The 57,671-nt window shown below is 39.2% G+C and carries 53 protein-coding genes (1 of these 53 running past the window's edge); 51 read left to right on the forward strand and 2 right to left on the reverse strand.

The window, feature by feature from the left end; translation table 11 throughout:
* Window positions 1-907 precede the first annotated feature (907 nt).
* The 43 genes from ACYSNO_RS07430 to recN all read left to right on the forward strand — a co-directional run bounded on the left by ACYSNO_RS07430 (window position 908) and on the right by recN (window position 49,331).
* On the forward strand, window positions 908-2,200 hold the full coding sequence (locus ACYSNO_RS07430) for a sensor histidine kinase (RefSeq protein ID WP_461730441.1): 1,293 nt from the start codon (window positions 908-910) through the stop codon (window positions 2,198-2,200).
* A gap of 3 nt (window positions 2,201-2,203) precedes the next feature.
* Entirely contained in the window at window positions 2,204-2,953 is a 750-nt protein-coding gene (locus ACYSNO_RS07435; RefSeq protein WP_461730442.1) for a LytR/AlgR family response regulator transcription factor, read from the forward strand.
* A 387-nt stretch (window positions 2,954-3,340) separates the two neighbouring features.
* Entirely contained in the window at window positions 3,341-3,946 is a 606-nt protein-coding gene (locus tag ACYSNO_RS07440; RefSeq protein WP_461730443.1) for an accessory gene regulator B family protein, read from the forward strand.
* 73 nt (window positions 3,947-4,019) lie between these two features.
* Window positions 4,020-4,148 (forward strand): hypothetical protein, encoded by a 129-nt coding sequence (locus ACYSNO_RS07445; RefSeq protein WP_461730444.1) that lies wholly within the window; start codon window positions 4,020-4,022, stop codon window positions 4,146-4,148.
* A gap of 17 nt (window positions 4,149-4,165) precedes the next feature.
* On the forward strand, window positions 4,166-4,291 hold the full coding sequence (locus ACYSNO_RS07450) for a hypothetical protein (protein ID WP_461730445.1): 126 nt from the start codon (window positions 4,166-4,168) through the stop codon (window positions 4,289-4,291).
* Window positions 4,292-4,321: 30 nt separating this feature from the next.
* Window positions 4,322-4,741, forward strand: a complete 420-nt coding sequence (locus ACYSNO_RS07455) for a hypothetical protein (RefSeq protein WP_461730446.1) — start codon at window positions 4,322-4,324, stop codon at window positions 4,739-4,741.
* A 43-nt stretch (window positions 4,742-4,784) separates the two neighbouring features.
* Window positions 4,785-5,702 (forward strand): ABC transporter ATP-binding protein, encoded by a 918-nt coding sequence (locus ACYSNO_RS07460; RefSeq protein ID WP_461730447.1) that lies wholly within the window; start codon window positions 4,785-4,787, stop codon window positions 5,700-5,702.
* Between the two features lie 57 nt (window positions 5,703-5,759).
* A complete protein-coding gene (locus tag ACYSNO_RS07465; protein WP_461730562.1) occupies window positions 5,760-6,854 on the forward strand; it encodes an ABC transporter permease in 1,095 nt (364 codons plus the stop codon).
* On the forward strand, window positions 6,851-7,948 hold the full coding sequence (locus tag ACYSNO_RS07470; protein ID WP_461730448.1) for an ABC transporter permease: 1,098 nt from the start codon (window positions 6,851-6,853) through the stop codon (window positions 7,946-7,948). The genes ACYSNO_RS07465 and ACYSNO_RS07470 overlap by 4 nt, the downstream gene beginning before the upstream one ends.
* Window positions 7,941-10,511, forward strand: a complete 2,571-nt coding sequence (locus ACYSNO_RS07475) for a condensation domain-containing protein (RefSeq protein ID WP_461730449.1) — start codon at window positions 7,941-7,943, stop codon at window positions 10,509-10,511. The genes ACYSNO_RS07470 and ACYSNO_RS07475 overlap by 8 nt, the downstream gene beginning before the upstream one ends.
* Window positions 10,512-10,518: 7 nt before the next feature.
* Window positions 10,519-11,685, forward strand: a complete 1,167-nt coding sequence (locus ACYSNO_RS07480; protein ID WP_461730450.1) for a condensation domain-containing protein — start codon at window positions 10,519-10,521, stop codon at window positions 11,683-11,685.
* Window positions 11,651-13,024: an AMP-binding protein gene (locus tag ACYSNO_RS07485; RefSeq protein WP_461730451.1), complete on the forward strand. Its 1,374-nt coding sequence runs from the start codon at window positions 11,651-11,653 to the stop codon at window positions 13,022-13,024. The genes ACYSNO_RS07480 and ACYSNO_RS07485 overlap by 35 nt, the downstream gene beginning before the upstream one ends.
* Window positions 13,024-13,233, forward strand: coding sequence for an acyl carrier protein (locus tag ACYSNO_RS07490; protein WP_461730452.1), 210 nt, complete (start codon window positions 13,024-13,026; stop codon window positions 13,231-13,233). Before ACYSNO_RS07485 ends, ACYSNO_RS07490 begins: the two co-directional genes overlap by 1 nt.
* Window positions 13,217-14,692, forward strand: a complete 1,476-nt coding sequence (locus ACYSNO_RS07495) for a condensation domain-containing protein (RefSeq protein WP_461730453.1) — start codon at window positions 13,217-13,219, stop codon at window positions 14,690-14,692. Before ACYSNO_RS07490 ends, ACYSNO_RS07495 begins: the two co-directional genes overlap by 17 nt.
* Complete coding sequence (locus tag ACYSNO_RS07500; RefSeq protein ID WP_461730454.1) at window positions 14,689-15,855, forward strand: ACP S-malonyltransferase; 1,167 nt, start codon at window positions 14,689-14,691, stop codon at window positions 15,853-15,855. Before ACYSNO_RS07495 ends, ACYSNO_RS07500 begins: the two co-directional genes overlap by 4 nt.
* 31 nt (window positions 15,856-15,886) lie before the next feature.
* Complete coding sequence (locus ACYSNO_RS07505) at window positions 15,887-19,603, forward strand: SDR family NAD(P)-dependent oxidoreductase (RefSeq protein WP_461730455.1); 3,717 nt, start codon at window positions 15,887-15,889, stop codon at window positions 19,601-19,603.
* A 17-nt stretch (window positions 19,604-19,620) separates the two neighbouring features.
* Entirely contained in the window at window positions 19,621-24,084 is a 4,464-nt protein-coding gene (locus tag ACYSNO_RS07510; RefSeq protein WP_461730456.1) for a beta-ketoacyl synthase N-terminal-like domain-containing protein, read from the forward strand.
* Window positions 24,074-25,306 carry a beta-ketoacyl synthase N-terminal-like domain-containing protein gene (locus ACYSNO_RS07515; protein ID WP_461730457.1) on the forward strand — a complete coding sequence of 411 codons (1,233 nt, stop codon included), beginning with the start codon at window positions 24,074-24,076 and terminating at the stop codon, window positions 25,304-25,306. Before ACYSNO_RS07510 ends, ACYSNO_RS07515 begins: the two co-directional genes overlap by 11 nt.
* The gene (locus ACYSNO_RS07520) at window positions 25,303-26,103 is read left to right on the forward strand and encodes a thioesterase II family protein (protein WP_461730458.1); all 801 of its coding nucleotides are present in this window, start codon (window positions 25,303-25,305) and stop codon (window positions 26,101-26,103) included. Before ACYSNO_RS07515 ends, ACYSNO_RS07520 begins: the two co-directional genes overlap by 4 nt.
* On the forward strand, window positions 26,054-27,658 hold the full coding sequence (locus ACYSNO_RS07525; protein WP_461730459.1) for a non-ribosomal peptide synthetase: 1,605 nt from the start codon (window positions 26,054-26,056) through the stop codon (window positions 27,656-27,658). The genes ACYSNO_RS07520 and ACYSNO_RS07525 overlap by 50 nt, the downstream gene beginning before the upstream one ends.
* A complete protein-coding gene (locus ACYSNO_RS07530) occupies window positions 27,639-28,298 on the forward strand; it encodes a hypothetical protein (RefSeq protein WP_461730460.1) in 660 nt (219 codons plus the stop codon). The genes ACYSNO_RS07525 and ACYSNO_RS07530 overlap by 20 nt, the downstream gene beginning before the upstream one ends.
* Window positions 28,299-28,311: 13 nt before the next feature.
* Entirely contained in the window at window positions 28,312-28,977 is a 666-nt protein-coding gene (locus ACYSNO_RS07535; protein ID WP_461730461.1) for a 4'-phosphopantetheinyl transferase family protein, read from the forward strand.
* Window positions 28,978-29,147: 170 nt separating this feature from the next.
* A complete protein-coding gene (locus ACYSNO_RS07540) occupies window positions 29,148-29,594 on the forward strand; it encodes an acetyl-CoA carboxylase biotin carboxyl carrier protein (protein ID WP_461730462.1) in 447 nt (148 codons plus the stop codon).
* A 125-nt stretch (window positions 29,595-29,719) separates the two neighbouring features.
* Complete coding sequence (gene accC, locus ACYSNO_RS07545; protein WP_461730463.1) at window positions 29,720-31,084, forward strand: acetyl-CoA carboxylase biotin carboxylase subunit; 1,365 nt, start codon at window positions 29,720-29,722, stop codon at window positions 31,082-31,084.
* Window positions 31,085-31,284: 200 nt separating this feature from the next.
* Window positions 31,285-32,127 (forward strand): acetyl-CoA carboxylase, carboxyltransferase subunit beta, encoded by an 843-nt coding sequence (accD, locus tag ACYSNO_RS07550; RefSeq protein ID WP_461730464.1) that lies wholly within the window; start codon window positions 31,285-31,287, stop codon window positions 32,125-32,127.
* Window positions 32,128-32,133: 6 nt separating this feature from the next.
* Window positions 32,134-32,919 carry an acetyl-CoA carboxylase carboxyl transferase subunit alpha gene (gene accA, locus ACYSNO_RS07555; protein ID WP_461730465.1) on the forward strand — a complete coding sequence of 262 codons (786 nt, stop codon included), beginning with the start codon at window positions 32,134-32,136 and terminating at the stop codon, window positions 32,917-32,919.
* Between the two features lie 749 nt (window positions 32,920-33,668).
* Window positions 33,669-36,479 (forward strand): sigma-54-dependent transcriptional regulator, encoded by a 2,811-nt coding sequence (locus tag ACYSNO_RS07560; protein WP_461730466.1) that lies wholly within the window; start codon window positions 33,669-33,671, stop codon window positions 36,477-36,479.
* A 144-nt stretch (window positions 36,480-36,623) separates the two neighbouring features.
* Window positions 36,624-37,112, forward strand: coding sequence for a mannose/fructose/sorbose PTS transporter subunit IIB (locus ACYSNO_RS07565; RefSeq protein WP_461730467.1), 489 nt, complete (start codon window positions 36,624-36,626; stop codon window positions 37,110-37,112).
* Between the two features lie 24 nt (window positions 37,113-37,136).
* The gene (locus ACYSNO_RS07570; RefSeq protein ID WP_461730468.1) at window positions 37,137-38,117 is read left to right on the forward strand and encodes a mannose/fructose/sorbose PTS transporter subunit IIA; all 981 of its coding nucleotides are present in this window, start codon (window positions 37,137-37,139) and stop codon (window positions 38,115-38,117) included.
* Window positions 38,118-38,142: 25 nt separating this feature from the next.
* The gene (locus ACYSNO_RS07575) at window positions 38,143-38,952 is read left to right on the forward strand and encodes a PTS mannose/fructose/sorbose transporter subunit IIC (protein WP_461730469.1); all 810 of its coding nucleotides are present in this window, start codon (window positions 38,143-38,145) and stop codon (window positions 38,950-38,952) included.
* Window positions 38,953-38,977: 25 nt separating this feature from the next.
* Window positions 38,978-39,892 (forward strand): PTS system mannose/fructose/sorbose family transporter subunit IID, encoded by a 915-nt coding sequence (locus ACYSNO_RS07580; protein WP_461730470.1) that lies wholly within the window; start codon window positions 38,978-38,980, stop codon window positions 39,890-39,892.
* Between the two features lie 33 nt (window positions 39,893-39,925).
* A complete protein-coding gene (locus tag ACYSNO_RS07585) occupies window positions 39,926-40,312 on the forward strand; it encodes a DUF956 family protein (protein ID WP_461730471.1) in 387 nt (128 codons plus the stop codon).
* A 169-nt stretch (window positions 40,313-40,481) separates the two neighbouring features.
* Complete coding sequence (locus tag ACYSNO_RS07590) at window positions 40,482-40,724, forward strand: GlsB/YeaQ/YmgE family stress response membrane protein (protein ID WP_461730472.1); 243 nt, start codon at window positions 40,482-40,484, stop codon at window positions 40,722-40,724.
* Between the two features lie 59 nt (window positions 40,725-40,783).
* On the forward strand, window positions 40,784-41,848 hold the full coding sequence (locus ACYSNO_RS07595; RefSeq protein WP_461730473.1) for a M24 family metallopeptidase: 1,065 nt from the start codon (window positions 40,784-40,786) through the stop codon (window positions 41,846-41,848).
* 120 nt (window positions 41,849-41,968) lie between these two features.
* Window positions 41,969-42,397, forward strand: coding sequence for an Asp23/Gls24 family envelope stress response protein (locus ACYSNO_RS07600; RefSeq protein WP_461730474.1), 429 nt, complete (start codon window positions 41,969-41,971; stop codon window positions 42,395-42,397).
* A complete protein-coding gene (gene nusB / locus ACYSNO_RS07605; protein WP_461730475.1) occupies window positions 42,390-42,839 on the forward strand; it encodes a transcription antitermination factor NusB in 450 nt (149 codons plus the stop codon). Before ACYSNO_RS07600 ends, nusB begins: the two co-directional genes overlap by 8 nt.
* Before the next feature lie 78 nt (window positions 42,840-42,917).
* Window positions 42,918-43,763 carry a bifunctional methylenetetrahydrofolate dehydrogenase/methenyltetrahydrofolate cyclohydrolase gene (locus ACYSNO_RS07610; RefSeq protein ID WP_461730476.1) on the forward strand — a complete coding sequence of 282 codons (846 nt, stop codon included), beginning with the start codon at window positions 42,918-42,920 and terminating at the stop codon, window positions 43,761-43,763.
* 18 nt (window positions 43,764-43,781) lie between these two features.
* Window positions 43,782-45,137, forward strand: a complete 1,356-nt coding sequence (gene xseA / locus ACYSNO_RS07615; protein ID WP_461730477.1) for an exodeoxyribonuclease VII large subunit — start codon at window positions 43,782-43,784, stop codon at window positions 45,135-45,137.
* Window positions 45,118-45,339 carry an exodeoxyribonuclease VII small subunit gene (locus ACYSNO_RS07620; protein WP_461730478.1) on the forward strand — a complete coding sequence of 74 codons (222 nt, stop codon included), beginning with the start codon at window positions 45,118-45,120 and terminating at the stop codon, window positions 45,337-45,339. The genes xseA and ACYSNO_RS07620 overlap by 20 nt, the downstream gene beginning before the upstream one ends.
* Window positions 45,339-46,238 (forward strand): polyprenyl synthetase family protein, encoded by a 900-nt coding sequence (locus ACYSNO_RS07625; RefSeq protein WP_461730563.1) that lies wholly within the window; start codon window positions 45,339-45,341, stop codon window positions 46,236-46,238. The genes ACYSNO_RS07620 and ACYSNO_RS07625 overlap by 1 nt, the downstream gene beginning before the upstream one ends.
* Window positions 46,235-47,050, forward strand: coding sequence for a TlyA family RNA methyltransferase (locus tag ACYSNO_RS07630; RefSeq protein WP_461730479.1), 816 nt, complete (start codon window positions 46,235-46,237; stop codon window positions 47,048-47,050). Before ACYSNO_RS07625 ends, ACYSNO_RS07630 begins: the two co-directional genes overlap by 4 nt.
* Before the next feature lie 128 nt (window positions 47,051-47,178).
* Window positions 47,179-47,631, forward strand: coding sequence for an arginine repressor (locus tag ACYSNO_RS07635; protein ID WP_461730480.1), 453 nt, complete (start codon window positions 47,179-47,181; stop codon window positions 47,629-47,631).
* 11 nt (window positions 47,632-47,642) lie between these two features.
* Window positions 47,643-49,331: a DNA repair protein RecN gene (gene recN / locus ACYSNO_RS07640; RefSeq protein ID WP_461730481.1), complete on the forward strand. Its 1,689-nt coding sequence runs from the start codon at window positions 47,643-47,645 to the stop codon at window positions 49,329-49,331.
* A 59-nt stretch (window positions 49,332-49,390) separates the two neighbouring features.
* On the opposite strand, the gene ACYSNO_RS07645 is transcribed toward recN, so the two are convergent.
* Entirely contained in the window at window positions 49,391-49,504 is a 114-nt protein-coding gene (locus ACYSNO_RS07645; RefSeq protein WP_461730482.1) for a DUF4044 domain-containing protein, read from the reverse strand.
* Between the two features lie 76 nt (window positions 49,505-49,580).
* A complete protein-coding gene (locus tag ACYSNO_RS07650; protein WP_461730483.1) occupies window positions 49,581-50,537 on the reverse strand; it encodes a magnesium transporter CorA family protein in 957 nt (318 codons plus the stop codon).
* 135 nt (window positions 50,538-50,672) lie between these two features.
* On the opposite strand from ACYSNO_RS07650, the gene ACYSNO_RS07655 reads away from it, so the two are divergent.
* The 8 genes from ACYSNO_RS07655 to murG form a co-directional block, all read left to right on the forward strand.
* On the forward strand, window positions 50,673-51,041 hold the full coding sequence (locus ACYSNO_RS07655; RefSeq protein ID WP_461730484.1) for a DUF3397 domain-containing protein: 369 nt from the start codon (window positions 50,673-50,675) through the stop codon (window positions 51,039-51,041).
* Window positions 51,042-51,200: 159 nt separating this feature from the next.
* A complete protein-coding gene (mraZ, locus tag ACYSNO_RS07660) occupies window positions 51,201-51,632 on the forward strand; it encodes a division/cell wall cluster transcriptional repressor MraZ (protein WP_461730485.1) in 432 nt (143 codons plus the stop codon).
* Between the two features lie 13 nt (window positions 51,633-51,645).
* Window positions 51,646-52,593, forward strand: a complete 948-nt coding sequence (gene rsmH, locus ACYSNO_RS07665; RefSeq protein WP_461730486.1) for a 16S rRNA (cytosine(1402)-N(4))-methyltransferase RsmH — start codon at window positions 51,646-51,648, stop codon at window positions 52,591-52,593.
* Between the two features lie 27 nt (window positions 52,594-52,620).
* Window positions 52,621-53,031, forward strand: coding sequence for a cell division protein FtsL (gene ftsL, locus ACYSNO_RS07670; RefSeq protein ID WP_461730487.1), 411 nt, complete (start codon window positions 52,621-52,623; stop codon window positions 53,029-53,031).
* Window positions 53,032-55,245, forward strand: a complete 2,214-nt coding sequence (locus ACYSNO_RS07675; RefSeq protein WP_461730488.1) for a penicillin-binding transpeptidase domain-containing protein — start codon at window positions 53,032-53,034, stop codon at window positions 55,243-55,245.
* Window positions 55,246-55,263: 18 nt separating this feature from the next.
* Window positions 55,264-56,229, forward strand: coding sequence for a phospho-N-acetylmuramoyl-pentapeptide-transferase (gene mraY / locus ACYSNO_RS07680; protein ID WP_461730489.1), 966 nt, complete (start codon window positions 55,264-55,266; stop codon window positions 56,227-56,229).
* 39 nt (window positions 56,230-56,268) lie between these two features.
* Window positions 56,269-57,645 carry a UDP-N-acetylmuramoyl-L-alanine--D-glutamate ligase gene (murD, locus tag ACYSNO_RS07685; protein WP_461730490.1) on the forward strand — a complete coding sequence of 459 codons (1,377 nt, stop codon included), beginning with the start codon at window positions 56,269-56,271 and terminating at the stop codon, window positions 57,643-57,645.
* Between the two features lie 6 nt (window positions 57,646-57,651).
* A protein-coding gene (gene murG, locus ACYSNO_RS07690; RefSeq protein ID WP_461730491.1) for an undecaprenyldiphospho-muramoylpentapeptide beta-N-acetylglucosaminyltransferase crosses the window boundary here: on the forward strand, window positions 57,652-57,671 show its 5' end (the start). It continues 1,078 nt past the right edge of the window; only the first 20 of its 1,098 coding nucleotides appear in the window; the start codon lies at window positions 57,652-57,654; its stop codon lies off the right edge, out of view.

The following is a 57,671-nucleotide window of genomic DNA, read 5'->3' on the forward strand; positions in this document are numbered from 1 at the left end:
TAATATTAAAGTCTAGAATATCTAGGATTTCTCTGATAAAATGAGTACTGGACATCTTGAACACTCCTTTAGTATGGTTTTCGACGACTTTATTCTAATGGATTTCAAGGTGTCTGTTTAGTTATATGCACAAAAAAAGTGCTGGTAAGTTTTTATCAACACTAGAAAGTATAGAGCCTTTTTTTCTGGGGCAACTAAGGTGGCTCTCTTTTTTTATTTAGGTATTATCCTCAGTTAAAAGGAGTTCTTCTTGTTGGAGAGCTTGGCAGTTCTTCTTCCTCATGGCTTTTTTATGCTTACGTTTGGTCATTCGATGTGTTTTAGGTGAGAGAGAATACCAACTTGCTTCAAAAGCTTAGAAACAAAACTTTACTCTAGCTGAATTTCTTCATGTTCGGTAAGCAGCTCTGTGTAGTGCCTGAAATTTGCATTGAAATATTTTTCATTATAGATGGAGACTACTTGTTGTCTAATCTATTGAGAAATAGAGTATCCAGGCTTTCGTTCTCGAGAGCCATGAACAAAAACAGCTTTACTTTATGTTTTATAGCTCCGGACCAAGCGGTTAATTTGTCTGTGAGTGAATCCTAAGGGTACCTTCTTCATCTTATCTTCAGCTACTGATTTAATGATGGTATAACAGTAATTTTCTTTCATAGTCAAACATACCTTTCCCATATTGTCCTCCTCAAGTCATATCTATTGTCTTAAAACTCAAGGAACAGTTTTATGGGTTCAGGATATTTTATTGTGTGTTCTCTTAAGTCATTATCATGAATCAACTACATTTTGGATAAATTAAAAAATTATTTCTTGTTCCTTTACTTGATAGTATGATAAACTCTTGCTATGGAGTTTATCACACTATGATAAAAAAATAATCGTGGAAGGAATAAGGGCGTTGACAATGTTAGACTATATTTTAACTCATCAGCTTCATTATGTATTTCTGCAATATAGCTTGGTTTTTTTAGCAATTTATATTTTAGCTAATATTAAACTAAGTAAGACCTATTTTTTGACTTCTGCGACAATTGTACTCCTATGTACAGGAATGTATTTAGTGATCAACTTGTTTGCTACAGGACTCGTGTGGTTATTTGCTATATTTTCAACATTTAAATTTACAAGGCGGCTAAATATCTCGATTCTTTTTTCATCTCTATCTATTCTTTTATACATATTGATGAGTTATCTTTCAGAGATGCTCATGCTTACTTTTTTTTCTCCAGAATCCATTAATGCCAATATGCTTATTGTTGTTGGTTCTTTATTATATATTCTATCTTCACTGGCAATCAAAACAGTTTATCTTTCTATTTCAAGAAGAGTAAATATCACAGAACGGCTTATTTGGGCGGGAACGATTCTGGCTGCCGTAACATTTGTGAGTTATTTCATTATTATTACAATTGAACGATTTACTGGTGAAGAATCTTCGATGGGGCGAGTGAATGCTGTCTTTATTGTTGGTTATGGTGTCACCTCGGCGATAGTATTCCTAGTATTGATGTACTCCTTTCAAAAAGAATATATCACAAAAGAAAAGCAAAAAGAGCTTCATTATCTAAAGGAATACACAGATCAGCTTGAAAAAAACTACACAGAAATGCGTCGATTCAGGCATGATTATCAAAATATTTTGATTTCTATAGAAGATTTTATTAAAGAAGAGAACCTTGCAGGACTTGAAGCATATTTCTACACGAAGATAAAAAAGGCTTCTCAAGTAATGGAGCACAATAATTTTAAGTTGTCTCAGTTGAGTAATATAAGGGCTAGTGAGGTAAAAAGCCTTGTCGCTAGTAAACTGACAGTTTCACAGGAATTGGGGATTAATACAGAGATCGAGGTAAACGAACCAATCGAAGAAATACAGGCGGATTCGATTATGCTGATTCGATCATTAGGAATTATTTTGGACAATGCAATCGAAGCGGCAGCCTCAATTGAAAACGGTTTTGTTCGAGTTGCTTTTTTCAAAAATGGTAGAAAAACAGTGATTGTAACTGCCAATTCCTGTGCAGCCGATATTCTTAAACTGTTTGAATTAAAGAGAGAAGGCTTTTCTACCAAGGGTAACAATCGTGGAACGGGATTGAGTAATTTGGATTTAATGGTTTCAAAGGAAAATAATGTATTGCTGGAAACAAAGATCGAAAATGGTATGTTTTCACAAATTTTATCAATCGGGGGATAGAACATGCTTAAAGTATTTGTATGTGAAGATGATGAGCAGCAACGAGAAAATATCGTGGCTGTGATTAAAAACTATTTATATATGCAGGACTACGACGTGATATTTGGTTTTGATACAAATGATCCATTGGAGTTGTTGGCTCATCTTTCAAAAGAAGAGGATGGCGTTACCGGACTTTATTTTTTGGATGTGGATCTGAATACAGATATGAACGGAATTTCCTTAGGAGCAGAAATACGAAAAGTTGATCCTAGTGCTAAAATCGTATTTGTAACAACCCACGCTGAACTCGTCTATCTTACATTTTTATATAAGGTAGAGGCGATGGAGTACATTCCGAAGGACAATAGGGTGCAATTACAAGAGAAAGTAACAGAATGTATTGATGTGGCAGTTGAAAGATATCTGAACGTAAAACCAGGATCTAAAGAACATATTTTAATAAAAAGTGGTGATTCTCAGATTAAACTGGATGTTGCCGATGTGCAATTCATAGAATCTTCCAGTACGCCTCATCGGCTAATCGTACACTTGGATAATCGACAAATTGAATTTTACGGTAAAATCAAAGAAATGGAAGAATTAAATCCTCATTTTTACAGATGCCATCAGTCTTATGTGGTAAATACAATGAATATTGATATGGTCCATCCTAAGCAGAGGGAGATTCAAATGAAAGATGGAGAGCTGTGTTATGCGTCTGTCAGATATCTGAAAGGTCTGTTGTCCAAACTGGAAATGTTAAAGAAATAACTCAATAACTCCTATTTAAGATGATAGGAACAGATGTTGTCCCCTTTGCAAGAAATCTAAGCAAAGAGGACAACATTTGTTTACAGGGAACATTATATAGATTGAGCTGTTGACATAGCTGAGAACCGATACGGCCCTGAGCATGTTTTTTATTTATCCAAACTGTTATAAAGTAAACTAGATTTTTGTTATTGTGTGGATAATTTATTAAGTGGTAAGAAGAGGAAAAGATAGAAAAAAGCTAATGATCGACACTTTTGATATCAAAAGTGTCGATCATTAGCTTTTTTTTTACACTTTTGCCGAAAGTGCAGCTACTTAAGAAGTTTTGTATTAAGTGCTGAAACCCCTTATATAATAATGTTTGTAGAGGGGGAATACAATCAAATGGAAAATAAATTATCAATAGAAGAAAAGTTCTCAATGAAACTGTTACATGGTTTGAAGAAAAACATCGTTTTAACAGAAATCCAAGAAGCGAAAATATCTTATGGATTATCGATGCTGATGATCACTTTAGGAAAAGTATCACTCATTTATCTTATTGCTTTTTCATTAGGGACTGTTTCAGAAACACTATTGAGTCATTTGCCCTTTTGCATTGTACGCAGCTACAGTCGAGGTTTTCATGCTAAATCAAGTTTAAACTGCGGTATGAGCGGAATCATCTGTTTCAGCATTTTACCTTGGTTAATAAAAACCAACAACTGGGGTATCAGTTTCTTGCCTTCAATTTTAATTGGTTTTATCTGTACAGTCATTTTATTCTTCAGAGCACCGGCAAACACAGAGAAAAACCAAGTAACAAATGAAAGACAACGAAAAAATTTGAGAAAGAAAGCAATTATTGCAAACAGTATTTTATTTATTCTAATACTTGTTGAATGTCAAAGCTCAGAACGTTTGATAGGAATGAGCGGATTACTTATTACCTCTTTTCTAGCCCTTCCGTTAGAGAAGATACTATGGAAAAAAACTCAGGAGGAACGATGAACGAAGCAATCAACAAAGTCTGACACATTTAAAACAGATACAACTAAAAAAGAAAATTTGGGGGAATAGAGAAATGAAAGAAAAATTATTGTTATTAGCAGTTACAGTAGGAGTTGCATTAGGAAATCTAGCATTGAATCTTGGCTGTTTAGGCGGGATGTACGAACCAGTTAAACCGGATATTTTAAATATAGAAGACTAATTAGGAGGAATAAAAAAATGAAAGAAAAATTATTACTTTTGGCTGTTGCTTTTGGAGTAGCATTAGGGAATTTAGCATTGAACTTAGGGTGTTTAGGCGGGATGTATGAGCCGGAAAAACCTGATATCTTGAAATCCGAGTAATAGGGAATGTGAACTATAGGAGGTGGAAAGGTGGATAGATATATTGAGGAATGCAAACTTTTAGGAACAATCGATATTGATTTTTTGGAAAAAGTAAGTAAGACCGAAGAGTGGGACAGTCTGTTTTATGAGATGTTCGAGCTGTTGATATCAGAGGAAGAAAACACGGAAGAATTCTTTATTTACAACAAGGATCGATTGTTTTTCATGAAAAGAGAAAAGAGCATGGAGATTGAAATCAGAGAAGCAGTCGATTTCTTGAATAATGAAGGCAAAGAGGAATTTGTAATAGTCGTGGATCAGAAAAAAAGAAATGAATCGGTATTGATTCCAAAAATCATTCAGTATTTAAAGCGAAAAAAAGTAACTTATCAGCTACTGAGTAAAACAAAAGATCGACCGCTTAAAAAAAATATATCAGAAATTATTACAATCAACAGATCGGCTTGACACGATCAACTATCTATAACTAAATCAATCAGGAGGGAACAGCATGAACAACATTTTTAAAGGTAAGGATATAAAATTTGGATACAACAAGGATCATTTAGTACTAAAAGGATTATCGCTTTCTATTGGAGAAGGTCAGATTTATGGGCTGTTAGGTCCAAATGGTGCAGGTAAGTCTACTTTGACCCGAGTGATGCTAGGCTTGGATTATGCAAAATCTGGAAAAATAGAGTGGTTCGGTAAACAACCGAATAAGGGGACTAATAAACGTATTGGATATGTTCCGCAGGATTTAGCTCTTATCTACGATTTGTCAGCCTATGAAAATGTTCTATTTTTCGGCAAGCTGTATGGACTGAAAGGCGTTGAGCTGAAGGAACAGACGAAATACGCATTGGAATTTGTCGGTTTATGGGATGAACGAAGCAAGACGCCGAAAAAATTCTCAGGTGGTATGCAGAGAAGGCTGAACATTGCTTGTGGTATTGTACATGATCCGGATGTGATCATTTTGGACGAGCCTACCGTAGGAGTCGATCCTCAATCGCGAAATCATATTCTGGACTCGATTACGGAGCTAAATAAGCGTGGGAGAACGATTGTCTACATTTCACATTATATGGAAGAAGTAGAAAAAATCTGCTCTCATGTAGGGATTGTCGATAACGGACAGCTGCTTTGTGAAGGAGAACTGTATGAAGTGATTCAATATTATTCTAAACAGGAACTGATTGAGTTGGAGATGGAAGATGAAGGCTCGGTCTATGGGGAAAAATTGAAACAGTTTGATGTACTTTCTGTAGAAGGACATAGAGTAAATATTGCAATTGATCAAAAGGATTTCACGATCTTCAAAACCATTCAGAATGTATTTCCAAAGGATATCAAGAGTTTCAAATATATCACACCAAATTTGGAGCAAGTATTTTTTGAATTGACTAGAAAGAAATTGAGGGATTAAAAAATGAAAACAATTTTTTTGACCAGTTTAAAAAGAAAAATTAAATCACCATTGGTAGTGATAAACTATATTTTACTGCCGTTATTGTTGATCTTCATTTTAGGGAATGCGTTGTCAGCGGCTTTTCAACCATCTGAAAAGCAAGAGACAGAGACGACCATTGAGAAGGCTGAAACGATTGTTGTAAATAAAGATACAGGCCAGCTTGGAAAGAGCATTGTTGGATTTTTAACAAATGAAGAAAATAATCAGACGCTCGATGTCAAAGAATTTTCAAATCTAGATCAAGCAAAAAAAGAACTGGAAACAGGGAAATATGATCAGTTGATTTATTTGCCGGCTGATTTATCAAAGAATTTTCAAGAGCAAAAAGCCAGTGAAGTATCGATTTACGGGATAGACAGCAATGTCGATAAAATGAACGTCACTGCCTTGACTTTATCTGCTTTTGGAGATGGCTATCAGGTCATGAATGTCTTAAGTGAGAGTAGTACCGAACAGTTGCAGACTCATGTATATAACAGCTTATTGGTTAATGGCAGTAAGTCAGCCACGACGGCAAGAGAAAGCACTATGTCGGCAATCAGCTACTATGGTGTGACGATGCTGGTCTTGATTTTATTCTACGGATTAGCGAATACCATGAATTTTATTCAGGAAGAGTATGACGGTGCTTTGGGAGATCGTTACTTGAGTTCTTCAGTGAAGAACAGCAGCTTAGTGCTAGGACAGTTATTAACAGGAATTACTATCTCTGTTTTTCAAGGGGGGCTGATTATTTTCAGTGCAAAAGTATTGTTCAATGTTGATTATGGTGAGAAGCTATGGGTCGTTTTAGTCACGATTCTCGTCGCCTCGATTTTCTTCAATGCATTAGGCTTGATTTTAGGTGTTTTGGGTAGAAGAGTCAAGGCGTTGGACAGCATCATTACCTTGATGATTCCAGCTATGACATTTCTGGGAGGCGGTTTTGTGAAGATCGATATGGGGGCTTTGTCAGGAATCAGTATTAATGAGATTTTTCAAAAGCCGCTGTTCAATTACATTCAGCAAGGTGTTGTTGACATGGCACCGGTATACACGACTCTGGCCTATTCCGCTGTATTTATTGTGTTGTCTATCATGCTGTTAACGAAAAGGAGAGCCAAATGAAACTATTCGAGTTATATATCAAAAGAATTTTTAAAAGAAAGTTGACCTTTTTAATGATGGTTTTGCTACCGATCATGGCGACCTTCATGGTTGTTAGTCAATACAATGAATCATCGAAAGTATCACTGACGATCTACGCAAATGATCCTAAAATGGAAAGTTATATAGAGCAGATGCTTGAAAATCAGAATGTAGAAGTGGTCACTGCAAAGAATGAACAGGAAGCGATGGATCATCAAACCAACCTGGGGATCGTTTTGACTCAAGATTTGCAGGATATTTATCAAAATCCTCAAGCCCTTGAAGCGAAGATGTATGAGAAGGACGTTAGCTTCAATTCTAAATCGCTTGAAGTAAAAATGAACAGTATTTTTTCAACCATACAGACACTGGCAAAAAACTCGGCGACTCAGACATTATTTGAAGAAAATATGGAGAAAGCTGAAAAAGACAGCTCCACGATTGATTTCAAGACGGAAACATTGGGAAATCCGAATGCCGTGATTTTAACGAGTGCGTTTAATATGGTCGTATTTATCATGATTGTTTTGACAATGACGAATACCTTGCTGTTTTTAAATGACAAGATCCATTCGACAACACAGCGGTTTTTATTAACAACAAAGAGTAAGTTTAGCTACTATGTTCAAACAGTTGGCGTATTTGCCCTAATAGGTGTCATGCAATTCCTGTTGATGCTTATCCTGCTGGTCGCAGTTTTCAAAATAGATCTTGGTATTTCAGCTCAGCAGCTGCTGTTACTGATTTCTGCTTACGGGTTGTTGAATATTATTGCAGCAGGGATCGGGTTATTACTGGTAAGTGCGACGACCAAAGTATCTACTGGTCGGTTACTGGTAACGGTGGTTTCCTTACCACTGGCAATGCTAGGAGGTACCTTGTGGCCGGCGTCTATCATGCCGGAAGGAATGCAGAAAATTGCCAACTTCTTACCTACCTACTGGTTGACAGAAATTAATAATCAGTTGTTTGCAGGATTACAAGGAGCAGTTATCGGCTATTTCATCAACTTAATGATTTGCACAATCGTTATTTTTGGATTACTGAGCAGAGTGAGAAGTGAAAATGTTTAAGGAAGGCAAGTTGTACACAGGCAATGAAATCCAGCAGCTTCTGTGCTTAAGGCCATTACAGGAAAAAATTCTTTTTGCTGAAAAACACGGAAAAAATTACGATATCTATTTTTCAGTCAACTATGATCCTGCTATCAAAAAGGAGAAGCTGCTGGCTTCTCTCCAGTACGTGATGAACAAGATCGACATGTTCAGATGTAGAATCGTTAAACAGGAGAATACGTATTATTTCAATAAAAAATCAGGAGAAAACGAGTTTTTTTCTGAGCAAAGCTTGAAGGATCAGAAAATTGACGTGTTGAACGGGGATCGCCTGGCAAGATACTTCATTGATGAACGAGAAGGAAAAATTGAATTTTTGTTCCATCATCTGGTATTTGACAATGATGCGCTGCCGCTCTTTTTAGCACAGCTTGAAACCCATTTACTAACGGGTGAATGGAAAGGAGACAATGAAAACGAGCTGGAACATATGACTCATCCAGGGGTAGCAGCTGATTACTATAGGGGCTTAAAAGAAAAGCTCAAGACAAAAAAAGTGTGGAAACAAACGGTTGACTCCGGCTATGTACAGCATGAATTGCCGAAAGAAGTTTATCAGGCAGTCTGCTCTTTGAGCAACAAATTGAAGCTGACAAAGTTTGGTGTATTGTTTTATGTATTGACGCTTGTCAACAATGATGACCAGCATTTTATCGGTGTCGTTACCTCAAGAAAAGATAAATTAAAGCAGCAGCAGGTAATCAATAATTATACCGATGTTGTACCGATAGTTGTCGAATATGACAGAGAAGTTGGCTGCGGGGCTCAGGCGATGAACTGCTTCAAAGAACTGTTTTCAGCGATTTATCAGTCAGAAAATGGAACCTTTCAACAGTATATGGAGGTTTTAGGACAAAAAAGTTATGACTATATTGTTTCTTATACAAAAATGGAAGAAGAAATGCTACAGCTGTTTGATGAAATCGAATTAGGGACCTATCTTTATAAATTTGAGGATCACTTCCAATTCAATGAGTACAAGGATCGGCTTATTATGGAATGCCGATATTCAAATCAAATGACCAAAAGAATAAGTGAACACTTGGAAGAGGTTCTCCTGTCGTTGGATCGTATGGATCTGACAAAACCTTTCATTTCAGGACAGGAACCAGTTCAGCCAGAGCTGTTGCCAGACGTGGAAAAAGCAGAAACTTTGGATACATTTAAAGGTCGAAAGGACCAAGATTTACTCTTTGATTCAGGAATCTCATCACTGGAAATTGCCCAAATCATTACTGAATCCTATGAACAGTGGGGCATTCATCTAGCTTATCAGGACGTATATGGATTGACGACATTTGGTGAGCTGAAAGAGCTGATAAAAAAAGAAAAAGCTGATGTACGTTCAACGAGCATATTGGAAACTCATAGACCAATGTCCTATACAGTCCCAGAATATATCAAGCCAATGTTTATTGACAGCTTTCGCTTTTTAGAATCAGAAATGTACAACATAAAATACGCCATGAAGCTTTCAGAAGAGGTCTGTCAGGACCTGCCAGCATTCGGCAAAGCAGTAGAAGAAGCGATTTGTAGCAACGATGTATTTTTTACCGAGTTTGTCTTTTTGAATCGAGAAGTGATTGGCAATGTTAGCTCGGAGCGAACCTGGAAAATCGAAACAATTGAGATAAGCGATGTTGAAGAGCTTTCAACGATTGAAAGCAGAGTAAGCGTTCAAAGAGAGCAGAAGCTATGGGACTTGAAAATTGTGACGGTGAAGAATCAAGTAATGGAAGCTTATCTTTTCTTTAATGTGCACCATATGTTGATCGATGATATTGGTATCACGATCCTTCTTGATCAAATCGAATCCGTATTTCATAAAGAAACAGTTGAATATATTCAATATCAACAGATAGAGCAAAGCTATAAAGCTGCGACACAGGAGGCCATAGGGAATTGGAAAAAAATGATCCCGACCGAGGAGTACAAAAATATTGGTAAAGATATTTTGACCAAAGGAGGCTTTCACAAATACGAGTTCAAACTTCCGATGAGCAAAAAAGCGTATGAACAGGTAGAAGAATCCCTTTTGAACGGACTGCTTCATGTATTATCTGATTTTTTTGAAGAAGACAGGGTATATATCGGTGCCATGTATCATGGTAGGGTATGCCCCTATACAGATCGGATTGTTCATTCTTTTGCTAGAACATTGCCATTGTATTTTGACCGTAAAGACAGCCAGCGGTTAAAGCGCAGTCTACAGTGGGCCAAAGAGAATCAAGCGGCCTCCATGTATGACCTAATCAATATATTTCCAAATGTTGCGTTTCCTAAAATCATCTATCAGACCTTGATAGCAGATAAAAAGGAATCTGACATCGTAACGGGCATAAAGGAGCTCGTAGCATTGACGAAATTCCAGCTTTTCTTCAACGCACAGGTAGAAAAAGAGTGTATTACAATCGACACGTTTATTGATCCGGAAATCTATTCTGTGGCTGAAGAGGAAAATTTGATTGGCTCGTTAGCAGCATTTTTCGAAAAGAGGATACAGGAGGGGGATAAAAATTAGTGAAAAGATGTATCAGGTTTATGAACTGACAGAACTTCAGAAAAAAATGTATATCTGTAATGGACTACCAATCTATCGACTGCCATTTTTGATGGAGCTGCCGCAGCATGTAACTAACTCGCAGACAACTGCTGCACTCTGGAAAACCTTTCAGCATCACCCGACTTTGCAAGTTCATTATTTCTATGAGAAGGATCAACGTAGATTTTTTCAAAAGTTTGTTCCACTTGAAGAATGTTCAGTAGAGCTGATAAGTACCACTGGAATAAAAGATATCTATGCTTATATTGAAAAGAAAGAACATATTCTTGATCTGGCAAAAGGATATCCATGGAAAGCTGAAATCTTAGAAATTGAAAATAAAAGATATCTATATATTGAGTTTCATCATATCTGTATAGACGGTTTAGGTATCAGGAACTTTGAAAAAGAATTTTTAAGTCGTTTATTTGGAAACAAAGATACATTTATAAGCTCTGAGCTATGTTCCTATTCAAAAATCAAAGCAGTGAAGGAGGAAGCGAGGACGAGTGCATTATTGTCACCGGAAGAGACAGGACTTACGAAGAAAGTAGGTTTGGCGTTTTCCGGAAAGCAAAGTTGTCGACTTGATCCGCAACTTGTAAAAAAAGTGGCGGAGCATGCGAAGAAAATAGGTGTCACTAAAAATAATTTTTATCAAAGCATTTTTGAAAAAGTGACAGAAGATTATTTTCAGGGAAATCTGTACGGAACGGTAGGAAACTGGCGCTTAACTGGATTGAGCTTTGCAGAAATCGGTTGCTTTGTCAGAATGTTTCCAGAACAAAGAAAGAGTCAACTGTCAATCAAAGAAAATGCCCAGCGGTTGTTTGCGCACGCAGTAAAAAGGTTTGGGCAGCGTGAAGTACCAAAAAAAATTATCGCACATCAATATAAGGTGATCTACTCATACGAAGAAAATATGTTTGATTCCTTTGAATTTGTTCCTGTAGATAAATTGTGTAAATTTGATTTTTATTTCAGGATCGAACAAAAGACAGAACAGACCTTTTTAGAAATAGAGTACAGCCGAAACTATTTTTCAGATAGCCGGATAAAGAAAATATTGAAGGATTTTTGCCGATTGATTGCTATCTACAGTTTGGAGGAAAGCGTAAATGAAAATTATCAGTCAGCTGTTGGAAACAATTAACAGGATTCCGGAGCAAATTGCACTGGTTGAAGGAAGTCGAAAACTAACTTACAGGCAATTAGATGAAATTACACAACAGGTTGCAGGTTACTTGCTTGATAAGGGAATAAAGAAGAATGAGGTTGTAACAGTAGAAACTGCGGATAGATTTGAAGCAATTTGTTTGATGCTCGGTGTTGTTCGTGCAGGAGGGGCCTATTGCGTTATCCCGATGGATTATCCAGAATCCCGTAAAGAAAAAATGCGTGCTAAGATCCATTCAGTCCTGCAACTGCAGTCATTACAGGAGATAAGAGAGGTGCAAGGCAAAGCAGGTGTAATAAACGGTGAAAGAGAAGAAGATAGCTTGCTGTATATTATCTTTACATCGGGATCTACAGGGGAGCCGAAAGCTGTAGGGATTCAGGACAAGGCTATTGAAAAAATTGTTTCGCATGCTCCGTTTTATGAAGGAAAAGTAATTGGGCAGTTTGCCCCCCTTGAGTTTGATGCCTCTATTTATGAAGTGTTTGGGGGATTATTAAATGGTCTGACGATACAAATCGTCTATAAAGATGACAGTCTGGATACGGATATTATTCCTGAGCTATTTGAAGAACTAGATATGGTTTTCTTAACCACTAGATTGTTTAATCTGTATGTAGATGAATGCCCTACTGCATTTCAGCAGCTGTCTTTGGTTCTGACCGGTGGTGAGCGTGGATCGCTGTCTCACCTGAAGGAGGCAGGAAGATATTGTCGGGTAATGCATGTTTATGGGCCGACAGAAACCACAGTCTTCGCTACTAGCTATGAAATACATGGGAAAGAACAGGAATTACCAATAGGTCGCTCTTTTGCAGACTATGGACAGCTGTTGATTTTGAATGAAGCTGGGGAGGCTGTAAAAAAAACAGGAGAACAGGGCGAACTTTACATCCATGATGGCGGCTTGATGAAAGGCTATATCGGCGACCCAACAGCGACGGAAAAGGTAATGACACGATTTGAAGGCATAGCATTTTATAAAACAGGAGATATAGTATACCAGAATGAAGAGAACGAACTGGTTTACATTGAAAGAAAAGATCGGCAGGTGAAGGTTTCAGGGTTTCGCATTGAATTAGGTGAAATCGAAAAAAATGCGAAAACCTTCGGCTTAGAAAAAGACTGTCTGGCACATTATGATGGAAAGCATCTGAATTTATTTATTCAGGACTCGATTGATTTATCTGAGTTGAGAACGTATTTGAGGAGTAAATTACCAGGGTATATGATCCCTGTAATAAAAAAAGTAGACTATATACCGATGAATAAAAATGGAAAAACGGATATGGAAGCGATGAGGTGGGCGAACTAATGGAAAAAAGAGAAGAAATACTTAATACGATGGAACGTATTTTAAAAGGAAAAATCGATCAGGAAAAAACTTTTTTGGACAGCGGTGGTGACTCTATTACAGCAATGGAGGTCATCTGGGAGCTGGATACGAAAGGGTATCGACTGGATTTGAATATGCTCTTCAATCAGAATGTAGGAGAAATTTTGGATCATGTTGTGCTCGGTTAGTGAAAAAGAGAAGAAGATCATTGCCAGCTGTTTAGCAAATGAGACTGCCTATAATATCCCTTTGTTTATAAAATTTAATAAAGGGATGAACATAAAAAGAATGACTGAGATACTGACAGAATTATTACAACAACATAAGATTTTCCAGACCGCTTTTCAGATCAATGAACGCAGCTTGGAAAAGAAAATAGGCGGTATTCCCAACATAGCAGTAGAAGAAATGACTGCACGCGATAAAGAGCATATCTATCAAAGAAATCTCATTTCTATTCAGGATCCACAATTGATGAAGATCATTTTATGTAAAATCAAGGATCGTTCCTATGATTATCTATTTATGAATATCCATCATGTATTAGTGGATGGCTTCAGTACAAACTTATTTTTGAAAGAAATTATTTCAAGATATACAAGCAACACCTCATTAGGAATGATTTCAGAAAAAAAGATAGGCGTTGAATGTGAAGCTGACCGAACTAAAAATGAATTCTCCTTCAATGGATACGATCGCTTCAAAGCACAGTTACAGACTAAAAAGGTTTCTGACGGACAGCAAGTTTCTCTTCATAAGAAATTGAATCTGGCTGGAAAAAAACATAGTAACTATTCGGATTTTTCTAACAATTTAAGCGCTTTCTCTCTTAGCGTAGCAGAGTGGCTGGGATTGGAACAGGCATACTTAGCGTATCCATCTTTGGGCAGGAACAGGAATAACTATCGCTCTCTTGGAAATTTTGTAGAATTGGTTCCTTTTCAGTATAAGTTTGATCGAAAAAGCAATGAAACCAAAAAGATGTTGATTCAGAATATTCAAGAGCGAGTAATCAAAAATGCAGCTGATAATGATTTTTTTGAGACCATGAAGAGAAACAATGGGACCGGCAGTCTTGACATTTTTAATAGTATTGTTTTTGATTACAAATCGACAAGCTTGATCGATAAGACTTTAGATGAAGATCAGCAGATAATCCTTGAGGAAGAGGAGGCTTATATTGATCAAAAATTTGATTTACACTTTGTGATTTATAGATCTGAAAAAGAGCTTGAATTAACGGTTTTATCTAATGAATTTCCACAAACAGAATTGGAAGAGCTGACTACGATTTTTGAGCAGAAGCTTCAGAAAATCTATAGCGATAAAGATGTCACTGTTCAGGAGCTACTTGCTGAGTCACAGGAAATCATCCGAATAGAGCAAAATGAAGAACGATCAATTACAGGAGATATGATAGTAACCTTGAAAGAAATGATCCTCTCTCTTATCGATGAAGAGGAGTTAGACGAGGCGGAGAGCTTTTTCGATCTTGGAATTGACTCCCTGCTGTTGGTCAAATTAAAAAAGAAGATCAAACAGACCTTTGCAGTTACATTGAAAATTTCAGATTTCTTTAATAACTACACGGTCTATCTATTAGCAGAAAAAATAACAACTAAACGTATGGAGGAAAACTATATATGAATATTGCAGTATTATTTCCAGGGCAGGGTGCAGCGATCCCAAAAGAATTAATCCAGGTTTGGATGAATAATGAACAGGCGAAAAAAGTGATAACACAAGCAGAAGAAATCCTTCAAGAACCAATCCGCAGTTGGTTCACAGAGGACCTGAGTCAAGATACATGGAAATCACAAATCGCAACCTATGTCGGCGGCTTATGTATGTACCAGCTTTATAAAGAAGAAATCGGGCTGTATCCACAGGCAGCTATGGGGCATAGTTTAGGTGAGCTGACCGCTTTGACAGTTGCAGGCGTAGTGGATCTTGAAAATGGTCTGAAGCTGGTGGATATTCGTGGAAAGGCAATGAAAAAGGACATTGAAAAGCAAACGGATCAGGGGATGATGGCGGTTTTCCGATCAAGAGAAGAGATTGAGTCTTTAGTGAAAAAAGAGTCTGAGATTTTTATTGCTAATACGAACGCAAGCAAACAAACAGTGATCTCAGGATCAAAAACAGCTATTCGGATTTTTGTAAAAGAACATCATCTCGATGGTGTCCTGCTGAATGTCAGCGGCGCTTTCCATACTGAGTATATGAAAGTAGCAGCGGAGGAAGTGAGAAAACAGATTCAACAGTTGTCATTCAACTCATCTTCATCGATGCATGTCATCAGCAATCGAACCGCTCAATTCTATACAACAGAAGCACCTGCATCAGAAATTGTAGAGCAAATCATTTCCCCTGTAAAGTGGCTTGAATCGATAAAATATGCTGAAAAAACAGGAATTCAATGTTTTGTTGATTTATCGCCGTCAGGAATGTTTGTCAAAATGTTGAAAGACGAAGCGCCTATCTATGCGCTGGAACCTGGAAAAATGAATACAGCGATTGAAGCAAAATTGAAAGAAGAAGTTCAGGTAAACAGAAACTATGATTTGTTTTCTCGGGCACTGGGGATCATTGTCTCCACGAAGAATAATGGGACCGATCCAGACACATACGAAAATATCGTAGTAAGTGGATACAATCAGATTAAAGCGAATATTGGGAAAGAAGTAAACGAGGCAAACGTAAAAGACACATTAGATTTACTGGATTTGATTTTACGAAGCAAAAAGGTTCCAGTGGAAGAAATCGATGTCTATAAGACTAAACTATCGTGGGAAACAGCAATCGGTTAGGAAGAGCAGATCAGGGAAAGGAGGAAACAAGTTGGAGGACAAAGAAATTGCAATTATTGGGTTAGATATTTCTCTGCCGAATGCAGATACGAAGGAAGACATGTGGGCATTTCTTCAGAAAAAAAGAGTATCCAGCGGTGGGTTTCCTGAGAACAGACTGAAGCAGATTGCCAGTCCTTTAAGACAGACAGATACAGTGAAGGGTTCCTATTTTGAGCATATTGATCAATTTGACCATAAATATTTTAAGATATCTAAAAAAGCAGCGGATTATATGGACCCGAATCAACGATTGAGTCTCGTTTCAACAACTAAAGCATTAGAAAACAGTGGGTATCTGAATAAAATCAAGGGGACAAACACAGGTGTCTATGCCAGTGTAAACTCTACTCAGCAATATCAATATTTTCTATTGATGCAACAATTTGATCTGCGTCCGGATTTGTTGGGTATGCTCAATTCCGCAATCGCCAGCAGGATAAGTTATACATTTGACTTGAATGGTCCCGCGGTGATGACCGATACTGCTTGCTCCTCATCTTTGTATTCGGTTACTCAGGCGTGTAATGATTTGCGGGATCACAAGGTGGATACGGCACTTGCGGTCAGTTCAAATTTATATGTAAAACCCGGCAGTCAGGAAGAGAAACTGGTAGATATTTTATCTGTGGATGCAAAAACAAAGACCTTTGATGCCAGAAGCAGCGGGACTTCTATGGGTGAGGGTGTTGGAACCGTCGTGTTGAAACGTTTGGCGGATGCACAAAGAGATGGTGATTACATTTATGGTGTGATCAGAAATTATGCGGCAAATAATGATGGGCGGACAATGAACATGTCTGCGCCGAATCCGCTTGCACAGCTAGACGTATTGAAGCAGGCGTGGGAACCGCTGAAAAACGAACTGGATCAGCTTGCATTTATTGAGGCACATGGGACAGGAACGGCAATTGGAGACACGATTGAAGTAGAGGGATTGGACAGTTATTTTTCAAACCAGTCCATTTCCAGACAATCGATCGCTCTCACGGCTTGTAAGGCGAATTTTGGACATTTAGATGTTGCTTCTGGATTATTATCGTTGATTAAAACAACAATCAGCCTGAATCGTCGACAACTTGTCCCTCATCCGGATTTTCAAATACCTAATGAAGAAATCTCCTTTGAGAAATCAGCATTTTTTATTCCTGATAAAGAATACGACCTGAAACCAGGGGCACTGGCAGGTGTCAGTTCTTTTGGAATGACAGGTACAAATGTTCATGTTGTTTTGCAGGAATATGAAAATACAACGCATCAAACGACAGGTTCTGTTGGGTTAAATCTACAATCGTATTGGCTCAAAGTAAATAGAAACTCCTTTGAAAAAAAGAAAAATGCAACTGTAATTGATATAGATAATGAGTTGTTGGTGCAGTATCAGCTGAAACTGGCAGATGTTTGGGAGATCAACGAACACAAATTTCAAGGTAAGAGTTTGATGGTCGGAACCAGTTTTATAGAAATATTGGCGCAAGGGCTTACTGATACAGCCTATGATCTGAAAGCTTTTGAACTGAGAAATCTTTCTATCGCTAATCAGCTTTCTATTGAAACCGAAATTTTTAAATTATTACTGGCGATAGATAAACAAACAGGAGCTGGACAACTTTTCTTTTCGGCGGATGATAGCTGGAAAGCTTGGGTGACATTCACTTTGAAAGAAAAGGAGAGAGCAATATCTGCTGAACGCCTGCTAAAGGAAGAAGCACTTGATGAGATAGAAGTGGTCCGAGTAGTTGGGGAAAATCCAGGAGAAGACATAGAGATTTCGGCTCGCTGGGACACCGTTGAATGGCTAGGCATCAAGCCAGATAGGACCGCTGCCTTGGTAAAATTAAAGGTGCCGTCAGAACATAAAGAAGAGTTTAGAAACTATCATTTTTATCCGGCATTACTTGATCCGGCATTCAATGCGATCAATAGAACACTGGAGCCATCCGATGTTTTATTCCCATGGCATTGGGATGCAATCCATGTTTCTGAAGTCAAGCTTGAGGGAACAGAATTTTACTCTGAAATATTCTTGACAGATAAAACAAAGGATAAGATTGGCAATATTATTTTGACTTTCGATGTTCGAGTGTTTGATGAAAATAATCAACTGATTCTATCGTGTAAAGATTATAAAGTTAAAAATGCAGTGATGACTAAAAAATGGGAAATCGATCATACATTTAAAACAGAGTCTTATGAACAGCAAAATTTTCCGAAGGTTGACAGACGAGCAAGTACATTGCAAATCGTCCATCGTTCGCTAAAGAAAGAACTGGTGGCTAGGACAGACCGAGTCATTTATTTTGAGGATTTGTCAGAACTTTTATCTGAACCGCTATTACTTGAGGGGATAAAAGAAATTGATTTTTGGGATCAGCAGAATCAAAACATAGAAATGCTGGCAGAACGACAATATGATCTGGGACAGTTTTTACTGAAAATCAATGCTGAAGGGAACATCCAAACCTTTAATTACCTTAATAAACATATTTTTTCTTATAAGAGCAGGATGAATGCAGGAAATAGAGCTATTGCGTTAGGCACCTACTCTCTTAGACTGGAAGTCCATTTTGCAATTCGTCTGATTGATATGGATAAGAGCAATGCATATCTGGTCGATCAAGCATTCGCGGAAGAGGAATTTATTGTAATTAGGAATGGATACAGCTTTATTGTTCGGTTTAAAAACCAACGAATCAGTGTGACAGAAAAAAACAAATTCGAAAATAAAGAAATTCTGATTGTTGGAGGCAGCTCCGGTATAGGGCTGGCTTATACGAACTATCTAACTGAGAAACACCCAAAAGTCAGAGTGACTATTGCAGGGAGAAAAAAACGAGGTTCTAAAGATTTTGAAAAGGAGAATATTACATATGTTCAACTGGACATTACTGACGAGGAGTCAGTCAAGAAGTTTGCAGCATTTCAAGGGGAGAAATTCTCTTATATTCTGAATTTTGCAGGCGAACCGGCAGAAGGTCTGTTCGTTAAAAAATCGAAGAAAGAATTTTGTAGGAGAACTGAGAGCAAGATCAATGGCTCGATTTACTTAAGTAATTACTTTTCCGAAGCGCATGAAATTATCCACTTCTCTTCCTTGGCGGGAATAATAGGAGCTATGGGGCAAACCGAATATTGTCTGGCAAATGCCTATCAATCGGGACTTACTGATGAAGGATCGAACATTCGCTCCTTGAATCTGACTGGTTGGAAAGATGTGGGGATGTCTGTGGGCAAGGAGGATCTGCTATTTGAAAAAATTCAGACAAACGCAGGAGTACAGTTGGTGGATGCTTATGTTCATTCTTCCCTAAAGACAGCATCTATGTATACCCCAAAAAGACGGGCAGAGGAATATGCCACGATTTTAAGAAAAAACACGAAAATAAAAACAAAGAATAAAGCAACTGTAAAAAATAATGATACAGAAAAACAGGTCATTGAAGCTTGGAGAAATGTATTGGGTGAGGAAGACTATTGTCTAAAGACTAGCTTCTTTGAGCAAGGAGGAGATTCGATTACGATCGTTCAGCTATGTGAGGCACTTGAAAAATCCTTTCCGAATATTTTCGATGTAACGACTCTATTTTCTATCGCAACAATTGAAAAGCAGGTTGAATTGATTAACCAGAAAATGAAGCCTGAGAAAAAAAGTAAATTGAAAGATATCAGCTTTGATGCAAAAGAAATGCTGGATTTTTTAACTAAATAATAGTGAGGAGTAATGTAATGAACGTAAGTGAATATTTATTTAATCAAATTCAATCTGGTGATTTAGATAAAGAAACAGGAAAACAATTGTTAGAGGATGTTGTACCTGAGGATATCGCAATCGTAGGGATGTCTTGTGAATATACAGACGTAGACGGTATTCATGATTTTTATAATATGAATCGATATGGAACACGCGGTTTTAAGAAATTCCCGGAGGAACGAATCAAATACATTCCGAAGGATCACGATTACTTGTTGCGTGGTGCGGATCATTTAAATACTACGCCGGAAAAATTTTTAGAACGTCTTTGTCAGGAGCAAGGCAGCTATTTAGAAAATCTTGATTTATTTGATCCGGAATTCTTTGGTCTTTCTGAGGAGGAAGCAAAGTATATTGATCCTACTCATCGCCTGATTCTTGAGCACTCTTATCTGGCATTAGAGGATGCTGGAATCAAAATAGATGACATAAAGGATAGTAAAACAGCAATTTATGTGGGAAAGGATAAGTCAATCACTGCCAATTACCGTTCAGAAATCGAAGAGGATTCTAATTATGTGAATTCAGGAACGTGGGAAGGGATATTGGCCAGTCGATTAAACTACCTATTTAATCTTTCCGGAGGCTCTTTTGTTATTGATACTGCCTGTTCTTCTTCTTTAGTTGCCGCTCATATCGCAGTTAAAACTTTACGAGAAAAAGAAATCGACACAGCAATTGTTGGTGGGATCGCTTTGGGATTGTTCCCAAGACAGGGAAGCACAATCGACCAATACAGTGATGTAGAAACATCAAAACCATTCTTGAAGGTTTTTGATGCACAATCTGAAGGAACAATCTTCGGCGAAGGTGCCGGTATTGTCGTCCTTAAAAGATTGAAGGATGCGATCGCAGATAATGACAATATTCATTCAATCATTCGAGGCAGTATGATCAACAGTGATGGTAAATCAAACGGTCTGACAGCTCCGAATCCTCATGCACAGAAAGACTTGCTGCTGGATGTTTATGAAAGAAACATGATTTCTCCGGAAAGTGTTGATTACATCGATGCCCATGGAACAGGGACGAAATTGGGTGATCCGATCGAGGTACGGGGGTTAACAGATGCGTATAGAAGATATAGTGATAAAAAAGGTTTCTGTGCTTTAACCAGTTTGAAAGAAAATATTGGTCATACAGTTGGAGCAGCTGGTGTTGGTGGACTGATCAAGATGTCTTTGGCTTTACAGAACAAAGAAATTTTTCCGGTTGAATCTTTTGAAGCACCGAATGAATACATTAAATTCGTTGACAGTCCGTTTTATATCCCTACTAAGTTGCAGGAATGGAAAAAAGGAAAACACCCAAGACGAGGTGGAATCAGCTCTTTTGGATTCAGCGGAACAAATGCTCATGTGATTCTTGAAGAGTATGAACATACTGAAAAAGAAGCAGTAGAAAAAATCTATCCAATCGTCTTTTCCGCGCAGACGATGGAACAAATCCTTGAGCAGCTGGAAAGTTATCAAAAGCATGAAACGTATATTCGCAAAGGCTCTCTTCAAGATATTTCATATACCCTTGTTAGAAAGAGAAACCATTTTACTACCCGACTTGGATTTGAGGCGGGCACCATGGATGAGCTTTTTGAAAAAATTGAACAAAGCATTCAATTGTTGGAGGGAAGAACACATAGACAAGGTATTTTTGCTTCGGAAGCAGCAGCGATTTCCGGTGATTTGAAAAAAATGATGGATCACAGATTGAAGAATGAAAGTGACAGCTTCGAATTGAGTGAATTGATCAAATTGTATGTAGAAGGATATGATTCCGCATTACAACAGTTCAGCTATCAGGATGCCAAGGTCCAATCATTACCGGGCTATAAATTTAAAAAGCAGTCTTTATGGGCAAATGTCAGAAAACATAATATTTATGAAAATGTTGAGCCGGGATTGGAAATGCCGACCCGACTGATCAAAAAACAAACATTGAAAACACCTAAAAATGACATTTATGCTGTGACATTATCACCCAAAGACTGGTTTGTGGATGATCATAGGATTCAGGGGAAGCGAACCTTCTCCGGTACGACATATACGGAACTGGCAGCAGAGCTTGCAAGTATTTACTTTGATGACCCGGCTTATGAAATCGAAAAGCTGCTTTTAAAAAATCTGATTCAGTTATCGGACACAGAGGCATCAAAAACATTTTATGTACATGTGAATAAAGGGGAAGAGAATCAAGTAGAGATCAGCGTTTATTCATATGAAGAGGGGGATTTGAATAAATACGTGGAACATGCAGCATTTGTTCTGAAAGCTCTGCGTGATTTCAACTATGAAAATCTGGATGTAGAAGCAGATCTGGAACGTAATCTGGAAGCAGCTATTTTTCCTTCTGATGAGAGTGATGCTTTTAAGGGGCGATGGGAATTCAAGGAACAAAACTTCCGCTATATCAACAAATCTGAAAATGAAATCATTGCTGCTCTTACGTTGAAGCAGGATTTCCTGATTGATAATGAAGAATTTTATCTACATCCTTCCATTTTAGATGGACTTTTGGGTGGAATGGTTTATGAACGAGCACAAGCGTTCCAAAAATTCTATCTGCCATTATCTTATGGAAAATTCACTTTTACAGGAAATAGCTTTACCAGAACAATGTATTCTAGGTCTGAGCTTCTTTATGACATTGAACAGGACCATGATGTGATCTCAGCAAATGTATCTTTATATAATGAAGTAGGACAGCTGGTTGCTTATCTGGATAAATATACGATGAAATCAGTTAAAAATGTTTACTTTACTCCTCATTTCCATAATGTAGTCTGGCAAGAATCTGGACTGAAGGAAACTGTTCACTTACTTGATGGGGAATCAAACGTATTGGTTTTAACCAATCAGGACAATCTGAAAGTTGGAACGGAAAAGATTCATTATCAAGACTATCAACGACTTGAAGAAAAAACTGTATCTGGAAAATATGATTATATTATCTATGCTCCGTGGTTTGGAAAAGCTGTCGTAGATAGTGCAGAGATTGAACAAGAATCTCTTTACTATTTCGAATTCGCTAAAAAAGCAGCTAAGTTTCTGAATAGAAACGGCAAGCTGATTCTTGCAGCAGATAATGGTTTCTTTATTAATGAAAATGAAGGAAAAGTAAATCCGTTAAACTATGCGTTATTAAGCTCAGGAAGAATTCTTGGCTTAGAGAATACTGGGATCACGTCGTTAATGATCAACTGTGAATTATTGGATAGTCAAAAACTGATAGCTCTGGCTCAAATGACAGAATTGGAAAATAGGAAAGTGATTTATAAAGCAGGGAAAATCTTTATTGAAAAGCTTGTAGAAATGGAAGAAATAGAAAGCCGGAGCTTCTCATTAGAAGATGAGGATTGTGTGATCGTTACTGGTGGCTATGGTGGTATCGGTTTGGAATATGTCGGTAAGCTGGTTGAGTTTAACCCTGCTAGCAAAGTAGCTGTTTTTGGTAGAACCGATGTATACACCCAGTTGACTCAAAAAGCAGAGCTGACAGAGCAGGAAAGTCAGAAGTTGAATAAAATACAGCGATTGATGGATAAAGGGAATATTCAATTTTATTCCTGCGATATCACTGAAGAGTATAAGGTAGAACAAGCGATCGAATCCATCAGTAAAGAAAGAACAATCAAAGGTGTAATCCATCTGGCAGGAGTGCCGGAGGACGGCATGTTGTTCTCTAAAACACCAGAAGAGTTTTTGAAGGTCGTTTTACCTAAAGTAAAAGGAACACTGCTGCTGAAAAAATGTTTGCAGAATCAGCCATTGAAATTTTTCCTAATGAGCTCATCTATGACAACAATCAGCGGATCACCGGGACAGTTTTCTTATACGTTTGCCAATTCATTTTTAGAAGGCTGCTCTATGACTGCACCTGAGATGAAAACAGTCTTGTGGCCAGGTTGGAATGAAGTCGGAATGGCCCTTGACTTTGGCGACATGGAAGAAGCAGAGAAGTATCTATTGATGAAATCACTTAGTACAGCAGCAGGTGGAGAATACTTAAATCTGTCGTTTAGTAAACAATTTAATAAATTGATCATGGGCGAATTCAACCCCTTGAATGCTGAAAAATTCTTAAGTCCATATATATTGCTGCCAGATGAATTTCTAGCTGTTGAAGGAACGAATGAGGATACAGAGCAAGGAGAGTACGTTGTAAAAAATTATGAAGAGCTGACCATCATGGGGGCTGAGGAGCAGGACGAAATTGAAAAGTTCATTACCGTAATTTTTGCTTCTGTATTAGGTTTGGATGAAATTGATGTAACGAAATCGTTTACAGAGCTGGGTGGTGATTCTCTCAAGGCATTTGGAATCTATAGCCCGGTAGCTGAGCAATTTGAAATCGATATCGAAGTTGCAGATGTCTTCATTTATCCGACCGTCAATCAGTTAAGTGACTATGTCAAGGAGTTGATAGAAGAAAATGCAGCATGAGCGTGAAGTTGTCATCGTAGATTGTATCTACGATATACCCAATAAAACATCTCTTGGAAACGCAACAGTTAAAACGACTATCAAGGATAACAAAGATATTTTAAAGGGAAGATTAAAGGAGATGGAGAAGCTCCAAGAAACAGAAATTACCTTTAATGATTCATTTCATGGCGTATTTTATGAATCGATCGATGAACGGTTTCCATTGGAAAGTATTTCTTTAGATAAGAAAAGATATTTGATTTCAAGTGAAAAAATCACACTGTCTCTTTTGAATAGTTTATTGAAGCGAAACCATATCGATCAGAAAAAGGGCTTTCTATTGACACTTGGAAGTGCTAATACAGACAGTCTGTCAAAATACCAACTGATTGAACGTAATGGGGAAACGCTGGCTCAGAATTTTGAGCTGGCCGATCCTCTGGGATATCTTAAACTGCTTGATTATCAAGGCACATTTGCAGTAGAAAGCATTAGTGAAGCATCAACTTCAGGAATTGCCTCTCTCTACAATGCTTATATAAAGATAAAGGAAGGGGCATTCGATACAGCCATAGTTGGTGGTGCCAGCGCGGTCACTTTCCCAGTACCATTTGAATTTTCGCAATTTGGAGTAGGGGATGAACGATTCATCGAGCCCTTTGAGGAAGATGCAAAAGGTCGTTATTTTTCAGAAGGAGGGGCCGCATTTCTGCTGAAAGAAAAACAGCAGGCAGAAAAAGACGGTGATCAGATTCTTGCGGAAATCAAGGATATCTCTTCTGGCACGATGGGAAATGTCGTCGTGAATAGAAGGGCAGTAAAAAAAATGCTGGAACGTTCTTTTTCTAAAGCAGCTGTGGCGTCGAATGACAATATAGTCGTTGAGCTGTACGGTCGTGGGAACGAAGTAGATGATGCGGCAGAGTTTTCTCTGGTGAAGAACCTCAAGAAAACGTATAGCAACCTAAAAGGAGGATTTTTTAAAGAGGACATCCACTACGTTGTAGGCTATTATTCTTTACTAGGCTTATGTCGAATGCTGGATGCGGAGGATGAAAAAAGTGGAAGACTCATAAAAGAGCCCAACCGTTTAATTGGTCAAGTCGACGAAACGTTATGGACAGACCAGTTTGATGAAGCCGCTCTGATTTCCATTTTAGCATATTCTATGTACGGCAACATGTTTAACCTGTTGATCAAACGAGTCAATACAATGAACGAAGGGAGTGAAGTGTCATGAAAATTATATGCTTTCCGTATGCAGGTTCACACACACGAATCTTTACACCTTTACGTAACTATTTGAAGGAAAAGAGGGTTTCAGCAGAGATCATTGAGGTCGATTATGCCGGACATGGCAGACGCTTTTCTGAAACACTGATTCACTCGATCCAAGAAAATGCAGTAGATGTTTTCAAACACTTGCTTCCTGAACTGAACAAGGAGGAGCCTGTTATTTTAGTCGGCTACAGTATGGGCTCCTTGATTGCTTATGAAATAGCGAAATTAATGCTTGAACAAGGAATTGAGGTGAGCAGGCTGCTTTTCATGGCTGCAACACCACCGCATAAAATCGAAGTTTCAACTGAAACCTACGAGGATGAAGATGACTTTCTAAAAAAATGTCAGACATATGGTTTGATCAAGGAAGACCAATTTAAATCGAAAGAATTGAGAAAATTATTTTTACCGGCTTTGTTCAATGATATTACGTCTGTTGATCATTATAACTTAACCAACAACTATCAACGAATATCGTTTGATAGAAAGGTTGCGGTTTCTGTTTTCCAAGGAGAGATGGATGAGACAGTTTCTTCTATCAACAAATGGCAGGAACTATCTGATGGACAAATAGCTCTTTATACCTATCCGGCCGGTCATTTCTTTTACTACGATTGCCAGGAAAAGCTGTTTGCAGATATCTATACTGCTTTAACTGATCAATCAAAATCATTGAATACAACAACAGACAGGGGGAGGAAAATAGATGGAAAATTTATTGTCACTGCTAAAGCAGAAATTGCTGGAAAATCCTGAAAAAGAAGCAATCATAGAAAAAAACAGAACAATTACGTACAGCAGGCTCAATGCGCTATCGAATAGCTATTTCAAAAAATTAGAAGCGGCCAATGTACAGCCGGGAGAGGTAATCGGAGTTGAGCTGGACCGTAGTATAGAAGCAATTGCAGCCATGATCGGTATTTTGAAAATCGGTGCGGCGTACACAGTCATCAATAAGGATTATCCTGAAAGCCGAAAACAAATGATGGTAGACACGCTAAACATACGAATGATCATTGATGAAAATGATTTGTCGGATGATATGGATGGATCCGTCTGGTTATCTAAGCATGAGCGAAAGGAAGACTCTCTCTGCTATGTAATCTTTACATCAGGGACCACCTCTGAACCAAAAGCGGTTGGGATCCCAGATCGCGCAGTTGTCCGTTTGATCCATGAAGAACGATTAGGCTTGAGTCCAGAGAAGACGATATCCCATATCAGTCCACTGGAATTTGATGCTTCCATTTTAGAGATATGGGGCGGTCTATTGCATGGTATGACCATTTCTCTACTGACGAAGACTGAAATATTAAGTATCTATAGCGTGGAGGAAAGAATCAATCAAGGTATCGATATTATGTGGGTCACCTGCTCATTATTCAATTTTTGGATGGATAAAAAACCTGAGATGTTCAAAAGCCTGAGTCATGTGATTGTTGGAGGCGAGCAACTTAGTCTTTCTCATGTCAAAGAAGCCTTGAACTACACAAAAGTGATTAATGGCTATGGCCCAACTGAAAACACTGTGTTTACAACATTGGATGTGATGGAAAATGATGTTGAAGAAATTTGCATAGGTACGAGTATTTATGGCACAGAAACCTATATTATAGATGAACAGGGACAAGAAAGTAGTGAAGGCGAGCTCTTTGTCAGTGGTGCCGGGATTGCTTTAGGCTACTTGAATAATGAAGAAAAGACGGCAGAAGCCTTCGCCGAATGGCAGGGAAAAACGATTTACAAAACCGGAGATCTGGTTAAAAGAGGTGAAGATGGCAGGCTGATTTATATTGGCAGAAAAGATACACAGGTAAAAGTAAATGGGTACAGAATTGATTTGCAGGAAATCGAAGCAAATGTTAAATCGCTGGGAGTCAAGAACTGTCATGCTTTTGTTAAGGAGCGAAAGATATTTTTGGCAGTCACAACACAGCATCCTCGGTTATTGGAAGAATTAAGACAGCGATTGCCAATTTATATGTTACCGGCGAAAATCATCTGGGTATCGGAGTTGCCCCTTACTGCTAATGGAAAAACCGATACAGGGAAGCTGTATGAACAATACTTTCTTTCTACACCGGAGAAGGTCATTCGGATTCTTGAAAAATATTGCACTGGGAAAAAAATCGATCTGGCTACCAGTATTTTTGAACTTGAAGTCGATTCGGTGATCATTTGGGAGCTTGTACGTGAAATCAATGATCAATTCAATGTAAATTTAAGTTTTTTCGATGTTATTGAAAATGCTGTTGTGTCCGAACTGGTCAACTTGCTTGGGGGTGAATATCTTGCAGCGCACAATTTATGATTTTTTACTAAAAAAATACGATGTCTCTAAAAGAAAATTGAGTGGTTCAATGATCAGTCAAATGGAAGGCTACTTAAAAAAATACTGGTTCTTAAAAATTCTTGGGATCATCGCTTTCTTCACATTATTTATGCTTAATGAAAAAATGCGGAATGTAGAATCGTTTAAATTTGTGGGAGAAATGTTACTGATGCTACTATTTGTTACAGTTGCATACTTTAAATTTTCACCGGTTTGGTACATGCTTTCGCTGAGTCCCAGACGAAAATGGCTCGATTATTTATTGATCGGTACCGGGATTGTTCTTTGTTTGAATTTACCTGTTTATACGATCGGCAGCTACTCGCCGAATGCTGATACAATACAGCTGCTTTTGAAAGCGATTGGTGCTGGTATGATCATTCTGGGGATTTATCGAAGGCTTCACTATCAACAGTCAGGTGTTGTCTGGAAGTGTGCTGTATTCGGTGGATTGCTAATTATCGGAATGCTAGGCTTCCTTTCATGGGAGACCATTTCTCAAAATATTTATTTAAGCTTTTTGTTACTGATAAACAGTAGTTTTATTATCGATTTTGTCTTCTCGTTATTTTTGAAGCATAAAGTCAGCCTAGAGAATAAAGAGGGTAGTTTTGTTTAAAGGAGGGGAAAATATGATTACTTCCAACTTGCTGGAGCTTGCAGAGAAATCAATCGATCCTTTAGAAATATTGAGCTCCGATGAATTGAAACGCTATGAAAATATGTCGAGCGAGAAAAGAAAACAGGAATTTCTTGCCGGCAGATATGCATTGAAAACAAATTTACTGGAACATCGTTTTTCGACAGAAGAAACATACAATGACATTTCTATTGATTATGGATCGTTAGGTTATCCAATGCTCAGAGAAGGAGACTTTGAAATTGGGTTGAGCCATTCTCGAAACTATGTGTTTTCTGTTATTTATTCAAGGGAAAATATTGTCGGTGTAGATATTGAGACGATCAGAAGCGACATATTTTTAGAGAAGTTACTGACAGATTCGGAAAAAGAGCTGTTTATTGATAGTGATGTGACTTCAAAAATGGCATACATCCTTTTCAGTTGTAAAGAGGCGTTGGGAAAAGCGTTGAAAATCGGTTTACTTGCGGATTACTCAATTTATGAAGTAAAAAAAGTAGAAGATATGACGATACTGAATAACCAAGTCTTTCGACTGAGCTTTAAAAAGTTTCCGTTCCTTACTGCCTATTCTTTTGAAAAAGAAGAAGGTGAGATCTGCAGTTTTGTTGTACAGCAAGGGATAAAAGCTGAAAAGATATTGCAGGAGCTTATCTGATGTAGCAGGCTATAATTTGTTGACAGTAAAAAACAGGGGAATCTGTTGAAACGTTATAAAGTCAATTAATTTAAGATGGAACAAAGGAATTCTGAGGTCGGGTCAAAAAGAAAAATTGAAATGGTCCCGACCTCTTTGAAGTGAAAATTTCACATATGGAGGGAAGAAAAATGGATTATCCAGGCATTCAACAGACAATCGAACAATTTGATCGATCATCTTTAGCAGAATTTGAATTAAATGAAAATGGACGGGTGCTCCACATGACAAAAATAAGCACGATCAAACGAAATAAATCCGAGACAGAACGTTCATTACAGAAGAGTGCTATTGAAGACATAAGCGAACCACTGGTAGGACCTTCGGCAGAAAAAATGATTTGTGCCCCACTTGTGGGAATCGTTTACTTACAGCCGACACCCGATGCAGCGGCATTCAAAAAAGCTGGTGATTCTGTTAAGAAAGGAGAGGTAGTCTGCATTATTGAAGCAATGAAATTGATGAATGAGATCGTGAGTGATCAGGATGGAGTTATAGATAAAGTATTAGTGGAAAATGAAGCAGTTGTTGAATTTAATCAGCCATTATTTCGCATTTTACCCAAACTTTCAAAATAATAAAGTCTATGTCGGAAGGTAACATGAATCTGTTCCTTTTATCAATGTGTCGACAAAGGTCAAGCGTCGTGCATAGAAGCTTTTGCAAAGAATCCTATACATAGTTGAAAAAAAGAGGTGGAGAGATGTTTTCTAAAATTTTAATAGCTAATAGAGGAGAAATTGCTGTTCGGATTATTCGTGCTTGCAGAGAGCTGGGAATAAAGACGGTAGCGGTGTATTCAGAGGCTGACCGTGAGGCACTGCATACACAATTGGCCGATGAAGCTGTTTGCATCGGAACGGCCAAAGTCTCAGATTCGTATTTAAACATTCAAAATATTCTAAGTGCAGCCATAGTTACGGGGGCTGAAGCGATTCATCCCGGTTTTGGATTTTTATCAGAAAATAGTAAATTTGCTTCCATTTGCAGTGAATGTCAATTGACATTTATTGGCCCTCCAACAGAAATCATCAATGGGATGGGCGATAAAATGAATGCTAGAAACACAATGCTTGCAGCTGGCATTCCGGTAATTCCGGGGAGTCAGAGAAATATACGAACGTTAGCAGAAGCAAAAAAAACAGCAGAGGGCCTAGGCTATCCAGTTATGCTGAAAGCTGTTTCTGGCGGTGGTGGTAAAGGAATTCGAAAAATCCACTCTGGTGAGGAGATGGAAAAAAACTTTACAGCTGCCAAAAAAGAAGCCGCTGCCGCTTTTGGAGATGATGAGATGTACCTGGAGAAGGTCATCTATCCGGCAAGGCACATCGAAGTCCAAGTATTGGGCGATAAATTTGGTACGATTCTTCATTTAGGGGAACGTGACTGTTCCTTGCAACGAAATAACCAAAAGCTGATCGAGGAAACGCCGGCTGCTCATCTGACTGCTGATAAACAAGAAGAATTGTATGATCTTGCGCTCAGAGCAGCGAAAGCAGTTTCTTATGAGAGTGTCGGGACAATTGAATTTTTAATTGATAAAAAATCACAGGAAATCTATTTTATGGAAATGAATACTCGTATTCAGGTCGAGCATCCTGTAACTGAAATGCTTACAGGGATTGATTTGATTAAAGAACAAATATGCATTGCTTATGGGCATAAGCTATCTATTCAGCAGTCAGATGTGGTGTTTACGGGACATGCGTTGGAATGCAGAATCAATGCAGAAAACCCTGAAAATAATTTTGCGCCCTCCTGTGGAAAAATTCAAACCCTGCTGCTACCAAGTGGAGGTTTAGGATTGAGAGTAGATAATGCGATCTATCAAGGGTATGATATCCCGCCATTTTATGATTCGATGCTGGCTAAAGTGATCGTGCATGGGAAAAATCGAAAAGAAGCGTTGATGAAAATGAATCGAGCTCTTTCGGAGTTTGTCATAGAAGGCGTCAAAACAAATAAAGACTACCAACTTGCTTTGATCAATCACCCAGATATAGTGAATGGAAACTATACAACGGCATTTATCAATGAATGTTCAATTGACAATCAAACTGTAAAATAAAGTAGAACGCTCTATTAGGTATGCTGCCTTATATTTGGAGCCGTAAAAGCATGTGCCGAGCGCAGCATATGAGAGTTATAGGAGCGGTCTATTTCCAAGTGTAGTCGCTGTGTCATGGAATAAAGGGAAATAAGATTACTAGAATAAAGAAGCAGAGAAGTGACAGACTTGTTTCAAAAAAAGTATAAAGGAGGATAAAAATGAAATTATTCAGTAATACCGTATCTAGTGAGAGTCGTGGAAAAAGTAAGATAAGAGTCATTATTCCAGATGGATTATGGAAAAAATGTCAGAGCTGTAGTGCTACTTTTTATGCGAAAGATATAAAGAACGAGCAGGTATGTCCAGAATGTGGTCATCATTTTAGAATGAACGCTAATGATCGATTGGCCATTCTTTTGGATGAAGGAACTTTTGTTGAATGGGATAAGGAAAATGAGTGGAAAGATCCTATTCGTTTTCCAGGGTATCTTGAAAAACAAAAGAAATTGAAAGAAGATACAGGCTTGGATGAAGCTGTTATCACAGGAACAGGCGAGATACTCGGTGAAAAAACAGCAATTGGTGTGATGGATACTCGTTTTATTATGGGCAGTATGGGACAAGTGGTTGGTGAGAAAATCACACGGCTTTTTGAAAAAGCTGCTTTTCAGAAGTTACCAGTGATTTTGTATACAGCTTCAGGTGGAGCGAGGATGCAGGAAGGTATCTTTTCGTTGATGCAAATGGCAAAAATTTCTGCAGCAGTTCAACGATTTTCTGAGGGGGAAAAGCCTTATATAGCTGTTTTGACCGACCCGACAACGGGCGGTGTTACTGCAAGCTTTGCTATGCAGGGAGATATCATTCTTGCTGAACCTGGTGCGGTAATCGGTTTTGCGGGGAGACGGGTGATTTCTCAGACCACCAAGCAAGAATTGCCGGATGATTTTCAGAAAGCAGAGTTTTTACTGGAAAATGGATTTATTGATAAAATCGTTCCTCGTGTAGACCAGCGAAAAATGTTGAAAAAGATTTTAAAACTACACAGTCCAGTGAGGTGAAAAAAGATGATTAAAACTCCTTGTGAAATTGTTCAGGCAGCCAGATCTTTGGCAAAGGGATCTGCTTATGAATTTATTGATCATATATTTGAAGATTTCGTTGAATTTCATGGAGACAGATATGCCGGGGATGATAAAGCAATAGTGGGAGGAATTGCATATTTGAAGGATATCCCTGTTACCGTAATAGGGATTCAAAAAGGAAAAAGCTTGGAAGAAAATATTCAGGCCAGATTCGGTTCTCCTAGTCCGGAAGGGTATAGAAAAGCGTTACGCTTGATGCGTCAAGGTGAGAAATTTAATCGACCGATTATTACTTTGATCAATACGCCTGGTGCTTTTTGTGGAGTGGAAGCAGAACAGCGTGGCGAAGGAGAGGCAATTGCAAAAAATTTGTTAGCAATGAGTCATCTAAAGGTCCCAATCATTGCAATCATCACAGGAGAGGGAGGTAGTGGTGGTGCTCTTGCTCTTGCCTTAGCGGATGAGGTTTGGATGCTGGAATACTCGATTTATTCCATCCTATCTCCAGAAGGGTTTGCAAGTATCTTGTGGAAGGACAGTAAACGATCAGAAGAGGCTGCTGAAATTATGAAGCTGACACCTGCTGATTTGAAAAAATCTAAAGTTATTGACAAAATCATCAAAGAAACGGATGAAAATGAACTATTTTCTATGCAAGAAACAGGGCAGAGAATTAGTACTGATTTGCTGAAAAACTTGAAAAAATTGCAACGTCAAAATGTAAATGAATTGATAGAAAACAGATACTTGAAATATCGGGTGTTCTAAAAGTTGAAAAGCGATGAAGTGAGAATGGAGGATGGATCAGAAACAATGACTGATTACATCCTCTTCCTATGATTACCAGCATTGGCTATTTTCTACATTGATTGCCAAATAAAAGCTATTAGTGCGGTCAAAAACCTAGTTGCTTTTTTGCAACACTCTATTTTTTTATTAATCAGTCAATACAAATAAAAAATTCTCGTTTTTCGCATATAAAGCTCCCGTATTTTAATGTAATGGTCATTATCAGGACCATAAAAAGATTGATATCCAAAAAATACATGGATTCCGAAGTAATACTTTGTCTGGTAATCAGCAGGTTGCGAAATAGAAGGATCGTGTAGGATAGAACCAATAAGATAAACCATTACCGGAGAAACAGTTAGAGGTACCTTTTTTGTTATGTTGTCTTTGTGGAAAAACTTCTTCCAAACGCAATGCCTAGCGTCTATTTATAGTGACCTTGAACTGATTCGTACAGGTACGGGCACAAACGGTTTTGATCAATTAGAATATGCTTGATTTTCTTGGTAGTAGTACACAAACGGATGTATTAGGAAATCAGGAACGAAATACCCAGTAGCAGCACAAGCTTAAGAAGATGCATGCAAACCTTTGAACTCTTGATCAAACAGGAGTTCAAAGGTTTTTTTGTCTAAAATTGGTAAAATTGCCGACTTCTCGTTATAATTAAGTAAGAATGCATATCGTTCGCCTAGCGAATGGCAGTTGATGGGAAGGAGGGGCTTTTTTTGAGTAAGCGTAGAGAAGTCATTTATGAATATTTCATTCATCGAAAACGTGAGGATCAAAATGATGAAGGAATCACGACATTGGAAGTTTCTGAGCAGTTGAAATTTCAACGTACCAATGTCAGTAAAGACCTAAATGAATTGGTTCGGTTGGGCAAACTAATGAAAACAAAGACACGTCCGGTGAAGTATTACTTGGTAGAGGCATCGAAGACAGCGAGATTGGATGTTGAAGGACAAGTGACAGCAGATGCGTTTGAAAGAAAGGAGCTTCCAGTTGAGCACCAACATTTTTTCGCTCAAGAAGATGCCTTTACGCATTTAATCGGTTATCGTGGTAGCCTGAAAAACGCAGTAGAACAGGCGAAAGCTTCCATTTTATATCCTCCCAAGGGATTAGACTGTCTGATTACTGGGCCGACAGGGTCGGGGAAGACTTATTTTGCTCATTTGATGTTTCAGTATGCAAAAGAAAGGCAAATGGTTGAAGCATCGAAAAAATTAGTCGTTTTTAATTGTGCCGATTATGCGCATAATCCTGAATTGTTAATGAGTTATCTGTTTGGTTATGTCGAAGGTGCTTTTACCGGGGCGGAGAAGGAGCGTTCGGGCTTAATTGATGAAGCGAACGAGGGGATATTATTTTTGGATGAGGTCCATCGTTTACCTCCGGAAGGGCAAGAAATGATTTTTTATTTAATGGATCATGGGTTGTACAATCGTCTCGGTGAAGTCGGGAAAAATCGTCAGGCCAATGTTCGGGTGATTGGAGCAACGACTGAAAATCCAAGTTCTGCCTTGTTAGCGACTTTTTTACGTCGCATTCCCATTCATATTCAGCTGCCGTCATTTGAAAAGCGAACGCCACAGGAAAAAATGGAACTGATTCAAATGATGGTTGCACAAGAAGCGACCCGAATCAAGCGACGAATCTCCCTAACAGAAGAAGTCATTCGTGCGTTAATTGGCAGCGTCACTTTTGGAAATATTGGGCAATTAAAATCGAGTGTGCAGCTTGTTTGTGCTCGAGGTTTTTTAAATCATATGCAACACGAACAAATTGATCTTTCGCTAGCGGATTTACCTGAAGGGATTCGAGCCGGTTTGCGTTCGCTAACGAGTCGCCGTGAAATGTCGATGGGGCTAGCAGGTTACTTGCCGAACCAACTGATTGTCGATCCAGATCAAGAATTGAGCAATCCTTATTCTGATAGCTACGAACTCCCCTATAATCTTTATGATATTATTGGCAATAAGGCCGCGTTTTTGCGTTCAGATGGCGTTGATCAAGAAACGATTAATCACTTTATTTCGACGGATATTAACATCCATTTGCAATCTTTTTATAAAGATCATGGGTTCTCCTTTTCAACTGAAAATAAATTGAGTGAGTTTGTAGATGCCAAAGTAATTGCGGTGACCCATCAAATTTATCAACATGTCCAGGAGCATTTACCCGTTCATGCCCAACAAAATTTTATTTATGGAATGAGTTTGCACATCGCTTCTTTCTTAAAGAAGTTTGAATTAGGAGAAGAACGCTCCATTCATTCGAATATTCGTTTAATGGTTTCTGACTATCCTTTAGAGTTTCAGTTAGCGCAAGAAGTACAACAATTAATCGCCGACTTCTTTCGGATTGAACTGCCTGAAGATGAGACTTACTATTTGGCGGCTTTATTGATTTCTTTGCGGCACAGTCCTTCAGATGGGAAGATTGGCCTCATTATTGCCGCTCACGGAAATAGTACGGCTTCGAGTATGGCTGAAGTCGCGCGCCAGTTGTTAGAGTTGGAACAAGTTTTTGCTTTAGATATGCCCTTAGATATGTCACCTAAGATTGCTTTTGCAAAAATGAAAGAAATGGTACTGCAAGCAGATCAAGGAAGTGGCGTCTTACTGCTCGTTGATATGGGATCGCTCGCGCATTTTGATGAAAAGTTAGAAAGTGAAACGGGGGTAACCGTTCGAACCTTAGACATGGTGAGTACACCGATTGTGTTAGAAGCGGTGCGAAAAGCTGAGACGCTCGGCTTAACCTTAGATGATTTGGTTGAATCGCTTCAAGGGTTCCAAGGTTATAGTTTATTGAAGGAGATTCAAGCAGCGCAAGCACCAGCAATTGTTGATCGACCGCAAGCGATTTTAGCTATTTGTGCTTCGGGTGAAGGGACCGCTCAATACTTAAAAGAACAATTAGAACACGCCTTGGAGGACAAGGGAATCACTCACGTTGAAGTGCTAACAGAATCGGTCCTTTCAATTGCGCGACGGATACCGGAAATTCAAAAAGACTACCAATTACTGGCTGTGACTGGCGTGATGAATCCTCAAATAGATGTTCCTTTTCTTTCGCTGGAAGCTTTTTTTCAAGCAGATTTGGGAGAGCTATTAACGAATCTCCTTCTAGGTGAGGCGTTGCCTGAAGAGGTACCGCTAGAAAGTCTTGAAGCCCGCGAAGTGTGTCTATCGTATTTAGAAGAAAATATCTTGTTTTTAAATCCTGCGAAAGTGATTGACGTGTTATGGGAAGCGGCCACCAGCTTGTGCGATCACTGGTATGGAAAGAAAAAACAATGGCATTTTCAAATTCATTTTACCATGCATGTTGCGGGCGTTTTGGAACGCTTATTGCTTCGACAACCTTTAAGTGGGACGAAAGAAGAAAAGGCTCAAGTCCAGAGGCACCCACATTATACCGTGTTAAAAGAGGGACTCCATGAGATTGAAACGGCCTTTCATTTAGAGTTTCCTGAAATCGAACTGTATTATATTTTAGGAATGTTAGATACACAAGGCGAGACACAATAAATACACTAGAGTAGGAAATACTCCTAGTGTATTTATTTTTTTTGCTTTTTTGAAAAAAAACCTCTAGTGTATGGCTGAAGTTGGCATGCTTGTTGCTAGATACTAGAGAGAAGGGGTGAAAATATAGGGTGGGAGGTTAAGGAGATGGACATTCAATTAGCACGAATTGATGATCGTTTGATTCATGGGCAAGTTGCAACGGCTTGGACCAAAGAGACTGGCGTGAATCGAATTATCGTTGTGAGTGATGATGTCGCGAAAGACCCTCTTCGAAAGTTCATGCTACAAGAAGCGGCTCCTCCAGGCGTCAAAGCGAACGTCGTTACAGTGGGAAAGTTATTATCTATTTATACAAATCAATTATTGGCAAATCAAAAAATAATGCTTTTATTTACGAACCCACAAGACGTGGTTGCTTTAATTCGAGGAGGGGTTCAAATTCCTTCCGTAAATATTGGTGGGATGCATTTTGTCGCAGGGAAAAAAATGATCACGAACTTTGTTTCTGTCGATGAGAGGGATATTACAGCTTTTTGTTATTTAGACCGTCGTGGCGTTGTGTTAGAAGTAAGAAAAGTACCAGCAGATCGAAAAGTTTTTTTAATGGACTTATTAAAAAAACACAGCAAGTAAAAATGAATTATAGGAGGTAGAGTAATGGTAGGAATTATCCTCGCAAGTCATGGAGAGTTTGCCAATGGATTAATGCAATCAGGTGCGATGATTTTTGGAGAGCAAGAAAACGTCGCAGCTTGTGTCTTGCATCCAAGTGAAGGGCCAGATGATATCAAAGCGAAAATGCAAGCGGCAATCGACTCCTTTGATGACCAAACAGAAATTTTATTTTTAGTGGATTTATGGGGAGGAACGCCTTTTAATCAGGCCAATAGCTTGTTTGAGGCGCATAAAGAAAATTGGGCAATTGTATCAGGTATGAATTTACCGATGTTAATTGAAACCTATGCTGCCCGTTTATCCATGGATAAAGCGCAAGACATTGCTGCAGCTATTTTGGATACCGCCAAAGACGGCGTAAAAGTAAAACCGGAAGAATTAGAACCAAAAGAAGCAGTAACAGCAAGTGTTGCGGAAGTGCCACAAGGTGCCATTCCAGCTGGAACGGTTTTAGGTGATGGTGAAATTAAATTTGTTTTGGCTCGGGTCGACTCGCGCTTGCTCCATGGTCAAGTCGCAACAGCTTGGACAAAAGCAACCAATCCAACTCGGATCATTGTTGTTTCCGATGCGGTGGCTAAAGACGATTTACGGAAAAAATTAATTGAGCAAGCGGCACCGCCAGGGGTAAAAGCGAATGTCATTCCGGTTGATAAAATGATTGAAATCGCAAAAGATCCACGTTTTGGTGCGACGAGAGCGCTCTTGTTATTTGAAAACCCAACCGATGTGTTACGTGCGGTTGAAGGTGGCGTGAAAATTAAAGAAGTCAACGTTGGTTCATTGGCACATTCAACCGGTAAAGTCGTTGTGAGTAAAGTATTGTCGATGGGACAAGAAGATGTGGCGGCTTTTGAGAAATTAGAAGCCCTAGGGTTGACCTTTGATGTACGCAAGGTTCCGAATGATTCCAAAGATAATTTGGATGAATTGTTGAAAAAAGCGAAGCGAGAACTCGCTTAAATAAAAGAAATTGAGGAGGTTTATTATGTCTGATTTAAACTTAATCCAGATGATTCTAGTCGTATTTGTCGCTTTCTTAGCGGGGATGGAAGGGATCTTAGATGAATTCCAGTTTCATCAACCCTTAGTTGCGTGTACGTTGATTGGTCTCGTTACTGGGAATCTAGAAGTCGGTATTATTTTAGGTGGTTCTTTACAAATGATTGCGCTTGGTTGGGCAAACATTGGTGCAGCGGTTGCACCAGATGCAGCCTTGGCGTCAGTTGCTGCAGCAATTATTTTAGTTTTAGGTGGTCAAGGAAAAGCAGGAATTCCTTCTGCGATTGCGATTGCGATTCCTTTGGCGGTTGCTGGTTTGTTCTTAACAATGTTGGTGCGAACCATTGCTGTGCCAATCGTTCATTTAATGGATAAAGCAGCCGAGGAAGGGAATTTCCGGAAAATTGAGATTTTACAAGTATTTGCGATTGCAATGCAAGGGGTGCGGATTGCGATTCCAGCAGCAGCACTACTTTTCATTCCAGCGGAAACGGTAAAAAATACGCTAGAAATGATGCCTGCTTGGTTAACTGATGGCATGGCAATTGGTGGAGGCATGGTTGTGGCAGTAGGTTACGCCCTTGTTATTAATATGATGGCAACCAAAGAAGTCTGGCCATTCTTTGTTTTAGGTTTTGTGCTAGCGGCGATTTCTGAACTAACCCTGATTGGAATTGGAGCAATTGGTGTGGCTTTAGCTCTCGTTTATTTAAACCTTTCAAAAATGGGCGGTTCATCTACCGGTGGCGGTAGCAATTCAGGCGATCCGTTAGGCGATATCTTGAACGATTACTAAATCTAAAAAAGGAGGAAATCAAACAATGGCAGAAGAAAAAATTCAATTAACGAAAAAAGATCGTCTAGCAGTCGCTTGGCGTTCCACTTTTATTCAAGGTTCTTGGAACTATGAGCGGATGCAAAATGGTGGTTTCGCATTTTCAATGATTCCAGCAATTAAAAAATTATATGCTTCGAAAGAAGATCGGACTGCGGCATTAAAGCGTCACTTAGAATTCTTTAATACGCATCCTTACATTGCTTCACCAATTTTAGGGGTGACGTTGGCATTAGAGGAAGAACGTGCGAATGGGGCACCCGTCGATGACGTGGCGATTCAAGGGGTAAAAGTCGGGATGATGGGACCGTTAGCAGGTATTGGGGATCCAGTATTTTGGTTTACGGTACGTCCGATGTTGGGTGCTCTAGGTGCTTCCTTGGCTTTAAGCGGAAACATTCTAGGACCGATTCTTTTCTTTGTCGCTTGGAATATCATCCGTTGGGGCTTCATGTGGTACACGCAAGAGTTTGGTTACCGAGCAGGTTCAGCGATTACAGATGACTTGTCAGGTGGCTTGTTGCAAGATGTCACCAAAGGAGCATCCATTCTGGGGATGTTCGTTCTTGCCTCACTTGTCCAACGTTGGGTAAATATTTCCTTTACTCCTGTCGTTTCGGAAGTTACTCTTTCAAAAGGAGCTTATGTTGAATGGGATAAAATTCCGATGTCAAGCGAAGGATTAAAACAAGCCTTTCAAGAGGTAGGCTCTGGTAAGGCCTTATCCAATATTCAAGAAACCACGCTGCAAGCCAACTTAGATCAGTTGATTCCAGGCTTGGCGGGCTTGTTATTAACCTTACTATGTATGTGGTTATTGAAGAAAAAAGTGTCACCGATTCTTATTATCTTAGGATTATTTATTGTTGGGATTTTAGGCCACGTTGCCAATATCTTATAGAAAAGACCTGTCAGAGGCTAGAGGAGTGATCAAATGGTCGAATCGTTAAATACAAAAGTGGATCTTGTCATTGATGCGACGTCTTTTTCGGGCTTAACCGATTATGGGAAGATCATGATTGGTGATAAAGGGTTTGAATTTTATCATGGTCGTGATCCGCGAAAGTTTATTCAAATCCCTTGGGAGGAAGTCGATTTTGTTGTCGCTTCGGTCTTTTTTAAAGGAAAGTGGATTCCCCGCTATGGGATTCAAACGAAGAAAAATGGGACGTTTACGTTCTCGTCGAAGGAGCCGAAAAAAGTATTGCGACAAGTTCGGACCTATGTCGATCCTGATCGAATGGTTCATTCTCTGAGTTTCTTTCAAGTCGTGCATCGTGGACTCAAAGGTTTTTCTTTTAAAAGAAAAGCTCGGCCTTAATCGATTGAAAAGCAGTTGTCAGCCTGGTGCTTGATGACTGCTTTTTTTGGTGGAATGGGTTCATTTATGAAGGTTTTATTTTGTTAAAAGTCAAAAAAGCTGCTCCTTTTAAGTCCTTTTCGTGCTACACTCAAGTTATCGCAAAATAAAAAAAGTTAGGAGTGAGTCAATGGATTTACTGATTACACTAATTTCTGGCGCAGTGATTGGCATGTTGGCTGGGCTAATCACAGGCGAGAAAAGAGGCTGTTTTTTTAATATCATTGCAGGGATTGTCGGTTCGATGATTGGGGAGCGACTCTTTTCCTTTGGCGGGCCATCACTCGGAGGTATGCCTATCCTACCTTCCGTTTTAGGCGCAGTGATCTTTGTGGCAGTCGTCAGTTTATTTTTTGGTCGAAAAGGAAGATAAAGGATCAGGAAATTGAAAAACTTTGTTATAATAGAAGAAAAGAAAAAAGGGATGATGAGATGTTACGTGTGGAAAAATTAAGAGCCGCAATGAAAAAAGAGGAAATTGATGGTTTCTTAGTGACGAATACTTATAATTTACGTTATTTGGCAAACTTTACAGGCACAACCGGTTTAGCAGTCATTACGCCAAAGAAAGCTTTTTTTGTTACGGACTTTCGCTATACCGAGCAAGCAGCAGAGCAAGCGATCGGTTTTGAAATTGTCAAAAATACAGGACCTATTTTTGAAGAAGTCGCTAAGATTTGTCAGCAAGAAGAAATAAATGCACTTGCTTTTGAAGAAAGTGTCATGAGTTTTGCTGAATACACCAATCTGGAAGAAGTTGTTGAAGAAACAGCGCTTGTTCCGATTAGTGGGATGATTGAAACTTTACGTGAAGTGAAGGATGAACAAGAAATCGCCTTGATTCAAAAAGCTTGTGCAATTGCGGATCAAGGATTTGCTCATATTCTTGAAAAAATCAAACCGGGAATGACTGAAATTGAAGTGGCCAATCAATTGGATTTTTATATGCGTTCACTTGGTGCAACCAGCGTTTCGTTTGATACGATTGTTGCAAGTGGTTTCCGCTCTGCGATGCCACATGGAGTAGCCAGTCATAAAGTGATTGAACAAGGTGAGTTGATTACGCTTGATTTTGGCTGTTATTATGAAGGGTACGTTTCCGATATGACCCGTACATTTGCGATTGGAGATCCAGGAGAGAAATTGCGTGAAATCCATCAAATTGTTTTAGAAGCACAATTAAAAGTCAATGAGGTAGCTAAAGCAGGGATGTCAGGAATCGAACTTGATGCAGTGGCACGTGATTATATCGCTTCTTTTGGTTATGGTGAGGCTTTTGGTCACTCGACAGGACATGGAATTGGGTTGGAAATCCATGAAGGGCCGAATGTGTCTTTCAAATCACCTAAAATCTTTGTTCCTGGCAATGTGATTACCAACGAACCAGGAATTTATTTACCAGGAATTGGTGGCGTTCGTATTGAGGATGATCTGTTAATTACCGAGACAGGCAATCAAGTATTGACGCATTCACCGAAAGAATTAATCATCTTATAATCTTTTATTAGGTAAAACGGTTTCGACTATAATAATGGCGAAACATATTGTATAATAAGGTTTAATGAACTAGTTATGCATGAGTGATTTGAGAATAACTAGGAAATGGAGGAATGAAAGATGGTAGATGAAACCAACTTAGTCTTAGATGCGAACCATGAGTTAGGTGAGATTGTGATTGCACCGGAAGTCATTGAAGTGATTATCGGAATTGCGGCTGCTAAGGTAGAAGGTGTTCACCGAATGCAAGCGAGTTTTACTCATAACGTCACCGAACTATTAGGTCGCTCGGTTCACGGAAAAGGTGTCTATTTAACGATGAATGATGAAGATGGCATTCAGGTGGATTTATACGTGAACTTAAAATACGGTGTCTCTGTACCAAAAGTAGCAATGGAAGTTCAAAATCGTGTAAAACAACAAGTTTTATTTATGACTGATATTGAATTGAGTGAGGTTAACGTTCACGTAGTTTCGCTCGTTCCTGAGAAAGTAGAACAACTAGACCTAGAAGAATTATTTGAAAATGACGAGGCTGAGAATGAATAAAGAACTATCGAGACGCGAAATTAGACAAATGGCGATTCAAGCGCTATTTCCACTAGACTTCAATCAAGAACTGACGAAACAAGATGCGATATTACATGCGATTGCTCTCGAACACGAAGAGATGATCGACGAAGAACATGAAAATTTTGTTCCTACTTATCTGGATTTACTTGTGACGGGTGTTTGCGATCGTAAGGCAGAGATGGATGAAATTATTCAAAAACATTTACGGGCAGGTTGGACGTTAAAACGTTTATCGAAAATGGATGTGACCATTTTACGTTTAGCTTTGTTTGAAATGCTGTATGTTGACAACGTGCCAAACAAAGTCGTTTTAAATGAGGCGATTGAATTAACGAAGGTTTTCAGCGATGACCAATCAAGAAAGTTCGTAAATGGCGTCTTGTCGAATGTGAATAATGAAATAGAAGCTAGCAAATAAGCTAGCTTCTTTATATTTATGATTAGTTTGTGGTAAAATGGTCGTGTAATGAAAAAAGTTTAAAGGGAGCGACTGGAAATGGGCGTACGGATTGATGGGAAAGAATTAGCAGAGAAAATGCAAGGTGAAATGAAGGCAGAGGTACAAGGACTGATTGCTAAGGGCGTGACCCCGGGCTTAGTTGTCTTATTAGTCGGAGAAGATCCGGCAAGTCAAGTGTATGTCCGAAACAAAGAATTGGCAGCGACTCGTCTCGGTTTGCATTCAGAAGTCTCTCGTTATGAAGCAACGATTACGGAAGAAGCCTTATTAGCAGAAATTGAGCGTTACAATCAAGAAGAAGCTTTTCATGGCATTTTAGTCCAATTGCCTTTACCAAATCATATTGATTCAGAAAAAATCTTATTAGCAATTGATCCTAAAAAAGATGTGGATGGTTTCCACCCAATGAATTTAGGCAAGCTATTTATGGGGGCGCCGGAGATGATTCCGTGTACGCCTTATGGCATTATGAAAATGTTTGAAGCCTACGACATTGACTTAGAAGGGAAAAATGCCGTCGTAATTGGTCGTAGTAATATTGTTGGCAAGCCAATGGCCCATTTGTTGTTAGAAAAAAATGCGACCGTGACGATTACCCATTCACGCACCAAAGATTTGCCTAATGTCGCTCGTCAAGCAGATATTTTAGTTGTAGCGATTGGTCGGGGGCACTTTGTGACCAAAGAGTTTGTCAAAGAAGGGGCAGTTGTCATTGACGTTGGGATGAATCGTGATGAAAATGGGAAACTAATCGGAGATGTGGCTTATGATGAAGTTGCACCGTTAGCCAGCTATATTACACCAGTACCTAAAGGGGTCGGCCCGATGACAATTACGATGTTAATGGCGCAAACGATTGAAGCAGCCAAACGAAAAGTGTAAAGAAAGACAGGTGAGAAAATGGTTCAGCAGTATTTAACTGTGACCGCTCTAACCAAATATTTAAAACGAAAATTTGAGGTAGACCCGCATTTACAGCGGGTCTTCTTAACGGGGGAAATCTCCAACTTTCGCCTTCGCCCGGGGCATCAGTACTTTAACTTAAAAGACGAGCAAGCCAAAATTTCGGCCGTGATGTTTAAAGGGGCATTTGCAAAATTAAACTTTCAACCGGAAGAGGGGATGAAAGTTTTAGTGATTGGTCGAATTTCTTTGTTCGAGTCAAGTGGTAGTTATCAAATCTATGTCGAACATATGGAACCGGATGGTGTCGGCGCCTTGTATCAAGCTTATGAACAATTGAAAAAGAAATTAACTGCAGAAGGCCTTTTCCAAGGCGTTAAACAACGCTTGCCTCGTTATCCAAAAAAAATTGCCGTTTTGACGAGTCCGAGTGGCGCGGTGATTCGTGATATTATAACGACAGTGGAACGACGCTATCCAATTGCGCAAATCGTTTTATTCCCAACGATTGTTCAAGGAAATCAAGCAGCTGATGATATCGTCCGTAACATCCGGCGAGTCGAGACGCAGGGTGATTTTGATACAATGATCATTGGACGTGGTGGCGGATCGATTGAAGATTTGTGGCCCTATAACGAGGAACGAGTCGTTCGCGAAATTTTTGCAGCGAAGACACCGATTATTTCTTCAGTGGGGCACGAAACGGATACGACGCTAGCTGATTTAGTGGCCGATGTTCGGGCCGCAACGCCCACAGCCGCGGCTGAACTCGCAGTGCCTGTTTTAAATGAGGAAATTTTGCGGATTGAGGAACGAAAAGCGCGCATGCAACAAGCAGTTTTCAACCAAGTGCAAAGAAAACGAGAACAACATCAACGAATCATGCGTTCCTATTTGTTTCAACAACCGGAACGATTGTATGAAGGGCAAGCCTTGCGTGTAGATCAATTAAGGCAAAGCTTACGACAACAATTACAAAATCAGTTGTATGAAAAAAATCAAAGAAGTCAAAAGCTACGTCATCGCCTCGAACAAGTCGTGCCCTTGTACCGAGTGCGCGAAGAACGATTGCAACTTGTTCATCAAGTGCAACGCTTGAAGCAACAAGTTGTGGGCCAGTTTGACCGTAAAAGTCAACGATTTGCCCAAACGGTACAGGCATTGAATCTCTTGAGTCCTTTGAATATCATGGGACGTGGCTATAGCTATACCGTCAATGACGAAGGAAAAGTGATTGCTTCAGTGAAACAACTGAAAGTTGGCGAACAAGTGACCGTTCGCTATGCAGATGGCCTAGCGAAAATGGAAGTAAAGGAAGTAGGAGGGGAAAACGTTGACCAAAGCAACATTTGAAGAATCATTACAAGAATTAGATGAGATTGTCCAACGATTGGAAAAAGGAGAGGTTCCTTTAGAAGAGGCCTTAACTATTTTCCAAAGAGGGATGGAATTAAGTAAAGAGTGTGAAAACACACTGAAAAAAGCAGAAAAAACATTGACTCAGATGATGACAGAAGAAGAGGAAACGGTCTTATTTGATGGAGAAAGTCAATGATGACGCTTGAACAATTTCAAAAACGATATTTAACAGAAGTAGAGACAGAAATGGTGCGCTTTTTATCTGAACAAACAGTGGAAGCGACATTAAGAGAAAGTATGTTGTACTCGATTCAAGCCGGGGGCAAACGGATTCGTCCCTTATTATTACTTGTTGTGGCTGCTTCGTTTAAGCCCGAACTTGAAAGAGGGACAATCCAAGTGGCGGCCGCACTCGAAATGATTCATACCTATTCGCTCATTCACGATGATTTACCGGCAATGGATAATGATGATTTGCGACGGGGAAAACCAACCAATCATAAAGTTTATGGCGATGCGGTCGCTATTTTAGCAGGGGATGGTTTGTTAACCATGGCCTTTCAGTTACTAAGCCAAGCACAACTTGACGCCAATAAAAAAGTCTTGTTGCTACAACTCTTAGCGCAGACAGCTGGAAGTCATGGAATGGTTGCTGGCCAAGTTGCAGATATCTTAGGTGAAGGGCAATCCTTGAGTTTAGAAGAATTAGTCGCGATTCATCAAAGAAAAACAGGAGAGTTGATTCGTTTTTCTTTGTTGGCTGGAGGCATCTTAACCGATCAATCACGTGAAACGTTGGCGCACTTAGAGCGACTAGCCTTGCATTTAGGTTTGGCTTTTCAAGTGCGGGATGATATTTTAGATGTCATTAGCGATGCAGAAACTTTAGGTAAAGCGACACAAAAAGATGCGGCATTAGAAAAAAATACGTATCCCGGCTTGCTTGGCTTATCTGGAGCCAAAGAAGCGCTGCAGGCAGAAATGCGTCAAGCGAGCCAAGTGCTCGAGAACTTGACTAAAATGACTTTCAACCCCGCGCTAATGTCGGATCTTTTTCGCTGGTTTGAACTTGAGAACGAAGGGGAAGAGAAATGAAAAAAGTTAGAGTCGATGTCTTAGCCGTGCAACAGGGATTATTTGAAACAGTCGATCAAGCGCAACGAAGCATTATGGCGGGCCTTGTCTATACTGAAAAACATGAGCGATTAGATAAAGCAGGAGAACAGCTTCCGCTGACGACCCAACTTGAAGTCAAAGGTCGGAAAATCCCTTATGTTTCGCGTGGTGGATTAAAGTTAGTGAAAGCGATCGAGGTCTTTGGATTACATTTTAGAGACAAGGTCGTACTGGACATTGGGTCTTCTACCGGGGGGTTTACTGATGTTGCCTTGCAAGAAGGAGCAAAAACAAGTTATGCCTTGGATGTTGGCTACAATCAACTTGCTTGGAAATTGCGCCAAGATGAGCGAGTAGTCGTTATGGAACGAACGAATTTTCGTTATAGTCAACCGGATGATTTTACCAAAGGGGTCCCTGAAATTGCGACGATTGATGTTTCATTTATTTCTTTGAAGTTGATGTTACCTCCTTTACACGCAATTTTAGGTGAGGGCGGTGAAGTGATGGCTTTGATTAAGCCGCAGTTTGAAGCTCAACGCGAGGAAATTGGAAAAAATGGGATTGTTCGTGATGCGTTTGTTCACCAAAAAGTGATTCAACAAATTTTAGACTTTGCAACGAAAGAAAAATACGATGTAAAAAATCTTAGTTACTCGCCGATTACCGGTGGCGAGGGGAACATTGAATTTCTTCTGCATTTGAAAAAAAGTGACCAATTGGGAACAGTCGCGGCGTCGGTTTTCGTTGAAGAAACTGTTGCCATGGCTCATGAACGCTTACACATTTAAAGAGTTTTTATCTTTTCTAAAAAAATAGGAAAGATAAAAGCTTTTTTTTTTTACGAATACCGAGAACGTCTTTTCTTATCTGTTAAAATAAGCTATGATAGATAAGACTTTAGCGAGGAGGATAATCTATGAAAAAGAAAGAACGCCAACGATTGTTGACTCGTCTTTTAAATGAGTATGAAATTCAAAAACAAGAAGAATTTGTAGCGTATTTAAAAGAACAGGGGGTTGCAGTCACCCAAGCAACCATCTCACGCGACATCAAAGAATTAAAATTAATTAAGATCCCTTCAAGTAAAGGTGGTTATCGTTATAGCTTACCCAATGAATCGCAGGAAGACGTGATTGAAAAATTAAATAAATTATTACAAACAGCACTGGTTTCGGTCGATCAAATGGAAAAATTTGTTGTTTTGCGGACGTTGCCAGGGAATGCATCGGCTGTTGGCAATCTGATTGATAAGTATTACCAACAAGAATTATTTAGCTGTTTAAATGACGATGATAAAATTTTATTGATTACATGGACGGAAGAAAAGGCAGTTGAACTCGCCGCCATTTTTGAAAACCATCGACGTTAGGAGGGTAACCGGTGTTACTTGAATTAACCATTAAAAACTTTGCGATTATTCCATTTTTACATATTGATTTTCATAAAGGAATGACGGCTTTAACCGGCGAAACAGGTGCGGGGAAGTCGATTATTATTGATGCGATGGGGCTTTTGGCAGGCGGAAGAGGGTCGAGCGATTACATCCGACATGGGGAAGACAAATGCCTGCTAGAAGGTTTGTTTGAGTGGCCCACCCAGCCAGAATTTCAATTGTTAATGGAAGAACTAGGAATTGATTCTTCGGATAGTTTTTTGATTTTACAACGTGACATGTCTCGTTCGGGGAAAAATATTTGTCGCGTGAATGGCCGAGCGGTTCCTTTAGTGCAACTGCGGCGAGTGGGGAGTTACTTGGTTGATATTCAAGGTCAAAATGACCATCAAGAACTTTTGCAACCAGATAGGCATCTCGCTTTAATGGATCATTTTGGTTCAAAGGCTTTTCATTTAAAATTAAAGGATTATCAAGTGCTTTTTGAGAGCTATCAAAGCTTAGCGAAAAGGACGAAGAAGATGCAGCAAAATGAACAATCCTATGTTCAACGCATTGATATGTTGCGCTTTCAGCAAGAGGAAATTGAACAAGCGGCTTTGGAAATTGGGGAAGAAGAAGCGCTAATCGAAGAGCGAGATAAATTGGTCAACCATCAAAAAATTGTCGACGCACTCGGAAAAACATATGAAATTCTTTCAGCGGAATCAAATAGTCTGACAGATGGGGTTGGCTTAGCACTAAGTGAAATTCAAGAAATCGAAACATTAGATGAAGGCTATCAAAAAATTAGTGAAAACTTACAAAGCGCCTATTACTTATTACAAGAAGTGGCAAGTGAGACCTCTAGACAATTAGATTATTTAGAGTTAGATGAAGCAAGGTTGGATGAAGTGATGTTGCGACTGGAGTTGATTCATCAATTAAAAAGAAAATATGGTGAAACCATCCCGTTAATCTTAACTTATTATGAAGCAATTTCAGAAGAGTTAGCGGCAATGACTGGTTCTGAAAATCAATTGGAAGAATTAGAACAGCAGTTGGCTAAAAAATATGAGGACGTCGTGACTGTAGCAGAAGAACTCCATCAAGAAAGAAAAAAAATCGCCCGAAGACTTGAGCGAGAAATTATGCAAGAAGTGAAAGAGCTTTATATGGAAAACACTTTATTTGAGATTCGCTTTCAGACAAGTCCAGAAAGTTTAAGTGAGACCGGGATGGATCAAGTGGCTTTTTATCTAAGTAGTAATTTAGGTGAAGACTTAAAACCATTAGTGAAAGTTGCTTCGGGTGGTGAACTGTCGCGTATCTTGCTCGCCTTAAAGGCGATTTTTTCAAAAGGAAAAGAAACAACAAGTATTGTGTTTGATGAGGTGGATACAGGTGTTAGCGGACGCGTGGCTCAGGCGATTGCTGAAAAAATTGCGAAGATTGCGCAACATTCCCAAGTGCTTTGTATTACGCATTTACCACAAGTTGCCGCGCAAGCGGATTATCAATATTTTATTAGCAAAGAAGTCCAAGCTGGACGAACACAGACCAAGATTACTCAATTGAATGAAGAAGAACGAAAACTGGAAGTCGCTCGGATGCTGGCGGGACCAGAAATTACTGACTTGACCTTGCAACATGCGACAGAGTTATTAACCTTTGCACAAGAAAATCGTCGGAAATAAAAAAAAGGTGAACAAGCGGCATTCGAACGCCTTGTTCACCTTTTTTCGAGCAATTTGGCTTACAGCGCGGAGAGAACGCCTAGTGCCGCTGAACCAATCATGATGATTAACATGAGCCAAACAACAACTTTGGTAATTTTAGAAAAAGTACTACTTTTTTTCTCTTCATTCATCTTGTTCATCCTTTATTTAAGTAATAAAGCTAGTGTACAACCAAATGGGAAATAACTCAAGATTCGACCGTTGATTTTATAAAAGATTATTCTTTTTTAAATAGCGAATAGCGAGCGCACAAAGGAACACGGTTAGTAAGCTAATAAACAAAAATGCGTAGCGATGTTCGGCAAAGGGGATGGAGACGTTCATACCGTAGATGCCGCCAATGATGGTAGGGATGGTTAAGACAATCGTTAATGAAGTTAAAATTTTCATGACATTATTTAGATTGTTTGAAACAACGGCAGAAAAAGTCGTGTTCATCTGTTCGACGAGCTGCAACTGGATTTGAACAGAAGTCATCGCTTGTCGAATCTCAACGAGAATATCGTGAAGATGGCGATGATAGGCATGTTGTTCCTTGAATTTTTTCGTTTGGGCTAAGACAGTAAGTGTTTTATGATTGGCTGCTGTTGCTGCTTCGAATAAAACCAAACTTTTTTGTAAGTTTAATAATTGATAGAGTTGCTTATTTTCTGTTGATACTTGAATTTGTCTTTCTAATTCATCCAGTTGTAACTTTATTTTTTTGAGACTGTGGTTGTAAGCAGTCACTAAGCGCCATAAGGCTTGTAAAAAAATATTCATGGCTGGCTGGAGGTCATTTTCTGGAAATAGGTGCTCTTTTAAAAACTGAAAGAATAAAGGCGGCTGTTTTGAAACCGTGATGATTTTTTGATCCGGTGTAATAATGAGCGACAAGGGGTAGGTTTCAAAACGGATGTAACCATTGGGACTGAGTGTTTCATGGGGGAATTGCAGTAGAATCAGGACGGCTTGATCGAAGTTGGCTTGTTGCAAACCTTCTTCGCGTGCATTTTCTGCATCGTCTAAAATGGCAGTAAAGTAAGTTTGTGGCACGTGATAGTCTTTCGCTAAATCATGGATTTCCTCCGCACTTGGGTTGGAGAGGTGTGTCCAAATCGTGGCGTCGTCTGCTGCCGTTTGTGCCGCTAGTTTTTGCTGCGCGATTGTAAAATAAGTAAACATAAAGTGTTCCTCCTTTAAACATGCTTTTATATTGAACCAGCTAAATAAAAATGTGAATATTTAAAATGAATGAAACATCCATGTAACCAAAATAAAGTATAGTAATAAAAGTTAATCATGAAAGGAAATGACGTTATGCCCTCAATCACCTTGAATTTGCTTTTTTGGTATTTTTCGCCAATCTTTATCTTATTTTCTGCACAATTTGCCACTTCTGTTTTTTCTTTGAAAAAACGCTTTGGCTTGCGTTCACCTGATATTGCCGTGCCTTTTTTATTTTTAGCCATCCATCGTTTATCTTTTTTAACTTTTAAGGAATCACTCTTCCCTTATTTTCTGATTACGCTTTGTTTATTAGGGATCGGTTTGGCTTTTTTCCAGAGTTATTTTTATGAAGAACTGGACTATCCCCGATATTTTAAAATGTATTGGCGCTCTGTTTTTCTTTTCTCTATTTTAACACAAGTTGTTTTAATTATAATGAGCGTCCTATTAAGTTCATAAAAAACGATGCAGCATCTTTAAAAAGACTCCAAAAAGACGGTTGGAATCAAAAAGGTTAAAATAAATCAAAAAAAAGAATGGAAATCTGGAGAAAATGTGGTAGAAAGTGGGGGGATGTGGTAGACTGAGGTTATTAAGTGGTAAACGGGGGTAGACTCGATGTTTATGGGGGAATTTCAACATACAATCGATGCCAAAGGTCGCCTAATTATGCCTGCAAAACTTCGAGAAAAACTTGGAGAGAAATTTGTAGTGACACGTGGATTAGACGGTTGCTTATTTGGATACCCTTTACCAGAGTGGGCCTTGCTTGAAGGGAAATTAAATGAAATGCCTTTAGCAAAAAAAGATGCTCGCACCTTCGTTCGTTTTTTTTATTCCGCAGCAACTGAGTGTGAAATTGATAAACAAGGACGAATCAATCTTCCTGTTTCATTAAGAAATCATGGAAATTTAACAAAAAGCTGTGTAATTGTGGGCGTTTCGAATCGAATTGAAATATGGGATGAGGAACGTTGGTTAGCCTTCTCACAAGAAGCAGAAGAAAACTTCGATGAGATTGCCGAGTCAATGATTGATTTCGGGTTATAGAAAGAGGAGTAAGATGACAGAATTTCAACATTATACAGTGATGAAAAAAGAAACTGTTGATGGGTTAAACATTCAACCTAATGGCATTTACGTGGACTGTACGCTTGGTGGCGCAGGACACAGTGAATACTTATTAGAACAATTAAATGAAAATGGTCGTTTATATGCGTTTGATCAAGACCAAGTGGCGATTGACCATGCCAAAAAACGTTTGGCACGCTTTGTTGAAAAAGGACAGGTCGTATTTATCAAAAGTAATTTTCGCTATCTTGCACAAGCATTAGCTGAGCATGGCGTCGAGCAAGTCGATGGCATTTACTACGACTTGGGGGTCTCTTCTCCGCAACTCGATGAAGCTGCTCGTGGGTTTAGTTACCACCAGGATGCGCCGCTTGATATGCGAATGGATCAAAGTGCTTCGCTGACAGCTTATGAAGTTGTCAATACATACGATTATCATACACTGGTTAAGATTTTCTTTCGTTATGGCGAAGAGAAATTTTCGAAGCAAATTGCAAGAGAGATTGAGCGTCGACGTCAAGAGCAATCAATTGAAACAACGGGTCAGTTAGTTGAGATTATCAAAGCAGTGATTCCCGCACCTGCAAGAAGAAAAGGCGGACATCCAGCTAAGCGGATTTTCCAAGCCATTCGAATTGCAGTGAACGATGAACTTGGTGTGATTGAAGATTCGCTTGAACAGGCAATTCCACTCTTGAAAAAGAATGGTCGAATCAGTGTGATTACTTTCCACTCTTTAGAAGATCGGATTGTAAAGACGATTTTTAAAGAATATAGTACTGCAAAAGATTTACCGCCAGGCTTACCGATGGTGCCGGAAGAATTCCAGCCAGAATTAAAACAGGTGACGCGGAAGCCACTGGTGCCAAGTCAGGAAGAACTAACAGAAAATAATCGCTCGCGAAGTGCGAAATTAAGAATTGTTGAAAAAATAAAGTAAATGAAGATGAGAAGGGAGAGAGTTTGTGTGGCTGAGTTAAAGATGGAAGATTATTCTTATGAAATGGAAGATGAAATGAATGTTCAGACATCTTATGAGACGTCCAACTACTCTCCGGAACGACCAGAAGTGATTGTCGTGCCCTTATCTCCTGCTCGTCATTTACAACGTATTAGTCGAATGGAAAAAATGATTGCATTTGTTTTGCTGGTTGCTTTGGTCGGCGTAGGTGTGTTAATGATTAACTTACGGACGTCTATTACGCGAATCGAGCATGATATTTCAGTAATTCAAGGAGAAATCAGTGTGGATAATGCAGAGGTCTTACGTTTAGAGCAAGAAAAATCTGAATTGTCAAAAAGTGAAAGAATCCGTAAAATTGCTGAAGAACAAGGCTTAACGATTCAAAGTGAAAATCTAAGGAAAGTGAAAAAATAAATGCCGATGATAAAAAAAATGATTAACTATTTTACAAATAATAACTTGTCACCCAAGAACAATCGCAAAAAAGTAGGAATTATTCTCTTTACTACGAGTATTGGATTGTTTTTTTTATTTGTTTCACGTTTAACCTATATTGTGGTGGTCGGGGACATTGCAGGTACCTCATTAGAAGAAAAGACACAAGCACTGTATGAAGGGAAACGAGTCGTCAAAGCCAAAAGAGGCACGATTTATGATCGAAATGGCGTGGCGATTGCCGAAGATGCGACGTCCTATTCCGCGTATGCGATTTTGACGAAATCTTATATGCAAGGCGACAAAGAACTCTACGCACAAGAAAAAGACTTCGAAAAAATTGCGACGATATTGACGAATGTTTTAGGCGAACGTGTCAAAAAAGAGACAATTTTAAAAGTCTTACGCGAGGGTGTTGAAAAAGAAAAATGGCAAGTCGATATTCCAAATAGTAAAAGTTTGACTCTCCAAGAAAAAGAAGCGATTGAAGAGGCGCTTGCCAAAGAGAAAATTTTGGGCATCCATTTCGAGGAACACCCGTCACGTATTTATCCAAACGGCATGTTTTCTTCACACTTGATTGGTTACGCAGATATTCAAGTAGTGGATAACCAAGAAGCCTTACAAGGAGGCATGGGCATTGAAGCAGCCTATGACGATTTGTTGAAAGGGAAAGATGGCGAAATTATTTTTCAAAAAGATAATTTCCAAAATCCCTTACCAGGAACGGTGGCAGAATCGATTCCTGCCGAAGATGGGCAAGACATTCAGACGACACTCGATAGCCGGATTCAAAGTTACTTAGAGACCTTAATGGATGAAGCATGGGAAAAATCGGATTCGGAGTATTTAACCGCCGTTTTAGTTGAATCAAAAACGAATGAAATCATTTCTCTCGCGCAGCGCCCGTCCTTTAATCCGGAAAAGAAAGAAGAAGGTTTTTCGAAAGAAGGTTTTTTATGGCAAAACTTATTTGTCGAAGAAACGTTTGAACCTGGTTCAACAATGAAAACAATGACTGTTGCTAGTGCAATGGATCAAGGGATTTTTGATCCAAATGAACGCTTTACTCCTGGGAAAATGGACCTCATTGATGCGGAGATTCGTGACTGGGATATTCATATTGGAGCGAAGCCAAGTCTGACAATGCGTCAAGCCTTGTCTTGGTCAAGTAACGTCGGTATGGTTAAATTAGAACAACGGATGCCGGAACGTTGGGAACAGTACTTAAAAGAATTTGGTTTTGGGCAAAGTACACAATCAAAATTATTTGGTGAAGCAAAAGGGCTCTTACCTGAAGACAATATTGTTAGTAAGGCAATGAGTTCGTTTGGTCAAGGGATTGCGGTCACTCAGCTTCAAATGCTACAAGCCTTTTCGGCCATTGCCAATGATGGTGAAATGCTAAAACCTTCTTACATTAAGAAGTTTATTCACGCAGATGGGAGCGAAGAGGTCGTGACACCTGAAGTTGTTGGGCATCCAGTGACAGCCACTAGTGCGCAAACCGTTCGTCAATACATGCGTGATGTGGTGGAAGATCCAGAGTATGGGACAGCCTATCAATTGTATGAGGTCGATGACTATGCAATCGCGGCGAAAACCGGGACGGCTCAAGTAGCTGAAGGCGGCGTCTACTTAGAAGGAGACAATACCAACTTGTACTCCGTGGTCGTTATGCTCCCTGCGGAAGACCCTCAGTACACCTTGTATTTAACGATGAAAAAACCGAAAAAATATAGTAGCGATATTTTACCAGGAATCGCGAATCCACTCTTGCAACGCGCAATGGATTTACGAGAAGTGGATGGCATTGATGCGCAAGATTTAGCTAATGATGCGGACTTAGTAGCCGACTATCGAAATTTAGAAACGACGCTTGCTGTAGCAGATAGTGAAGAAAAAGAGTTGTCGCCAGTCGTGATTGGTGATGGAGAAAAAGTAGTCGCGCAGTCGATCCCATCAAACACCGCTGTTTTACCAGGTGAGAAACTCATTCTCTTAACAGACGGTCAAACGCGTACCATGCCTGACACGACGGGATGGTCCAAAGCGGACTTAATTCGTTTGGGCAATCTTTTATCGGTCGAAGTGACGTTTAGTGGTGAGGGTTACGGTGCGGAACAAAGTATTGCTCCCGAAGAGCAGATTAGCGGAAAAAAAATACATTTTACCTTAAAAAAAGAAAATTAATTTAGGAGCGAAAAAAGGATGAACTGGACAGAGATGATTTTACCGATAGCCAGTGGTTTTGGGCTAACGATTGCAGCAATGCCGCTGTTTATCGGTTATTTCCAGATGAAAAAATATGGGCAAGAAATTTTAGAAGAAGGTCCCAACTGGCATCAAGCAAAAGCAGGGACACCAACGATGGGAGGGACCGTCTTTTTAGTTGCGGCGATACTGACGACTATTTGGGTAGCTGTCTGGCAGCAAGTTTTGACCCCCGCCTTATGGATATCATTATTCATCCTCTTCGTGTACGGCGGATTAGGTTTTTTAGATGATTTTATCAAGATTTTTAAAAAGCGCAATATGGGCCTAACTTCCTTGCAAAAATTGATTGGTCAAATCATCGGTGGCGTGATTTTTTACGCGGTCTTACTCACAGAAGGCACAACGAACACCTTGAATTTTTTTGGATTTGATATTCATTTGTCTTACCTTTATGGGTTATTTGTGATTGTCTGGTTAGTCGGTTTTTCAAATGCAGTCAACTTAACCGATGGGATTGATGGGCTTGTTTCAGGACTAGGAACCATTTCATTCGGGACCTATGCCATCATTGCTTGGGACCAAGGACGCATCGACTTGCTGATTGTGTGTCTGAGCGTAGTTGGTGGCCTGGTTGGTTTTTTTGGTTACAATCGTAAGCCTGCGAAAATTTTTATGGGTGATGTAGGCTCACTAGCTCTTGGAGGGTTACTTGCAACCATTTCAATCCTCTTAAATCAAGAGTGGACCTTGCTGCTCATCGGCTTTATCTATATTATTGAGACGCTCAGTGTCATGATTCAAGTCACTTCTTTTAAATTAACCGGCAAACGAGTATTTAAAATGTCTCCCATCCACCACCATTTTGAGATGGTCGGTTGGTCAGAGTGGAAAATTGACGGTGTCTTTTGGCTCGTTTCTTTCCTCTTTTCACTTTTAACTTTAGGTATTTATTTTTTATAAACAAGAATCTTTAACAACGATCTGGTGGAGATGAAGAAAATGAGAAAATTGACAAAATATCAAAATAAGAAAATATTAGTTCTAGGATTAGCTAGAAGCGGATTTAGTGCGGCCAAATTGTTACATGATTTGGGCGCACTTGTTACCGTTAATGACGGCAAACCTTTTGAAGAAAATCATGCAGCGCAAGAGTTATTAAGTTTAGGCATTAAAGTCATTGCCGGAAGTCATCCGATTGAGCTTTTAGATGAAGACTTCGCTTTAATTGTGAAAAATCCAGGTATTCCTTATACACATCCGCTACTACAAGCCGCTCAAGAAAAAAACATCCCCATCCTCACGGAAGTCGAGCTGGCCTATGAAATTTCAGAAGCACCAATTATTGGTATCACAGGAACAAACGGTAAGACAACAACCACAACGATGATTGAACAAATTCTTAACCAAGGTCTGACTCAAGGAAAGGCATATTTATCAGGCAATATTGGCTATCCTGCGAGTACCGTGGCTCAAAAAGTGACGAACCAAGATGTTCTTGTAATGGAACTATCGAGTTTTCAATTGATGGGGGTGCAAGCATTTCATCCGCAAATTGCAGTTATCACCAATCTCTATGAGGCGCATTTGGATTATCATACGAATCGAGAAGAATACGTTCAAGCGAAATGGGCCATTCAAAAAGAGATGACGCAAAAGGATTTTCTGGTCTTGAATTGGAATCAAACAGAGTTAAGAACCTTAGCCCAACAAACGCACGCGACAATCATTCCTTTTTCAACGCAGGAAAAGGTTGCGGGTGCCTATGTTTCCGAGGGCTCACTGTATTATTTAGAAGAATGTTTGTTAGCCGTAGATGAACTTGGCGTACCAGGCGCACATAATATTGAAAATGCATTGGCGGCGATTGCGGTTGCCAAGCTTAAAGGCATCGAAAACGAGACAATCAAGCAGGCCTTAAAACACTTTTCTGGAGTTGCCCATCGCACGCAGTTTATTGGCCAAGTCGCGGACGTGAAATTTTTCAACGATTCAAAGTCAACGAATAGTCTAGCGACCAAGATGGCATTAAGCGGTTTTCAAAAAGAACAAGTCCTCTTGCTGGCAGGTGGACTAGATCGGGGCAATGCTTTTGATGACTTGCTGCCTGAATTCGTTGGTTTAAAAGGGTTAATCTTATTTGGTGAAACCAAGGAAAAACTAGCCACAATCGGGCAAGCCGCAGGCGTACCCATCATTCATCTTGTTGAAGATGTGCAAGCTGCAGTCCCACTGGCCTATAAGTTGGCTGTAGCCAATGACGTGGTCTTATTATCGCCAGGAAATGCGAGTTGGGATCAATATGTGAACTTTGAAGCTCGAGGGGACGCATTTATCACCGCTTTTAAACAACTGAAAAACAAATCGAAGAAGGAGTAGAAAGCAATGAAAATTGTTATGACTGG

The organism is Enterococcus sp. LJL98, assembly GCF_054871745.1.

What these genes read in the sequence shown, in the direction of transcription:
- ACYSNO_RS07480 (WP_461730450.1), top strand. Translation starts at nt 10,519, where the DNA reads ATGTATCAGGTTTATGAACTGACAGAACTTCAGAAAAAAATGTATATC.
- ACYSNO_RS07520 (WP_461730458.1), top strand. Translation starts at nt 25,303, where the DNA reads ATGAAAATTATATGCTTTCCGTATGCAGGTTCACACACACGAATCTTT.
- ACYSNO_RS07470 (WP_461730448.1), top strand. Translation starts at nt 6,851, where the DNA reads ATGAAACTATTCGAGTTATATATCAAAAGAATTTTTAAAAGAAAGTTG.
- ACYSNO_RS07510 (WP_461730456.1), top strand. Translation starts at nt 19,621, where the DNA reads ATGAACGTAAGTGAATATTTATTTAATCAAATTCAATCTGGTGATTTA.
- ACYSNO_RS07630 (WP_461730479.1), top strand. Translation starts at nt 46,235, where the DNA reads ATGAAAAAAGTTAGAGTCGATGTCTTAGCCGTGCAACAGGGATTATTT.
- accC (WP_461730463.1), top strand. Translation starts at nt 29,720, where the DNA reads ATGTTTTCTAAAATTTTAATAGCTAATAGAGGAGAAATTGCTGTTCGG.
- ACYSNO_RS07435 (WP_461730442.1), top strand. Translation starts at nt 2,204, where the DNA reads ATGCTTAAAGTATTTGTATGTGAAGATGATGAGCAGCAACGAGAAAAT.
- rsmH (WP_461730486.1), top strand. Translation starts at nt 51,646, where the DNA reads ATGACAGAATTTCAACATTATACAGTGATGAAAAAAGAAACTGTTGAT.
- accA (WP_461730465.1), top strand. Translation starts at nt 32,134, where the DNA reads ATGATTAAAACTCCTTGTGAAATTGTTCAGGCAGCCAGATCTTTGGCA.
- ACYSNO_RS07570 (WP_461730468.1), top strand. Translation starts at nt 37,137, where the DNA reads ATGGTAGGAATTATCCTCGCAAGTCATGGAGAGTTTGCCAATGGATTA.
- ACYSNO_RS07635 (WP_461730480.1), top strand. Translation starts at nt 47,179, where the DNA reads ATGAAAAAGAAAGAACGCCAACGATTGTTGACTCGTCTTTTAAATGAG.
- ACYSNO_RS07675 (WP_461730488.1), top strand. Translation starts at nt 53,032, where the DNA reads ATGCCGATGATAAAAAAAATGATTAACTATTTTACAAATAATAACTTG.
- nusB (WP_461730475.1), top strand. Translation starts at nt 42,390, where the DNA reads ATGAATAAAGAACTATCGAGACGCGAAATTAGACAAATGGCGATTCAA.
- ACYSNO_RS07575 (WP_461730469.1), top strand. Translation starts at nt 38,143, where the DNA reads ATGTCTGATTTAAACTTAATCCAGATGATTCTAGTCGTATTTGTCGCT.
- ACYSNO_RS07525 (WP_461730459.1), top strand. Translation starts at nt 26,054, where the DNA reads ATGGAAAATTTATTGTCACTGCTAAAGCAGAAATTGCTGGAAAATCCT.
- ACYSNO_RS07610 (WP_461730476.1), top strand. Translation starts at nt 42,918, where the DNA reads ATGGGCGTACGGATTGATGGGAAAGAATTAGCAGAGAAAATGCAAGGT.
- ACYSNO_RS07595 (WP_461730473.1), top strand. Translation starts at nt 40,784, where the DNA reads ATGTTACGTGTGGAAAAATTAAGAGCCGCAATGAAAAAAGAGGAAATT.
- ACYSNO_RS07485 (WP_461730451.1), top strand. Translation starts at nt 11,651, where the DNA reads ATGAAAATTATCAGTCAGCTGTTGGAAACAATTAACAGGATTCCGGAG.
- ACYSNO_RS07585 (WP_461730471.1), top strand. Translation starts at nt 39,926, where the DNA reads ATGGTCGAATCGTTAAATACAAAAGTGGATCTTGTCATTGATGCGACG.
- ACYSNO_RS07500 (WP_461730454.1), top strand. Translation starts at nt 14,689, where the DNA reads ATGAATATTGCAGTATTATTTCCAGGGCAGGGTGCAGCGATCCCAAAA.
- ACYSNO_RS07590 (WP_461730472.1), top strand. Translation starts at nt 40,482, where the DNA reads ATGGATTTACTGATTACACTAATTTCTGGCGCAGTGATTGGCATGTTG.
- ACYSNO_RS07440 (WP_461730443.1), top strand. Translation starts at nt 3,341, where the DNA reads ATGGAAAATAAATTATCAATAGAAGAAAAGTTCTCAATGAAACTGTTA.
- mraZ (WP_461730485.1), top strand. Translation starts at nt 51,201, where the DNA reads ATGTTTATGGGGGAATTTCAACATACAATCGATGCCAAAGGTCGCCTA.
- ACYSNO_RS07580 (WP_461730470.1), top strand. Translation starts at nt 38,978, where the DNA reads ATGGCAGAAGAAAAAATTCAATTAACGAAAAAAGATCGTCTAGCAGTC.
- ACYSNO_RS07600 (WP_461730474.1), top strand. Translation starts at nt 41,969, where the DNA reads ATGGTAGATGAAACCAACTTAGTCTTAGATGCGAACCATGAGTTAGGT.
- ACYSNO_RS07535 (WP_461730461.1), top strand. Translation starts at nt 28,312, where the DNA reads ATGATTACTTCCAACTTGCTGGAGCTTGCAGAGAAATCAATCGATCCT.
- ACYSNO_RS07490 (WP_461730452.1), top strand. Translation starts at nt 13,024, where the DNA reads ATGGAAAAAAGAGAAGAAATACTTAATACGATGGAACGTATTTTAAAA.
- murD (WP_461730490.1), top strand. Translation starts at nt 56,269, where the DNA reads ATGAGAAAATTGACAAAATATCAAAATAAGAAAATATTAGTTCTAGGA.
- ACYSNO_RS07430 (WP_461730441.1), top strand. Translation starts at nt 908, where the DNA reads ATGTTAGACTATATTTTAACTCATCAGCTTCATTATGTATTTCTGCAA.
- ACYSNO_RS07495 (WP_461730453.1), top strand. Translation starts at nt 13,217, where the DNA reads ATGTTGTGCTCGGTTAGTGAAAAAGAGAAGAAGATCATTGCCAGCTGT.
- ACYSNO_RS07445 (WP_461730444.1), top strand. Translation starts at nt 4,020, where the DNA reads ATGAAAGAAAAATTATTGTTATTAGCAGTTACAGTAGGAGTTGCATTA.
- ACYSNO_RS07625 (WP_461730563.1), top strand. Translation starts at nt 45,339, where the DNA reads ATGACGCTTGAACAATTTCAAAAACGATATTTAACAGAAGTAGAGACA.
- ACYSNO_RS07515 (WP_461730457.1), top strand. Translation starts at nt 24,074, where the DNA reads ATGCAGCATGAGCGTGAAGTTGTCATCGTAGATTGTATCTACGATATA.
- ACYSNO_RS07645 (WP_461730482.1), bottom strand. Translation starts at nt 49,504, where the DNA reads ATGAATGAAGAGAAAAAAAGTAGTACTTTTTCTAAAATTACCAAAGTT.
- ACYSNO_RS07450 (WP_461730445.1), top strand. Translation starts at nt 4,166, where the DNA reads ATGAAAGAAAAATTATTACTTTTGGCTGTTGCTTTTGGAGTAGCATTA.
- ACYSNO_RS07475 (WP_461730449.1), top strand. Translation starts at nt 7,941, where the DNA reads ATGTTTAAGGAAGGCAAGTTGTACACAGGCAATGAAATCCAGCAGCTT.
- mraY (WP_461730489.1), top strand. Translation starts at nt 55,264, where the DNA reads ATGAACTGGACAGAGATGATTTTACCGATAGCCAGTGGTTTTGGGCTA.
- ACYSNO_RS07655 (WP_461730484.1), top strand. Translation starts at nt 50,673, where the DNA reads ATGCCCTCAATCACCTTGAATTTGCTTTTTTGGTATTTTTCGCCAATC.
- ACYSNO_RS07650 (WP_461730483.1), bottom strand. Translation starts at nt 50,537, where the DNA reads ATGTTTACTTATTTTACAATCGCGCAGCAAAAACTAGCGGCACAAACG.
- ACYSNO_RS07540 (WP_461730462.1), top strand. Translation starts at nt 29,148, where the DNA reads ATGGATTATCCAGGCATTCAACAGACAATCGAACAATTTGATCGATCA.
- ACYSNO_RS07460 (WP_461730447.1), top strand. Translation starts at nt 4,785, where the DNA reads ATGAACAACATTTTTAAAGGTAAGGATATAAAATTTGGATACAACAAG.
- accD (WP_461730464.1), top strand. Translation starts at nt 31,285, where the DNA reads ATGAAATTATTCAGTAATACCGTATCTAGTGAGAGTCGTGGAAAAAGT.
- xseA (WP_461730477.1), top strand. Translation starts at nt 43,782, where the DNA reads ATGGTTCAGCAGTATTTAACTGTGACCGCTCTAACCAAATATTTAAAA.
- ACYSNO_RS07565 (WP_461730467.1), top strand. Translation starts at nt 36,624, where the DNA reads ATGGACATTCAATTAGCACGAATTGATGATCGTTTGATTCATGGGCAA.